Below are 57671 nucleotides of genomic sequence, written 5' to 3' on the forward strand. Positions count from 1 at the left end.
GCCTTGCACGTCAGCCGTGCGCTGGACGCCGCAGTGGCGCAGGGGGCGGACGTGGTGATCGTGGCGGGCGCCGCGCTGGCCGGCTACCTGCCCAGCCTGCCGCGCCTGCCGGCCGTGCCCATCATCGATTCCTATCGCGCCGCCCTGGCCCAGGTGCTGGCGCTGGCGTCCCTGGAGCGCGCGCAGCGGTTGTCGCTGATCCGTCCGGGCGCGCATTCCTAGTCTTTTCGCCTTACCCACCGCGCCGGGCCCGACCCCGGCGAGTTCAGACCGATACACAAGGGAGAGTTGCAGCCATGAAGACTTTGCTCAAGTGGACCGCGGGCGCCGTGATCGCGCTGTCGGCCATCACGGGGGCCAGCGCCGCCAACACGCTGAAGTGGGGCGCGGCGCGGGACCTGGATTCGCTGGATCCGTATTCCTACGGCAGCACCTTCAACCTGGCGTTCCTGAACCATGTGTATGAAGCGCTGATCCGCTATGACGACAAGTTCAACATCACGCCCGCGCTGGCGGAGTCCTGGGAGACGCCGTCGCCCACGGTGCTGCGCTTTCATTTGCGCAAGGGGGTGAAGTTCCACAATGGCGCGCCGTTCTCGGCGGACGACGTGGTGGCGTCGATGACGCGGGTCTCGGACGAGGCCTCGCCGCTGAAGGGCAATCTGCCGGCCTTCAAGGCGGTGCGCAAGGTCGACGACTATACGGTCGACATCGAAATGACGCATCCGTATCCGCTGATGCTCAACGACCTGACCAATATCTTCATCTTCAACCGCCAGTGGCTGGTGGACAACAACAGCCTGAAGCCCACCGACGCCGCCAAGAAGATCGAAGGCTATGCCACGCATAACGCCAACGGCACCGGCCCCTTCAAGGTGGAGTCGTACCGCCCGGACACGCGCACCGTGCTGGTGGTGAATCCCGCCTGGTGGGACAAGCCGCGCCACAACCTGGACCGCATCGAATTCACGCCCATTGCGTCCGCGCCCACGCGGGTCGCGGCGCTGCTGTCGGGCGACATCAACTTCACCGAGAACGCGCCGCTGCAGGACCTGGACCGGCTGCGCGCGGCGTCCAACGTCAAGGTGCTGGCCTCGACCGAGCTGCGCACCTTGTACTTTGGCTTCAATCTGGGCGACAAGCTGGTCGGCTCCAACATCACTGACAAGAATCCGCTGAAGGACCTGAAGGTGCGCCAGGCGCTGTACATGGCGCTGTCGCCGGAGCTGATCCAGAAACGCGTGATGCGCGGCCTGTCGCGTACCACGGGCGCACTGGTGGCGCCGTCCATCCCGGGCTACGAGCCCAAGCAGGAAGAGCGCCTGCCGTTCGACGCCGCGCGCGCCAAGAAGCTGCTGGCCGAGGCCGGCTACCCGGACGGCTTCACGGTGTCGTTGCTCTGTTCGAACGACATGTTCGTCAACGAGGAGGAAATCTGCCAGGCCGCCGCCTCCATGTGGGCGCGCATCGGCGTGAAGGCCTCGCTGGCCAGCGGGCCGCGTTCCCTGCAGAACCCCAAGCGTTCGCGCGGCGAGTTCGACATCACCATCCACGGCTGGGCCAACGAGCCGCAGATCGACGCGCTGTCCATCCTTTTGCAGGTGATGCATAGCCGCAGCGGCCCGGCCGGCGTCTTCAACTGGGGCCAGTGGGGCGATCCGGCGCTGGACGCCAGGATCGACGCGGCCGCGGCCGAGATGGACCGTCCCAAGCGGGTGCAGATGATGGCCGACGTGCTGCAGACGCTGCATGACGACGCGCGCTTCCTGCCGCTGCACCAGCAGCCGATGGCCTGGGCCGTGGGCAAGAACGTGGGCGAGGTGCTGCAGATGCCGGACAACAAGGCGCGCCTGTGGACCGTGCGCATGCAGTAACGCCGCGGACCGCCGCCCGCCGGCGGTCCTGCGTATGACTAGGGTCTGAAGGGGAGCCGCACATGCTGGCATTCATAGTTAGACGGGTCTTCAACGCGGTCGGCGTCATGCTGGCGGTGGCGCTGATGGCCTTCGTGATTTTCCGGTTCGTCGGCGACCCCGTCGACATGATGCTCAACGAGCAGGCCTCGCAGACGCAGCGCGATGAATTGCGCGAACGCCTGGGTCTGAACGCCTCGGTGGGCATGCAGTTCGTGCACTTCGTGACCAACGCGGCGCAGGGCGAGTTCGGCATTTCCTACCGCAACCAGCAGGACGTATTTGCGCTGGTGGCCGAACGCTTCCCCGCCACGTTCGAACTGGTCCTGATGGCGACCCTGCTGTCGCTGGTCATCGGCGTGCCGCTGGGCGTGCTGACCGCCATCTACCGCAAGTCGCGCCTGGCGCAGGCGCTGCAGTTCGTTTCCATCCTGGGCATATCGCTGCCCAGCTTCGTGGTCGGGATCATGCTGATCCTGATCTTCTCGGTGCAGCTGGGCTGGCTGCCGGGCTTTGGGCGCGGCGACACGGTGAAGATCGGCTGGTGGACCACCGGCCTGCTCACGCCCTCGGGCCGCGCCGCGCTGGTGCTGCCGTCCATCACGCTGGCGCTGTTCCAGATCACGCTCATCATGCGCCTGGTGCGGGCCGAGATGCTGGAGACGCTGCGCACCGAGTTCATCAAGTTCGCCCGCGCGCGCGGCCTGCCGGATCGCATCGTGCATTTCCGGCTGGCTCTGCGCAACTGCCTGATGCCGGTGATCACCGTGACCGGCATGCAGATCGGCAACCTGATCGCCTTCGCGCTGATTACCGAAACGGTCTTCCAGTGGCCCGGCATGGGGCTGCTGTTCATCCAATCGGTCATGTTCGTGGACATCCCCGTCATGGCCGCCTATCTGGTGATCGTGTCCTTCATTTTCGTGGCGCTGAACACGCTGGTGGACATGATGTACGGCGTGGTCGACCCGCGCCTGCGCAGCCAGCACGTCAAGGGAGGCGCCAATGCTCACTAAGCCATTTTCCGCAACGGGGCAGGGCCGGCTTGCCCGCTTCCTGCAGAGCGACCTCTGGTGGAGTTTGAGGCAGGACTATGTGGCCATGGGCGCGGGCATCGTGCTGCTGGCGGTGGTGCTGCTGGCCGTGTTCGCGCCCTGGATCGCGCCGCAGAATCCCTACGACCTGGCGCAGCTGGACCTGTTGAACGCGGAGCTGCCGCCTGTGTGGGAGGCCGGCTCGGACTCGCAGTTCCTGCTGGGCACGGACACGCAGGGCCGCGATGTCTGGTCCGCCATCCTGTACGGCTCGCGCATGTCGCTGGTGATCGGGTTGGCCACGGTGGTGCTGTCGCTGGCCATCGGCCTGCTGGTGGGGCTGGCGGCGGGCTATTTCGGCGGCTGGGTCGACAACGCGCTGATGCGCCTGGGTGACACGCTGCTGAGCATCCCGACGATCCTGGTCGCGATTTTGGTGACGGCGGTATTCCGCCAGCTGTTGCCGCCCGGCATGCGTGAAACGTTGTCGGCCGTGATCCTGATCCTGGCCATCTCCATGACCAACTGGGTGCAATACGCGCGTACGGTGCGGGCTTCGGCCCTGGTGGAGCGCGGCAAGGAATACGTGCAGGCGGCGCGCCTGATCCGCGTGAGTTCGCTGCGCATCATGCTGACGCACATCCTGCCCAACACGCTGACGCCGGTCATGGTGACGGCCACCCTGAACCTGGGCCTGGCGATCCTGATCGAGGCCACGCTCAGCTTCCTGGGCGTGGGCATGCCGCCCACCGAACCGTCGCTGGGCACGCTGATCCGCCTGGGCAACCAGTTCCTGTTTTCGGGGCAGTGGTGGGTGGTGGTGTTTCCCGCGCTGTACCTGAGCCTGATCGTGCTGGTGGTGAACCTGCTGGGCGACTGGCTGCGCGACGCCCTGAACCCCCGCCTGCGCTGAACGCAAACCGACAAGAGTAGAACCATGGAAAACGCAACGCTGTATACCCAAGTCCGCCCGGCCGGCGGCGAGATGACCTCGGTGTTGGTGCGCGACGGCCGCATCCAGGCGCTGGGCGGGCCGGCGCCCGCCGGCGTGCCGGTGGTGGACGGGGGCGGCGCGCTGATGCTGCCGGGCCTGATCGACGCCCACGCGCACCTGGACAAGACCATGTACGGCATGCCCTGGTACCGCAACGAGGTCGGCCCGCGCCTGATCGACAAGATCGAGAACGAGCGCGCCGAGAAGAAGCGCCTGGGCATCGATCCGTACCGCCAGTCGGCCCGCCAGTTGGTGATGTCGATCGGCGACGGCACCAGCCATATCCGCAGCCATGTGGACGTGGACACGGACATCGGACTGGGCGCGATCGAAGGCGTGATGCGCGCGCGCGAACAGTATCGCGACCAGATCGACGTGGAGATCGTCGCGTTCCCGCAGAGCGGGCTGCTGATCCGCCCGGGCACGCTGGAACTGATGGATGAGGCCTTGCGCATGGGCGCGGAAGTGGTGGGCGGGCTGGACCCGGCCGGCATGGACCGCGATCCCAAGGGCCATCTGGACGCCATCTTCGGGCTTGCACAGAGGCATGGAAAGCCCATCGACATCCATCTGCACGAAGCGGGCGAACTCGGCGCGTTCTCGATGCAGATGACCATAGACCGGGTGCTGGCGCTGGGCATGCAGGGCAAGGTCACGCTGTCGCATTCCTTCTGTCTGGGCATGCCCGACACGCAGGCGGTGCAGGCCCTGACGGAAGGTTTGCTGAAGGCCGGTGTGCACATCATGACCACGGGCTCGGCCTCGCGGCCGGTGCCCAATGTGGCGAAGCTGCACGCGGCCGGCGTCACGGTCTGCACGGGCAACGACGGCATGCGCGATACCTGGGGTCCCTACGGCAAGCCCGACATGCTGGAACGGACCATGCTGGTGGGCCTGCGCAACAACTTCCGTCGCGACGACGAGCTGGATCTGGCGCTGCACGTGGCGACCTACGGCAATGCGCAGGTCATGGGCCTGTCCGACTACGGTTTGGCGCCAGGCTGCCACGCCGACTTCGTGCTGGTGGACGCCGAGACGGTGGCCGAAGCGATCGTATCGCGCCCGCAACGCAAGCTGGTCGTCAAGGGCGGGCGCGTGGTTGCGCGCAACGGCCGGGCGCTGGCGGAGGCGCCGTGATGAGCGCGCCGCAAGGCCCCATCCTGCTGACCGCCCGCTGGGTGGTGGGCCACGAGAACGGCCGCCATTGCCTGTACGAGAACGGCGAGGTGGTGTTCGAGGGCGACCGCATCGTCTACGTCGGCCACCGCTACCCGGGGCAGGTCGCGCAGCGTCGCGACTATGGCCGGGCGCTGATCGGCCCGGGTTTCGTGGACCTGGATGCGCTGTCCGACCTGGACACGACCATCCTGGGCTTCGACAACTCGCCCGCCTGGAAGAAGGGCCGCATCTGGCCCGAGACCTACATGAAGCGGGGGCCGTACGAGATGTACACGGCGGCCGAACTCGCATTCCAGAAGCGCTACGCGTTTGCCCAGCTGATACGCAACGGCATCACGACGGCGCTGCCGATCGCGTCGCTGTTCTACCGCGTGTGGGGCGAGACCCGCGATGAATTCCTGTCTGCGGCCAATGCCGCCGGCGAGCTGGGCCTGCGCGTCTACCTGGGACCGGCCTATCGCAGCGGCCATACATATGTGGACGCCGGCGGCACGATCCGCTGTCATTACGACGAGGCGCGCGGCTTGGCGGGACTGGAGGCGGCCCTGGCCTTCTGCGACGAAATCGAAGGCCGTCACAACGGCCGCGTGCGCGCCATGCTGTCGCCCGACCGCATCGAAACCTGCACGCCTGCGCTGTTGCGCGCATCGGCTGCGGCGGCGCGCGAGCGGAATATCCCGATCCGGCTGCATTGCTGCCAGTCACGCCTGGAGTACGACCTGGTGCTGGAGCAGCATGGCATGAGCCCCCCGGAATGGCTGCAAAGCCTGGACTTCCTGTCCGAGCGCGCTTTGCTGCCGCATGGCACTTATGTGTCGGGTTCGCGCCATATCGAGCGGCCCGGGCGCGACCTGGAGATCATCCGCGACGCCGGCGCCAGCATCGTGCATTGCCCGCTGGTGTCGGGGCGACATGGCGCCACGCTGGAATCGTTCGCGCGCTACCGCAAGCTGGGCGTGAACATCGGCATGGGCACGGACACCTGGCCGCCCGACATGGTCCTGAACATGCAGGTGGGCATGATGCTGTGCCGGGTGGCCGACGGCTCGACCGAGGCGGTCCGCTCCGAGGACTACTACGACGCCGCCACCGTGGGCGGGGCTGACGCCCTGGGCCGTCCGGACCTGGGCCGGCTGGCCGTGGGCGCCAAGGCCGACATCGTGGTGTTCGATTTTTCGCACGACCGCAACGGCCAGCTGATCGATCCCATCCAGACGCTGATGGTGAGCGGCAGCGGGCGCGACGTATCGCAGGTCGTGATCGACGGCCGCTTCGTCATGGTGGACGGGCGGATCCCCGGCTTCGATGCGCGCCTGGCGCAAGAGCAGGCGCAGACGCAGTTCGACGGGCTGGTGGCCCGCTACCCTGACCGCACCTGGGGGCATCCGCCGGCCGAGCAGATTTTTTCCTCCAGCTATCCGCGTCCCGCAAGGAGTCCGTCATGATGGCCCTCGTTTCCAACTCCACGCAGCCGCCGGCCGCGGCCAACACCGCGCCGACCCTGTCGGTGCGCGGCCTGTCGGTCGAGTTCCCGACGCGCCACGGCGTCCTGGTTGCCACACGCGACATCAGTTTCGACATCCAGCCGGGCGAGATCCTGGGCATGGTCGGCGAATCCGGCGCCGGCAAGTCGCTGACCGGCATGGCGGTGATCGGCCTGCTGGAGCCGCCCGGGCGGCTGGGCGGCGGCGAGATCCACCTGGCGGGCAGGCGCATCGACAACCTGCCGCCCAAGGCGCGCCAGCGTTTGCGCGGCAAGGAAATCGGCGCGATCTTCCAGGATCCGCTGACCAGCCTGCATCCTCTGTTCACGGTGGGCGACCAGTTGGTCGAGACGATCCGCCACCATGACAAGGTGAGCGCCCAGGCCGCGCGCCAGCGGGCGCTGGAGCTGCTGCTGGCCGTGGGCATCCCGGCGGCGGACAAGCGCATCGATCACTATCCGCATCAGTTCTCCGGCGGCATGCGCCAGCGCGTGGTGATTGCGCTGGCCCTGGCGGCGCGGCCGGCGCTCATCATCGCCGACGAGCCCACCACGGCGCTGGACGTGTCGGTGCAGGCGCAGATCACGGCGCTGTTGCGGCGCTTGTGTCGCGAGCAGGGCACTTCGGTGCTATTGGTGACGCACGACATGGGCGTGATCGCCGAGACCGCGGACCGCGTGGCGGTGATGTATGCGGGGCGCATCGTCGAGATCGGACCGGTGCTGGACGTGCTGCGCCGCCCGGGCCATCCGTACACGCAGGGCCTGATGAATGCGATTCCCGGCCTGCGCCAGCGCGCTGCCCGGCTGAACCAGATCGACGGCGCCATGCCGCGCCTGCACGCCATGCCCGACGGCTGTGCTTTCCACCCGCGTTGCTCGATGGCGGGGCCGCGTTGCGGCCAGCAGCGCCCGCCGCTGGCCGCATCTCCGGCCGGCGCCACCGTCAGCGCCTGCTGGCTGCATCAAGGAGGAGTCGCCCATGCCGCTTAACGATGATGTGTTGTTGCGGGCCGATGACCTGGCCTGTTGGTTCGACGTGTCGCCGCCCTGGCTGGAACGCACGTTGTCGCGTCAGCCCGAGCAGACCTTGAAGGCGGTGGACGGGGTGTCGCTATCCGTGCCGTGCGGTACAACTTTGAGCATTGTGGGCGAATCGGGCTGCGGCAAGTCCACGCTGGCGAAGCTGCTGGTTGGGCTGGTGGCGCCGACGCGCGGAACGCTGCGCTACGGGCGCAACCGCAAGGGCGGCGTGCTGCATCCGCAGATGATCTTCCAGGACCCCTACGCCAGCCTGAATCCGCGCTGGCGGGTGGGCAATATCGTGGCCGAACCGATCACGACGCTGGGCTTGCGAGCCACGCCGGCGGAAACGCGACGGAGGGTGGACGAGCTGCTGGAACTGGTTGGCCTGTCCGCCAGCGACGCCGGCCGCTTTTCGCACGAGTTTTCGGGCGGCCAGCGCCAGCGGATTTCGATCGCGCGGGCGCTGGCGACGGAGGCGGAATTCCTGGTGTGCGATGAACCGACCTCGGCGTTGGATGTGTCGGTGCAGGCGCAGATCCTGAACCTGATGGGGGATCTGCAGAAGGAGTTCGGGCTGACTTATGTGTTCATCAGCCACAACCTGTCGGTGGTGCGGCAAGTGTCGGACAGCGTGGCGGTGATGTATCTGGGGCGCATCGTGGAGCAGGCGCCTGCGGATCAGCTGTTCGACTCGCCACAGCATCCGTATACGCGGATGCTGCTGGATACGATTCCGGACCTGGATGATCCGCGGCGGGATCGGGAGCCGATGGGGGGTGAGGTGCCTAATCCCATCTTGCCGCCGTCGGGGTGTACGTTTCATCCTCGGTGTTCGATGGCGCGGGAGCAGTGCAAGGTGGAGGCGCCTGTGGTTGTCGGGGTGGGCGGGCGGCAGTTACGGTGTCATGCCGTGACGTGGGATGTAGTGCGCGCCGCGTGATCTGGTCGAAGATCGGTTCTTAGGGCGCCAACCGCGCCGTGGATGAGCCGGTTTCAGTCGGATCTGAGTGCTTCAATCGGACTCAATTTCGAGGCTGCAAAGGCGGGGTAGATACCGAAGAAAAATCCGGTCAAAAGCGACATGCCGAACCCGAGAAGTGCCGCCAGAGCCGATAGCGTAGGCTCCCAGCCTGTGAACCACGCGTAGAGCACGGAGGCGAACATGCCGAGCAGGGTGCCTGCTCCGCCTCCCACGAACGAGAGGCTGACTGCCTCCGTGACGATCATTGTCATGACGCCCCACTGGTCGGCGCCGATGGCCATGCGCAGCCCGATCTCGCGGCGTCGTTCGGCGATACCGGCCAGCATGACGTTCATGATGCCAATGCCGCCAACAAGCAGCGAGATGCAGGCCACTCCACCCAGCATCCATTTGAACATCTGCCCTTGCTGCCGCATGCCGTCGAGCAGCAGCAGCGCTCCCTGCGCCTGGGCGTTGCTGCCCTTGCGCTGAAGAAACGAGGAGACCTCGGTGAGCGCATGCAGAGGGTCGTGGCCCTCGGCAACGCGCAGCAGGATGTTGGATAACGCTCCGGTCGCGGAGTTCGCGCGGCGATCCGCCTTGATCGGCAGAATCAGGGCGTTGTCGAGATCGAACGGCAGTAGTGGGTTGCGTGGAGCACTACGCAGGACTCCCACGACCGTATAGCGGTAGTTGTCCATGCGGATCTCATCGCCCAGCGCCAGCTCTGTGCCGCCGCCGACGAGTTGCGTAGCCAGATTCCCTCCGACCACCACCACGGTGTTCAATCCATCCCGGTGGGAAATGAATCGGCCGCGGGCGAGTTCCAGCCGAGCTGCGGTCATCAGGTGTTCCGTGGTGCCAATGGCCGTCGCGTCGAGCAACTTTCCTCCTGTGCCGGTCTTGACTGGCGTCGTCGATAGCGGAGCGGCCAGGGAAACCCCAGCGATACTCTTTGCCATTTCTTGTGCGTCTTCGCTCCTGAGTGGAGGGGCTTTGCGCTGTCCGCCGAGGGTGGGGCTGTCCTGAACAATGATGAGGTCCGTCCCCATCGACTTGAATTGGCGCGCAGCCTCGTCCGAGGTGTTCTCTCCGATGTTCAAGAGCGCCACGACGGCCGCAGCGCCGATGGCTATGCCGATCAGGGAAAGCAGGGTGCGTTGCCGAACCGCGCGCATATTGTCGATGGCATCCTCGACAATGGCGCGCAAGGAGCCGGTTGCGCGCGGGAAATTCATCCACGCCATGGCGCACTCTCGCGAACAACGACCCGCCCGTGACTGACCACGATTTCCCGCTGACACTTGACGCTGATGGCAGGGGCGTGGGTCACGATGACGACCGCGACGCCGGACTCCCGGCTCAGTTCGCCCAGTAGGCTGAGAATGTCCTGCGCCGCCTTCTGATCAAGGTTGCCGGTGGGTTCATCGGCGAGCACGAGCTGCGGCGCTCCGACCAGGGCCCGCGCAATGGCGACTCGCTGCTTCTGTCCGCCGGATAGCGAGTCCGGCAGGTGCTCCGCGCGATCGGCCAACCCGACGCGCTCCAGCCAGCGCTGTGCCCGTCGGCGGCGCTCGGACTTGCCGATGCCGCGGTAGAGCAGGGGAAGGCCGACGTTGTCGAGTGCGCTCATGCGTGGCAGCAGATTGAAGGCTTGGAATACGAATCCGATGTGGCGATTGCGCAGGTTGGCTCGCGTCTTCAAGTCCGCATCATGCACGGGCTTCCCCCGGTAGAGCACGGCGCCGCTATCCGGCGCGTCGAGCAACCCCATGATGTTGAGCAACGTGCTCTTGCCCGACCCGGAGGCTCCGATGATGGCGCACATTTCGCCAGCGCCGACCTCGAGGCAAACGTCTTGCAGCATAGGTACTGTACCGCTGCCATTGTGGTAGGCCTTGCTGATCCGATCCAGTTTCAGCATTTCAGTTTCTTGTCTGCACAGGCGCCCTGCCGATACGCGCTGGGCCGCCTGACTCGGGATTCGCGGCGCTCCGGGTTTCTATGCGAAGGTTGCAGGTCATTCCGACGCGCAGCTTCCCTCGCTGCTCCTCGCTCAATGCCGGCAGATCGACGCTCACGTCGAACAGGGCGCTGCGGACGCCGTTGCCGCTTTGGATGGCCTGTGCCGAGATACTGGCAAGGTGTCCTAGGAGGGGGGCGATCTCCTGTGAATCGATCCACATTTCCACAGGCATGCCTGTGGCGAGGCCGACGACGTCCGCTTCGTCGACCCGGGCCGACACGCGCAGCTTGCCGGTAAGCGCGACGTTGAACAGTAGCTGACCCTTCGTGATCCGGCTTCCCGCATCAAGTGTCGCCGGCGCCTGTCCAGAGGATGCTGGCGCCTTCGACAGAATGCCGGAACGCGGCGCGGCGATGCGTGCCAGCAGCGCGCTCCTGGCCAAGTCGTCGTGCTTCGCCCTGGCCTGCTCATACTCGATTTTGGCGATTTCCATGCTGCTCTTGTCGGCTTTTTCCTGGGTGGCCTTCAGGTCATCCGCTGCCGCCGCCAACTGGGCTTTGAAACCGGTGAGCTGTTCCGCCACGATGTCGTACTCGTTCCGGGCGAGAATGCCCTTCTTGACCAGCCCGTCGGTTTCCCGCACTTTGCGCTCAGTTTGTTCGACCTGCTGGCGGGCCAGCACGAATGTGCGTCTCGCCCGCGAGACTTCGGCGCCACTGTCCCAGCGCTCAAGTTCCTGCATGGTCTTGGCGGCCTTGAGCATCGCCACCCTGGCTTCCTGGACGCGTTGGTTCAAGTCCGTTGGGTCCAGTATCAGCAGCAACTGATCTTGCTTGACTTCCGTGTCGAACGAGAAGTGCCTTTCTTTGATGACGCCATCGAAAGGGGCCGAAACGCCGAGCGTTTCGTTGGCCTCGATGGTGCCGATGACGGAAATGTAGGCCGGGGTGGTGGGTGCCATGATTGGCGTCATCGAAGCCGATGCGGCTGCACTCGCTCCAGATGAGGCCGTCGGCGGAGCCGCGTCGGGGCCAAACGTTTTTCCAAGCAGCACAGCGACCAAGAGGGCCGCCGAGCTACCGGCGGCCAGCGTGGGAATTTTGGTGTGCCCCGCGCGCCGCGCTGCGGCTGCTGGTGCGACCGAGGGGAGCGGGGTATCGAGCAGAATCAACCAACGGCCATCAGCTTCGGCGCCGGGAAGCCGTTCGCAGTGCACGAACAGCCGTGTGGCGTGATGGTGTCTTTCTCGAGCACTGCCGCCGCGCGGCGGTGTGCCGAACCGTGAGATCAACGTGCTCGCGGACGTTGCGTCAGCGATATCGAGCAATGTCGCGATGGCCGGCTGGCCGATGAGCGATACACTCGGTAGCCGCAGAAGCACCTCCGCCTCGATGTTGAGTGATTCGATGATGCCGACGGCGCTCACGACCACGAGGCCGACCTGCCGGGCTGACGGCATGGACTCTTCAGTTCTCATAGCCATTGGTCTGGATGATGGGGATGCTCCAGACGTCGAGGGTCTTGCCCATGCGTTCGTCCAGTTCAGTGAGCGTGTTCAGGTACGTGATCTGCGCATTGAGGCGGGCGTTCTCGGCATTGCGCAGGTCGTTCTCGAAGGACAGCACCTGGAAGTTCGACGATTGGCCGACCTGTAGCTTTTCCTTCTCCGCCTCAAGCTTCTGCCGGGACAAGTCGCGGGCCTTGATCGAGAGTTCCAGTTGGCGCCATCGGGTTTGGACATTGCGCGTGGCATCGCGGATTCGGTGCTCCACCGTTTGACGCGTTTCAAGCAACTTGAGTTCTTGGGTGTGCAGATCTACGGAGGCGCGCACCTCGGGTTGCTTGATGGAGCGGTCCCCGAAGGGGATGGTGAGCTGCAGGCCCGCGTAGCTGCCGCCGGTCCGGGCGCCGGACGCCTGAATGTCCATGGCTCCCGGCGACGCGCCGCCGCTCCGGACCTGGGTTCTGGTGGCCACCAGCGACAAATCCCATAGCTGCTGGTTCTTGGCATAGTCCAGACTGATCTTGGCCCGTTCGACCAGGATTTTCATGGAGAGGTAGTCGGGCTGAAGCGTGAGCGCCGTTTCCAGGGCGCGCGTCGGGTCGGTAGGACGCCAGTCCACGCTGGTTGGAGCGGTCGCGTATAGAGGTGTGCGCGGCTCCAGAGCAAGCAACGCTACAAGGGCCAGTCGGGCCGCGTCGATCTGGTTCTCCGCTTCTTCCAGCGCCACTTCCCGATTCGCGACTTCGGCCTGCGTTTGCAGGATCTCCACCTTGGCCATGCGTCCTGCCGCAATCAACGAGCGGTTGACCTCGTACAGGTCTTTGTTGCGTGCCAGGGCTGCCTCGGCGATCACCTTCTGTTCCTGGGCGCGCAGGAGCTCGCGGTAGGCGTAGATCACCTGCGCGACGGTTTGGGATAGCGTTGCCTTGAGTGCTAGCCGGCTGATTTCATCATCGAGGCGCGCGATGCGGACTGAGGCCCTGTTCGCATCGATGCCAGCATTTTTCAGCAGGGGCTGGCTCAGCGTGACCGATGTAGACGAAGATTTGCCTGCGGTGCTCCTGCCCTGGACATTGGCGATAGATACGGTCGCCCCGGTCGGCAAGGTGACCGACGCGTTGGTGTTCAGGTCTTTCGCGTTGCTGGAGGTACCGTTGACTTTGCTCGTCAATGCGGACGTTGTGAGCAGCAGTTTCGGGTAGAACTTCCCTTCGCTGACATAGAGATCGAATTTCTGGCTGATGCGCTGGACGTAGGCGCTTTTCACCAACCTGTTGTTCCTCACCGCCAGCGCGATGGCTTCTTCCAGGGGAAACGCGAACGCACTTTGCTGCTGTTTGGCTTGGTACTCGGAATAGAGAACATCGGCACCGAACACGGCGTCGCACGTCAAAAGAAACAATCCGGTCAGCGCGGCCGGGAGGTAGCGCTGAGGGTTATGTGTCTTGCGCTGAGAATGCGTGTGCGTGGCATGAAAGAAGTCAGAAAAGTCCCATTTTTCGCTCGCTTTTTGGACGTAAGGCTCGCAATCCTTCAATCTAGTATCAGGCGACAAGTTAGGACGCAGTTCTATCAACGTAGCTTTCCGGGGCGTAGGTGCCAAGAACATTGAGCAAAAATGCTTCAAGGGGCGGCACTTCCTATATTGATTGGGGATGCAAGTGAATATTCAGTCTGGCTATAGCGTTCTTTCGTTCCAAGGCGCAGATCGAGTGGGCTTTTCGAGACCGAGTTCGACTACGGCGAAATCGACGTCGATGGACGTGGCGGGTTTAGGGGGATTCGATTCTTCGAACACACAAGTGAGCATTTCCGATGCGGCGCGCAAGCGCTCGAACCAGGCGGGGACCGCGACGCAGGGCCGCACGGCGATTCAGGAAAAGTGGTTGAATTCCGCAGCTTCCGACCCGCAATACGCTGAACAGTTCGCGTCTGACATGGTGAACATACCCAGCACGATCTGGTACGACATTCGCGACCAGCTTGCACCGGGAAGGGGAGGGGAACCGTTGAATAAGCTCTCTTCCGGGCGCATCATCGACGAAGCCTTCAAGGAAAGGTTTTCCAAGGAGGCCGCCGTGATTGACGCGCAGCGCAAGGCGATATACGACTCCGAGAAGGCAAAGGGTACTCCTGCAGATCAGATTCTTGCCAAGCTCTTTGACCATACGAACTCGCAATCCGAAGACTACCTTGAGGCCAGTGGCTGGCTCGCACCGGCGGGCTGAAAGGCCGCGTAGTTGCAGATTCATCATTCACGGCGAGCCGGGGTGAGACCCATTGCCCGCTCGCCGAATGCCGGATCAGTCGTCGTAGTTCACCGACACGTTGGCGGTGCCATCACCCACCAGGGGCGACATCGTGCCATTGCCAGCGACGCGTGCTTGGAAGCGGACAGGCGTGTTGGCCTTGACACCTTTGCCTTTGAAACTGACCGAGCCCGAGCCCCTGGAGGTCACGTCGGTGCAGTTGGTGCCGCTGTTGTCGCACAGCAGCACTTGGAAGCCTGCCGGGCGCGGAAAGCGATAGCCGTAGCTGTAGTACACCGTGGTGATGGTTGCAGTGCTCGGGGGACTCCCGAGCACGGGCGGTGCCACGGTGTACCAGTGATTCTTGCTGTAGATGGTCGGCATGACCGCGGAACTCGAGTAGGCGCCCTCAGCCATGGCGTTCTGGGCGAACGCCGCGAGTGTCAGGGAGGCGACAGCTAGCACAGCACGTTTCTTGAATGTCATAAGACGACTCCAGTGCGTGATATTGAGTTGATGGAACAGGTGCGAGCAGATCTGGACGAATCCCTCGCGTAATCCGACCATGTCAATTCGTGAATTCCTCCTCGCGCGAAAAATGACATGGCGAACGCAGGCTATCTGATAGGCATCAGCTGCACATCTCTACAAAAGACTAGGTGCATGAATGGCGATGTCGTGCGTCAGAGCCCAGATAGAGCCGTTTCGCTTACAGGCCTAATGGCGTGACAATCCGTCAGCAAAGAAACGTGCGACAGCTACACGTGCTGCGGGGGGCTGCAATCCGCAGACGATCTTCCGAGATCCGTACGCGAGCTTGAATCCGCCCTGGTGCGTGGACAACATTGTGGTCCGAGGCGATCACGACGCAGGGTCTGAGGGGGGGGCAGCGGCCGAGACGCGGCGCGGGGTCAACGAGTTGCTTCCGCCGGATGGGTGGCGCGCGCGAACGGATCTCGATGCGTGAACGGCTGCTCGCCGCGCGCCACCCATCACCGCCCACACCCCAGATGCAGGTGCCATTAGCAAACGGTTCCCCGCATTCGCGCAAGCGCAGACAGCCACGACGCCCATCAACACGTATGCTGCTTGCGGCCGCCCGCGCGGCCGCAAGCAGCGGGCAACGCAAGACTCGCCACCAACCACAGGTCTAGCAGCGCAACAGGCCAAGAATTCGGTAGCTCGCCGGCGCGGGCGCCTTGGCGGCGAGCAACCTCGATGCGCCCGAGGGAATCTGAAGGGAGGGCCGCAGGCCCGGACGAAGATGACGAAGGGGCAGTCCGGAGCGAACGCTCCGGACCGCAAGCGTGGGCGCTCGCCCCTCAGGCGCCCGCGCCGGCGAGCGGCCTACGAAGAAGCCCCGACGCCCGCCACTACAACAGAACCTGCAAACAGACCTACTTAGCGTAGACCAGGTCCCGCAAACCCAGCGACAACCCCGGCCAATAAGTAATGACCATCAGGCAAACAATCACCACCCCCACAAACGGAATCAACGGCTTGATCAACCTCTCCAACGGCAACTTGGCCACTGCGCAAGCCGCGAAAAGATTCACGCCGAACGGCGGCGTAATCATCCCCAGCGCCAGGTTCACCACCATGATGATCCCGAAGTGCACCGGCTCCACGCCGAATTTCAGCGCCACCGGCAGCAGCAAGGGCGCCAGCACCACGATGGATGCCGAGGTTTCGATGAACATGCCGATCACGAACAGCGCCGCGTTCACGCCCATCAGGAAGGTGAACTTGGTGTCGAAGATCTGCGCCAGCCACACGCCCAGCGCGTCCGGGATGCCCGCGCGGTTGAGCAGGAAGCTGAAGATGCCGGCGTTGGCGATCACGAACATGATCACCGCCGTCGACACCACCGACTTGTGCAGCGTGGCGGACAGCTGCTTGAAGCTCAGGCGGCGGTAGATGAACTTGCCCACCACCACCGCGTACATCACTGCCACCACCGAGGCCTCGGTCGGCGTGAACACGCCGCCGTAGATGCCGCCCAGGATGATGACCGGCATCAGCAGCGCCAGCCAGGCGTTCTTGAACGCCGGCCACAGCGGCAGGCGGCCTTCGCCGTCGCGCTTGCCCAGGTTGTTGCGCTTGGCGTAGAACCAGACGTAGAACATCAGCGCCACGCCGATCAGGATGCCCGGCATGACGCCGGCGATGAACAGTTCGCCGGTCGAGGTGTCGGTGGATACCGCGAACAGGATCATCGGGATCGAAGGCGGGATGATCACGCCCAGTTCCGCCGCGCTGGCCTGCAATGAGGCCGCGAAGGGCGCGGGGTAGCCGTGCCGGATCATGGCGGGAATCAGGATCGCGCCCACCGCGAAGGTGGTGGCCACGCTGGAGCCGGCCACGGCTGCGAAGATCATGCAGGTCAGCACGCAGGTGCAGGCCAGGCCGCCCTGGATGCCGCCCACGACGCTCTTGGCGAACTCCACCATGCGTTCGGAGATGCCGCCGGCTTCCATCAGGTTGCCGGCCAGGATGAAGAAGGGGATGGCGACCAGCGGGTACTTGTCCAGCGCGGCGAAGAGTTGCTGGGCCACCACCACCCAGGGCAGGCCGGCGGCGCCGACTCCCGCGAGGCTGGCCAGGCCGATCGACACGGCGACCGGCACGGACAGCCCGAAGAAAATCAGCATCGAGACAATCATTAATTGGGACATGGCGATATCTGCTGCTTATGTTCTGTGGGGGGGGCGGCTCAGCCTTGCGCGTCGTTGCGCACAGGCACGTCGTCTTCTTCGCCGGCGCACCATCGGGCCAGCACGGCGATGGCGGCCAGGGTGGCGCCCACGGGGATGGCCAGGTAGATCCAGGAAATCGAAATGTCCAGGCTCGGCACGGTCTGGAAGCGCACGCGGTAGGTCATGTTGCCGCCAATCCAGGCCAGAAAGCCGAGGAATCCGGCGCAGATCAGGCCGATCACGGCTTCGAGCACGCGGCGGCGCGTGCCGCCCAGCAGGTTGCGCAGCAGTTCCACGCTGATCATGGCGCCGTGGCGAAAGGCCAGGGCCACGCCCAGCAGCACGGTCCAGATCAGGAGGGCGCGGGTCAGTACCTCGCTCCAGTCGGCCGGGGAGTGCAGCACGAAGCGCGCGATGACTTGGTAGAAGGCGGCGGCCGCGGCGGCCACCAGCAGCAGTTGGGCAAGGACCGAGACCAGTTTGAACAGGCCGCGGTCGAAGGCGCAGAGCAAACGCATGATGAATCCCGTTGGCGTTGTACGCAAAGGATGGGAACAAAAGCGGCGGGACCGGGATCCCGCCGCCAAGGGGATGCGCCCCGGATCGGGGCGGCCCCTGCTTACTTGGTGTCGCGGATCGCGTCGATCAGCTTCTTGTCGAACTTCTTGTAGTACTCGGGGTAGGCAGGCTCGACGGCGGCGGCGAAGGCGGCGCGGTCCACTTCGGTCACCTGCATGCCTTCCTTCTTCAGTTGTTCGACGCCCGTCTTCTCGATGTTGTCCACGTAGGCGCGCATGGCCTGGGCGGATTCCTTGCCAGCCTTGTCGAAGTTGGCCTTGTCCGCGGCCGACAGGCCCTCGTACACGTTGGCCGACATCAGCACCAGGGCCGGGCCGTAGACGTGGCCGGTCAAGGACAGGTATTTCTGCATCTGCGACAGCTTGGCCGAGGTGATCACCGACAGCGGGTTCTCCTGGCCATCGATGGTGCCTTGCTGCAGGGCGGTGGCGACTTCAGGCCAGGCCATGGGCGTCGGCAGGATGCCGATCTGGCGGAAGGCCGTAATGTGGATCGGGTTTTCCGTGGTGCGGATCTTCAGGCCCTTGGCGTCGGCCGGCGTCTTGACCGGGCGGACGTTGTTGGTCAGGTGGCGGAAGCCCTGTTCGCCCCAGGCCAGGGCGATGATGCCGCGGCTGGGGAACTTTGCCAGCATATCTTGTCCGATCTTGCTGTCGAGCACGTTGCGGGCGTGCGGCAGGTCGCGCAGCAGGAAGGGGATGTCGAACACGCCGGTTTCGGGAACGAAGTTCAGCGTGGCGCCGGTGGACACGATGGCCAGGTCGATGGTGCCGATCTGCAGGCCTTCGATCACTTCGCGTTCGCCGCCCAGCGCGCTGTTGGCGAATTGCTGTACCTTGTACTTCCCGCCCGTGGAGGCTTCGATGGACTTGGCCAGCGCGTCGGCGCCGGCGCCATAGTGCGAGGACGTGGACAGCGCGTAGGCCATCTTCAGGGTGTTCTGCGCCACGGCGGGCAGGGCGGTTGCGGCCGTGCAGGCGGCCAGTATCGTGGCGGCAAGCCAGGATTTACGCATCGTCTTCTCCAGGTTTTGAGTATCTTTATGGGTGGCTTAGCCTCCCGCCCCGGGATGATATCGGGATTCGGCCCCGATCTAGGCCGTTGGTTAACATTGTGGAATGATGGATTTCCCTGATACGTCACGGGCCAGGCGCCCAGGTTTTTGGTCCACCTTGCGCCAGGGCGCCAGGATGATGATGCGCGACGCCCGCGCCGGGGAACTGCGGCTGCTGGTGCTGGCGCTGGTCGTGGCGGTTGCCGCGGTGACCAGCGTCGGCTTCCTGGCGGACCGGGTCGGCCGGGCGCTGGAGCGCGACGCCGGGCAGATGCTGGGCGCCGACTTGGTGCTGGACGCCGACGAGCCGGTGCCAGCGGTCTTCATGGATCAGGCCCGCGAACGCGGTTTGGCCGTCTCCAGCACCTGGCAGTTTCCCTCCATGGTCGGAGCCGGAGACGGCGCCCAACTGGCTGCGCTGAAGGCGGTGGAGCCGGGCTATCCGCTGCGCGGCGCCCTGCGCGTGGCGGGCGCACCGTTCGAACCCGATGCCCCGACTCGCGATATTCCGCCTGAAGGGGCGGTCTGGGTGGACGCCCAATTGCTGTCCCTGCTGAACCTGAAGGTGGGCGACACGCTGAACGTGGGTGACGCCCACCTGCGGGTGGACCGCGTCATTACCTATGAGCCGGACCGCGGCATGCAATTCGTCAACGTGGCGCCGCGGGTGCTGCTGCGCGCCAGCGATCTGCCCGCCACCGGCCTGATCGCGCCGGGCAGCCGCATCGGCTACGCCATGCTGGTTGCGGGCCAGCCCGACGCCGTGGCGGGCTACTCGACGTGGCTCAAGCAGAATCTGAAGCGCGGCCAGAAGGTTGCCACCCTGGAGTCCGGCCGGCCCGAAGTGCGCCGCACGCTGGACCGGGCGCAGCGCTTCCTGTCGCTGGTCGCGCTGCTGGCGGTGCTGATATCGGCCGTGGCCGTGGCCCTGGCCGCCGGCCGCTACATGACGCGCCACCGCGACGGCATCGCGGTCATGCGCTGCCTGGGGGCGGTGCAGTCGCAAGTGTCGCGCATGCTGACGCTGGAGTTCACCCTGGTCGGCCTGTTCTCGTCGGCCGCGGGCTGCCTGCTGGGTTATGCGGTGCATCAGGTGCTGGTCATGCTGCTGGGTTCGCTGATCGATACCAGCTTGCCTGCGCCCTCGGCCATCCCGGCCTTGCAGGGGCTGTTGACCGGCCTTTTGCTGTTGCTGGGTTTTGCCTTGCCGGCGCTGGCCCAGCTGCGCCACGTGCCGCCGGCCCGGGTGCTGCGCCGCGACGCCGACGCGCTCAGCGCGCGCAGCGCCCTGGGCTATGTCCTGGGGGCCGCGGGCTTCGCGCTGCTGATCTGGTGGTTTGCCGGCGACGCCAAGCTGGGCGGCGTGGTGGCGGGCGGCTTCTTGGGAGCCTTCGCCGTGTTCGCGCTGGTGGCCTGGCTCTGCATCCTGGGCCTGGCGCGCGTGCGCCGGCTGGCCGCCGGCCTGCCGGCGCTGCGTTTCGCGCTGGCTGGCGTAGTGCGCCGGCGCGCCGCCACCATCACCCAGGTGTGCGCTTTGGCGGTGGGCCTGATGGCGCTGTTGTTGCTGACCATGACGCGCACCGACCTGATCCAGGGCTGGCAGCGGACCTTGCCGCCGGACGCACCCAACCGTTTCCTCATCAATGTGCAGCCGGACCAGCGCCAGGCCGTGACCGACGCGCTCACCCGCGAAGGCCTGGGCCGCATCACGCTGGCGCCGATGGTGCGCGGGCGGCTGATCGCCATCAACGGCAAGCCCGTGGGGCCGGACGACTACGAGGAGCCCCGCGCCAAGCGGCTGGTGGACCGCGAGTTCAACCTGTCCTATGGCGACGAATTGCCGTCTTCCAACCGTATCGAGCAGGGCCGCTGGCTGGAGCCGGGCGCGTCCGAGGTGTCGCTGGAGTCAGGCCTGGCCAAGAGCCTGGGCCTGGCGCTGGGCGACAAGATGACCTTCGATGTGGCGGGGCAGCAGGTCGAGGCGGCAGTCACCAGCACCCGACGGGTCGATTGGGATACGATGCGCGTCAATTTTTTCGCCATCCTGACGCCCGCCGCGTTGGCCGACATGCCCCAGAGCTGGATCACGTCCTTCTACCTGCCGCCCGAAAAGGCCTCGGTCCTGCCCGCGCTGGTGCGCGAGTTCCCGAACCTGACGGTGTTCGACGTAGGCGCCATCCTGCAACAGCTGCAATCAGTACTGAACGAAGTGGGGAAGGCCGTTCAACTGTTGTTCCTGTTCACGCTGGCCGCCGGCGTGCTGGTGCTGTCCGCGGCGCTGACGGCCACGCGCGACGAGCGCATGCGCGAAGCCGCCGTGCTGCGCGCTCTGGGCGCCACCCGTAGCCAGCTGGCGCGCTCCCAGCGCATCGAGCTGTGGGCCGTGGGTGGCCTGGCTGGTCTGCTGGCAGCGGCCGGCGCCACCGCAATCGCTTGGGCTTTGTCAACGCAGGTCTTTGATTTCACTATTACTCTTAGCCTTTGGCCGTGGCTGGCGGGCATCGCCGCGGGCATGTTGGGCGCCTGGGCCGGCGGCGCCCTGGCCCTGCGCGGCGTGTTGCGCACGCCGCCCCTGGTCACCCTACGAGAAACCTGATGCCGACGCGCGTCCATACGATTACCGAACCCGTGGAAAACTCCAGCAGCATTTTTGACCTACTTGGCGGCGAGCCGGGCGTGCGCGCCCTGGTGGACCGCTTCTATGACCTAATGGACATGGAGCCCGACCTGAAGGAGCTGCGGGCGGCCCATGGTCCCAGCCTGGACCAGGCGCGCGACAAGCTGTTCTGGTTTCTTTGCGGTTACTTTGGCGGCCCGGACCACTATATAGAACGCTTCGGCCATCCCCGGCTGCGCGCCCGCCACCTGCCGTTCTCGATCGGTGAGGTCGAGCGCGACCAGTGGGTGACCTGCATTGGCCGGGCCATGGAAGACCAGGGGATCGAACCGGCCCTGGTCGAACGCCTGCTGCAGTCCTTCTACGGCGTAGCCGACTGGATGCGCAATCGTGAAGGCTGAAGGCGATTCCCGATCCGGCGAACGGCGCCAGGCCTGGTCCGGCCCCCTGGGCGGAGCCATGCTGAGCGATCCCTCGCGCCTGACAGAAGCCGGCCCGGACCTGTTCAACCCGGCGCACTATGGCGATCGGGCGCGGCCGGTGGATGCCGGCGGACGCCAGGCCGCCTGGTTCGTGCAGGGGGCGGGCTGGCAGGGCGTGCTGCGCCGCTACCGCCGCGGCGGGATGATCGCGCGCATCAGCCGCGACGCCTATCTCTGGAACGGCGAGGCCCGCACCCGCAGCTTTCGCGAATACCGCCTGCTGGCCGCCATGCGCGCCCAGGGCCTGGCGGTGCCTGCGCCGCTGGCCGCCGCCTATTGGCGGCAAGGCCCGATCTACCGCGCCGCCATCGTGGTCGAGCGCATTCCCGGCGTGCGGCCGCTGGCCCACATGCTGGCCGAGCCGGTCTGGCAGGTGGCGGCCGAGGCCATCGTGCGCATGCACCGGGCGGGCGTCTGGCATGCAGACCTCAATGCCTTCAACATCCTGGTGGGCAGCGACGGTCGCATCTGGCTGATCGATTTCGACCGCGGCACGCAAGGTTCCCTGTCCGACCGCCAGCGCGAGGCCAACCTGGAACGCCTGCGCCGTTCGCTGCGCAAGGTCGCCGGGGAAGAGGGCGAGCGCTTCTGGCTGCGCCTGCGCGACAGCTACTGGACGGCCTGGGGCGTGGGGATCCAGCCCTGATCCCGGCGGGGGCGGCCAAATGCCGCCATCTGGCCCAAATCGCGCCAATCACCCGGCAAAGTTGGGCAGGTCCTCGCTAAAAAGCTTTATCATTTCGCCTTTTGGTACTCCTGTCACATACGGCATAACGCAAGGGGGCTGGTGATGAAACTACGGGCGGGTATGCGCTTGGCGCTTGGGGCGATGCTGGTCATGGCGGCCTCGTCGGCGGCGGTGGCGCAGAACAAGGTCGTCAACGTCTACAACTGGGCCGAATACACGGCTCCGGACACAATTCCCGGTTTTGAAAAGGAAACCGGCATCAAGGTCCGCTATGACGTCTACGACAGCAACGACACCCTGCAGGCCAAGTTGTTGGCCGGCAAGTCGGGTTATGACGTCGTTGTCCCGTCCACGCATTACGCCTCGCGCCAGATCGAAGCCGGCCTGTTCCAGAAGCTGGACAAGTCCAAGATCCCGAACTGGAAGTACCTGGATCCCGAAATCATGGCGCTGGTCGCCACCGTCGATCCCGGCAACGAATACGCCATTCCCTGGGGCTACGGCACCAATGGCCTGGGCTACAACGTCACCAAGGTCAAGCAGATCATGGGCGACGGCGTGGACTTGGCCAACTGGGACATGATCTTCAAGCCCGAGAACGCCGCCAAGCTGAAAGAGTGCGGCATCTCGATGCTGGACGAAGCCGCCCAGGTGTTCCCGGCCGTGCTGAAGTACCTGGGCAAGGATCCCAACAGCACCAACGCCGACGACTACAAGGCCGCGCTGGACGTGTTGATGAAGATCCGCCCGTACATCCGCCAGTTCAGCTCGTCGGGCTATATCGACGAGCTGGCCGTGGGAGACCTGTGCATGGTCTACGGCTTTTCCGGCGACGTGATGATCGCTCGCAAGCGCGCCCAGGACGCCAAGAAGTCCTATGAAGTGAACTACTTCATCCCCAAGGGCGGCGCGCCCGCGTGGTTCGACCTGATGGTCATCCCCAAGGATGCTCCGCATCCCGAAGAGGCGCTGGCCTTCATCAACTACATCGAAACGCCCAAGGTGCACGCGGCCATCACCAACACCATGTTCTATCCCAACGCCAACAAAGAGGCGCGGCAGTTCGTGGTCAAGGACGTGGCCGACAACCCCATGATCTACCCGCCGGCGGACGTCTCCAAGACCCTGTATGTGATCAAGGCGCTGCCCTTGAACATCCAACGCCTGCAAAACCGGATGTGGTCCGAGCTGAAGTCTGGAAGATAAGTCATCATGAGCGATAGCCGTTACTCGGCGCAGCATTCGGCCGATCCGGACGAGTTCGTCCGGATTTCCGATGTCGTAAAGATCTTCGGCGATGTGGTCGCCGTCCGTTCCGTCAATCTCTCGGTCAAGCGCAACGAGATCTTCGCCCTGCTCGGCAGTTCGGGCAGCGGCAAGTCCACCTTGCTGCGCATGCTGGCGGGCTTCGAGGAAGCCACCTCGGGCCAGATATTCCTGGACGGCGAAGACATCACGCACGTGCCGCCGTACCGCCGGCCCGTGAACATGATGTTCCAGTCCTACGCGCTGTTCCCGCACATGACGGTCGAGGCCAACGTGGCCTTCGGCCTGAAGCAGGAAGGCGTGGACCGGGCCGAGATCCATGACCGCGTGTTCGAAGCCCTGGACCTGGTCCAGATGGCCGGTTATTCGCGCCGCAAGCCCAACCAGCTGTCGGGCGGCCAGCAGCAGCGCGTGGCCCTGGCGCGCAGCCTGGTCAAGCGGCCCAAGCTGCTGCTGCTGGACGAGCCCATGTCCGCCTTGGACAAGCAGATCCGCCAGAAGACCCAGATCGAACTCGTGAAGATCCTGGAGCAGGTCGGCGTGACCTGCATCATGGTCACGCACGACCAGGAAGAAGCCATGACCATGGCCCACCGCCTGGCCGTCATGACCGAAGGCCAGATCGTCCAATGCGGCACGCCGCAGGACGTCTACGCCTTTCCGAATTCCCGCTTCGTTGCCAGCTTCATCGGGTCGACCAACATGTTCACCGGCACCATCGTGGTCGATGAACCGGACCACGTCGCCATCGAGTGCGGCGAGCTGACCCGTCCGCTCTTCGTCAACCACGGCGTGAGCGAGCCGCTGGGCATGGAAGTGCACGTCTCCATCCGCCCTGAACGGCTGGTGGTGTCGCGCGAGCAGCCCGAAGCCGAATACAACTGGGCCCATGGCATGGTCAGCCACATGGCCTGGATGGGCAGCTACGCGCTTTATCAGATCCGCCTGGATTCCGGCAAGACGGTCGAGGCCAGCGTGCCCAGCCAGTTGCTGGCCCAGATGGACGCGCCCGGCATCGATGAAGAGATCTTCGTCAGCTGGGACGCCGACAGCGCCACGGTGCTGGCGTCATGATCCGCTTTTCGCCCCGCGACTGGTTGCCGTCGGGCCGGGCGCTGGCGGTGGTGCCGCCGTTCGCCTGGCTGGTGCTGTTCCTGCTGGTGCCGTTCCTGCTGGTCCTGAAGATCAGTTTCGCCGAGCTGAAGTTCGGCATTCCGCCCTATACGTCCCTGGCGGAATTCAAGGACGAGGCGGTGCAGTTCAGCCTGCACCTGCGCGGCTACATCCTGCTGTTCACGGACAGCCTGTACTTCGCCACGTATCTGAATTCGGTGAAGATCGCCGCCATCACCACGCTCTTCTGCGTGCTGATCGGCTATCCCATCGCCTATTACATCGCGCGTTCGTCGCCGGCGGTGCGCAACCTGCTGCTTTTGGGTGTGATCCTGCCGTTCTGGACTTCGCTGCTCCTGCGCGTGTACGCCTGGGTCGGCATCCTGCGCAACGACGGGCTGCTCAACAACCTGCTGCAGGGCCTGGGCATCATTTCCAGTCCGCTGGAAATCTACCGCACCGACGTCGCCGTCTACATCGGCATGGTTTACGCCTACCTGCCATTCTTCATCCTGCCGCTGTACGCCACGCTGGTGAAGATGGACCTGCGCCTGCTGGAAGCCGCCTACGATCTGGGCGCCAAGCCCTGGCAGGCGTTCTGGCAGATCACGGTGCCGCTGTCGCGCCAGGGCGTGATTGCCGGCGCCATGCTGGTGTTCATCCCGGCGGTGGGCGAGTACGTGATCCCCGAAATGCTGGGCGGCGCCAACACGCTCATGATGGGCCGCGTGATGTGGAATGAGTTCTTCAACAACGCCGACTGGCCCATGGCTTCGGCCGTGACCTGCGTGATGGTGCTGTTGCTGCTGGTGCCGCTGGTGTACTTCCAATACAACCAGGTCAAGCAGCAGGAACAGGCGAACGGAGGCCGCAAATGAACGGGCCCAACAAGACTTTGCGCGCCGTCGTGCTGGGACTGGGGTACTTTTTCCTGTACGTGCCCATCATCAGCCTGATGGTGTTCTCGTTCAACGAGTCGCCCACCGTCACGTCCTGGACCGGTTTCTCGTTCCGCTGGTATCACTCGCTGTTCAACGACGACGCGCTGCTGCGCGCGGCCTGGCTGTCGTTCCGCATTGCCGCCATGACTGCCACCGCCGCCGTCATCATCGGCACCTGGGCCGGCTACGTGCTGGGGCGCATGGGGCGCTTCCGCGGCTTCGCCTTGTACGTGGGCATGCTGAGCGCGCCGCTGGTCATCCCCGAAGTGGTGCTGGGCATCTCGCTACTGCTGATGTTCGTGGAGCTGCGCGGCAGCCTGGGCTGGCCCGCCGAAAACGGCATCTTCACGATCTGGGTCGGCCACGTGACCCTGTGCATGGCCTTTGTCGCGGTGGTCATCCAGACCCGCATCCGCGACCTGGACCGTTCGCTGGAAGAAGCCGCGCTGGACCTGGGCGCCACGCCCATGACCGTGTTCTTCAAGATCACGCTGCCGCTGATCGCGCCGGCGCTGGCCTCGGCCTGGCTGCTGTCCTTCACCCTGTCGCTGGACGACGTGGTGCTGGCCTCGTTCCTGTCCGGCCCCAGCTCCAGCACGTTGCCCATGGAAGTTTTCTCGCGCGTGCGCCTGGGCCTGAAACCCGAGATCAACGCGCTGGCGACCCTCTTCATCCTGGCGGTCGGCACTTGCGTGATCCTGGCCAACCGCATGCAATGGCGCAAGGAGTCCGAACCCAAATGAAGCAAACCACCCTGTATGGCCTGACCAAGTGCAGCACCTGCGTCAAGGCGCGCGACTGGCTGACGGCGCATGGCGTCGCCCACGCGTTCGTGGACTACCGCGACAACCCGGTGCCGGCCGCCACGCTGAAAGCCTGGGCTGACCAGGTCGGCGGCTGGGAAAAACTGGTCAACCGCACGTCCATGACCTGGCGCAACCTGCCCGAAGAGCGCAAGACGGCGCACACCGATGCGCAGTGGACCCAGTTGATCGCCGAGTATCCGGCATTGGTGCGCCGCCCGGTCACGGTCACGCCCGATGGCGAGGTGAGCGTTGGCTTCAGCGAAAAGCGCTACGGCGAACGTTTCGCCTGAGGCGCCGGCCCAGGCCGGCCTGGCGCCGGGCGCGCCCGGCCGGGCCTTGCCTGACGCCTTCTTCGACCGCGACGCCGCCCAGCTGGCGCGCGAGCTGCCGGGCAAGGTCATCCGCCACCGCGTGGGCGACCTGTGGCTGTCGGCCCGCATCATCGAGACCGAAGCCTATTACCTGGAAGAGAAGGGCAGCCATGCGTCGCTGGGGTACACCCATAAGCGGCGCGCGCTGTTCATGGACGGCGGTACGGTCTACATGTATTACGCCCGCGGCGGGGATTCGCTGAATTTCAGCGCGGGAGGGCCGGGCAATGCCGTGCTGATCAAATCCGCCTATCCCTGGACGGACGCGCTGTCCGGACCGCAAGCGCTGGCCCGCATGCTGGAGTTGAACCCCGATGCGCAAGGGCGGCCGCGACCGGTCTCCGGCCTGTGCGCCGGCCAGACCCTGCTGTGCCGGGCGCTGGGCCTGAAAGTGCCGGACTGGGACGCACGCGGTTTCGACCCGCAGGCGCTGTATGTGGAGGATGTGGGGGAGTCGCCCGAAGCCCTGATCTGCACCACGCGCCTGGGCATTCCGCTGGGCCGGGACGAACACCTGCACTACCGTTTTGTGGACCCTGCTTACGCGGCCTTTTGCACGCGCAATCCCTTGCGCCGCGGACAGCGCGCCGGCCACGACTACGTATGGGTGGACCGCCAGGGCGTGGTGTTGCCAGAGGCGCCGCAGGCGTAACCGACCGGCCCGCGCCCCGGCCGCGTCTGCGCAGGGCGCGTCAGAACCCGCCGGTGGCAATGCGTTCGGCCAGGGCCGCGCGCATGCGCACGTACTTGCGGTGGATGCGCCGGCTGTTCAGGCGCTTGCTCCAGGCATAGATCGGGATCAGCGGCAGGCCGCCGAAGCCGTCGATCAGGTACAAGCCCTGCTTGCCGTCGGCATTCAGGCCACAGGCGATGTTGCTGGCGGAGACATCGTGCAGAACCACGTGGGCATCGGCCAGATCCTGGAAGAATTCGTCCAGCTGCGCGCTGAGGGCGTCGTCGAGCTTGCCCTGCCTGGCCAGGTCCGTCACGGTGGGGGCGATGTTGCCGTCGGCGTCGCGGATTTTCTCGACGACCAGGCCCAAGCCCAGCGTGGTTTGGGCCACGCCGAGTATGCGCGCCATGGGCACCTGCCATACGCCCGAGGGGCGGGTGGTGGTGGTGACGTATTCGTAGATTTCGGTCAGGTAGACGCGGTACGCGCTTTCGCGCTGGTATTGCTTGTACCAGCGCTTGAACGGGCGGGCCTCCAGATAAATCGCGCGGGCGCGCATGTCCATGACCTTGACGAGCAAGGACGGCATGTTGGGGTGCTGGAAGATGTGCCGGTCATGGCCGGAGGCGACCGGCGTGGCGGCGTTCAGGTCCAGCGGCCCGAAGATGGACTGGAAAGACGCCGCGGGCGTACAGAGAGAAGGATCTGCGGGGTTCAAGGGGAGATCAAGCCTGTTTGGATGCTCCCGAGTTTAATCCTTGAGCTGGAGCATGAGTCCGCCAGATGCCGAATCTCGGCCGGATTTACCAGGGAAGGCGTGGCCGGAGTCCTACAATCCCGGCTTTGGAGACGCATCTTTTGAACGACATACATCTGCTTTGGATCGCCGCGGGCGGCGCCGTTCTGGCTTTTTTGGCGACCTTGCTGGCATGGCTGCGCCCGCCCGCGCAGGATGCCCGGCTCGACGCGCTGCTGGAAAGCCTGGAACGCACCGAGCGCGCGCTGCGCGCCGACATCGCGGAAGGGCAGCGCGGCCTGCGCAGCGAATTCGCGGACTCCACCCGCGCCCTGAGGGTGGAGCTGTCGCAGTCGCATGGCGATTTGCGCGCCGGGTTGTCGCGTGACGCCCAGGCCGCGCGCGCGGAGTCGGCGGAATCGCTGGCGCGATTTGCGGCGGGTTTCTCCGAGCAGCTGCAGGGCCTCATCCAGATCAACGAGCGGCGCCTGATGGAAGTGCGCGCCACGGTCGACCAGCGGCTGCAATCGTTGCAAACCGACAACAGCGCCAAGCTCGACGAAATGCGCCGCACCGTGGACGAAAAGCTCCACGCCACGCTGGAGCAGCGCCTGGGCGAGTCCTTCAAGCTGGTGTCGGACCGCCTGGAGGCCGTGCACAAGGGCCTGGGCGAAATGCAGGCCCTGGCGGCGGGCGTGGGCGACCTGAAGCGGGTGCTGACCAACGTCAAGTCGCGCGGCACCTGGGGCGAGGTGCAACTGGCCAGGCTGATCGAGGACAACATGACGCCGGACCAATACGCCAGCAACATCAAGCCCGTGCCGGGCAGCGATGCCGTGGTGGAGTTCGCCATCCGCCTGCCGGGGCGCGGCGATGGCGGCGAACCCGTCTGGCTGCCGATCGACGCCAAGTTTCCCAAGGAAGAGTACGAGCGCCTTATGGACGCGCAGGAAGCCGCCGACACCGAAGGCGTGAAGAACGCCGGCGCCGCGCTGGGCCGCGCGGTGGAACTGCAGGCGCGCCTGATCGCCGGCAAGTACGTGGCGCCGCCGCACACCACCGACTTCGCCATCATGTTCCTGCCTACCGAGAGCCTGTACGCGGAGGTGCTGCGCCGCCCGGGGCTGCTCGATAAGCTGCATGACCTGCGCGTCAACGTGGCCGGCCCCAGCAACCTGGCGGCATTGTTGAACAGCCTGCAGATGGGGTTTCGCACGCTGGCGATCGAACAGCGTTCGTCCGAGGTCTGGCAGGTGCTGCGCGCGGTCAAGACGGAGTTCGGCAAGTTCGGCGAATCCCTGGCCAGCGTCAAGAAGACGCTGGACACCGCCAGCAACAAGATCGGCCAGACGGAAGTGCGCACCCGCGCCATGCTCAAGAACCTGAAAGCCGTCGAGGCGCTGCCCGAAGCCGACGCCCGGCTCCTGCTCGGCACTGCGGACGAGGGCTACACCGGGGACGACGACGAAGACCAGGCCGCAGGCCAGAACTGATCCGGCCGCGGCGGCATCGCAGGGGCGTGAGCTTGTTGCCCGCAGCGACTGCCGATATCCTGGCGTCAGCGGCAATCCGCCGTCAGTCACCTGGAGCATTGCAAGCATGAGCACCGCTGAACGCCATGATTCCTCCACCCTGGACGCGACGGCGCTGGGCGCCGATATCGCACAAGGGGTCACCACTGCGCTTGCTGCGATGCAGCAGGCGGTGGACCGGGTGGCGGCCCGCAATCCCTCGATCAACGCCGCCTGCGGCCTGCAGGCGGAAATCGGCCTACGCCTGGCGCAGTCATTGGACGAGGAGCTGGGCGGCCAGTCGCAGGAACAGCGGTTGGCGCAATTGCAGAGACGGCCGTTCCTGGGCGTACCCACCTTGCTCAAGGACCTGGGCACGGCGGCGCTGGGCCTGCCCAGCGCCATGGGTTCGGTGCTGTACGGCCAGGTGGAATGGAACGTCGACGCCGAGATCGTCAAGCGCTACCGCCGCGCGGGCCTGATTCCGTTCGGCCGCACGACCAGCGCCGAATTGGGCCTGAGCCCCACCACCGAATCGCCGGTCTACGGGCCGGCCACCCAGAACCCCTGGAAGGCGGGCTATAGCGCGGGCGGGTCCAGCGGCGGCGCGGGCGCTGCGCTGGCCAGCGGCATGGTGCGCATCGCCCATGGCAGTGACGGCGGCGGGTCGATCCGCATTCCTTCGTCCTGCTGCGGCGTGCTGGGCCTGAAGCCTTCGCGCGGCTTGATGCCGCTGGGCCCGCTGAAGGGTGAAGGCTGGGGCGGCCTGGCCACCGAACACATGATGACCCTGTCGGTGCGCGACTGCGCCGGGTCGCTGGACATCAGCGCCGGCGCCGACGTGGGTGCGCCTTACGCCGCGCCGGCACTGCCGGCTGACTCCTACCGCGCCGTGGTGGCGCGCGTCGCTGCTGATCCGCAATCGGCCGCACGGCGTCGCATTGCCTTCGTCAACACGACCTACGAGGGCGAGGCCATCCATCCTGAAGTGGCGGCCGCCGTGGACGAGGCCGCGCAGCTTTTCGCGTCGCTGGGCCATGAACTCGTGCCTGCCGCGCCGCCGGTGGGATCCGAGGAGGTGCTGTCGCCGATGCTGCCGCTGATCGCGAGCGCGGCGGCCAACGCCATTGACGCCTTCGTGGCCGCGCGCGGCCGCCGCCTGGCCGCTGATGAATTGCAACCGACAACGCTGGGCGCGCGCGAATACGCCCGCGCCATCTCCGGCGCGCAGTACGTGGCCTGCGTCGATACCTGCCACGAGATCACGCGCCGGGTCGGCCGCTTCCTGGAACGCGACGGCGCGCAAGGCTACGACCTGTTCCTGAGCCCGGTGCTGGCGCAGCCGCCGGCGCCCATCGGCCGCTACGCCATGGACAACGCCGACTACCTGGCCTACCGTTTGGGCAAGAAGGGCGTCATCGGCTATTCGCCGTTTGCGCCCTTGGCCAATCTGACCGGCATGCCCGCCATCTCCATCCCCTTCGGCATGTCGTCCGACGGCCTGCCCATCGGCATCCAGCTGATGGGGCCGCTGGGCAGCGAGGCGCTGCTGCTGGAGTTGGCGGCGCAGGTCGAGGCGCTGCGGCCCTGGGCCCTGGTGGCGCCGATGGCCAGATAGGCCCGAAGGGGCTGACCGCGCCGCGGGCTGGCGGCGCATCAGTGGACCGATCCAGGGAGCAGCCATGTCATCGTTCGCGACGCATACCGTATCCAACCAGGTGCCGCCCCTGGAGGACTACTCCTTGTACGAAACCGACCCGGCCTTGCGCGAGGCGGTGCGGCGCGAAGGCGCGCAAGCCTGGGAGCCGGACCTGGCGGCGCATGGCGCCTGGCTGGGCCGCGCGCAGACGCTGGAAGCCGGCGCGCAGGCCAACCGCTGCACGCCGCGCCTGGTCAGCTACGACCGCGGCGGCCACCGCATCGACCGCGTCGAATTCCATCCGTCCTGGAATCTGCTGATGGGCGGCATCATGGCGCGCGGCCTGCACAGCCGCGCCTGGGCGCAGCCCGAGCCGGGCGCGCAGGTGGCGCGGGCCGCGGCCTATGTCATGCAGGGGCAGGTCGAGGCGGGCAGCCTGTGTCCCACCACCATGACGTTTGCCGCGGTGCCGCTGTTGCAGCGTGAACCTGCGGGCGTCGTGGATTTCGGCGGGCAATGGCTGAACGCCCTGTATTCGCGGGAGTTCGACGGCGCCGACGCGCCGCTGGCCGCGAAGCGCTCGGCCCTGATCGGCATGGGCCTGACGGAGAAGCAGGGCGGCTCCGACCTGCGCGCCGTCACCACGCGCGCCACGCCAGTAGGCGCGCCCGGCCGCGGCCGCGCCTATTTGCTGGTCGGCCACAAATGGTTTTTCTCGGTGCCGCAGGCCGACGCGCATCTGGTGCTGGCGCAGACCGACGAAGGACTCAGTTGCTTTTTCGTGCCGCGCTGGATAACGGACGGACCGCGCAATGCCGTGCGCGTGCGCCGGCTGAAGGACAAGCTGGGCAACCGCAGCAACGCCAGCGCCGAGGTCGAATTCGAGGAAGCCTGGGGCGTCATGGTGGGCGAACCGGGCCGCGGCCTGGCCGTGCTGCTGGAGATGGCCGCCACCACCCGGCTGGATTGCGTGCTGGGCAGCGCGGCGCTGCTGCGGCAGGCGCTGGTGCAGTCGGCGCATCATGCGCGCCACCGTCACGCCTTCGGCAAGCCCTTGATCGAGCAGCCGCTGATGCGCAACGTGCTGGCCGACCTGGCGCTTGAAAGCGAGGCGGCCATGATGCTGGGCCTGCGGCTGGCGCGCGCCGTGGACGAGCGCGCCGACGCCGCGGCGCGGGCCCTGGTCCGCGTGGGCACACCGGCCGCCAAGCTCTGGGTCTGCAAGCGCGCGATCGCCGCGGTGGCCGAATGCATGGAGGTCTGGGGCGGCAACGGCTACGTGGACGACGGCCCTATGCCCCGGCTTTACCGCGAAACCCCGGTCAATTCCATCTGGGAAGGCTCCGGCAACGTCATGGCGCTGGACGTATTGCGCGCCTTGCAGCGCGAGGCCGGGGCGCTGCCCGCGCTGGAGCGCGAGTTTGCGCAGGCGGCGGGGCAGTACCAGGACTTCGACGACGCGCTGGCGCGCTGGCGGACCTTGCTGGCTGATGGCGTCCAGGCCGAGTTCCAGGCTCGTCGCATCGCCGCCGGCCTGGCGCGCTTGTGGCAGGCCGCCTTGCTGATCCAGCATGCGCCTGCGCCGGTGGCGCAGGCTTTTGTCGCCAGCCGCCTGAACGCGGGCGGCGGCGTGTTCGGCGAACTGGCGGCGGGCGCGGATGTGCAGGCCATCCTGGCGCGGGCGTGGCCTGCTGCCGCATGCTAAATTTCCTGGCTTGACCAACCTTCCCGCATTTTTCGCCATGCTTTCCCAGCAAGAACTCAAGCAGCAAGCCGCCGACGCGGCCCTGGAATTCGTTGAACAGGTCGCAGGACCCGACGCCATCATCGGCGTGGGCACGGGCTCCACGGCGGATCTCTTCATCGACGGCCTGGCCCGTTTCAAGGGCCGGATCGGCGGCACGGTGGCCAGTTCCGAGCGCAGCGCCGCCCGGCTTGCCGGACACGGGCTGAAGGTGCTGGACCTGAACGACATCACGACGATGCCGATCTACGTCGACGGCGCCGACGAGATCGACGCCAACCTGCACATGATCAAGGGCGGCGGCGGCGCGCTGACGCGCGAGAAGATCGTGGCTTCGGTGGCCGAGCGCTTCATCTGCATCGCCGACGAGTCCAAGCTGGTGCAGACCATGGGCAAGTTCCCGCTGCCCGTCGAAGTCATCCCCATGGCGCGCGCATCCGTGGCGCGCGCCCTGGCGGCGCTGGGCGGTCAGCCCAAGCTGCGCGAGGGATTCGTCACCGATAACGGCAACGTCATCCTGGACGTGTCCGGCCTGTCCATCACCGACGCGCCAGGCCTGGAAGCCCGGGTCAACAATCTGGCGGGCGTAGTGACCTGCGGCCTGTTCGCGATCGCGGGCGCCGACGTGGCCCTGCTGGCCACGCAAAACGGCATCCGTCGGCTGGACCGCCGCGCCTGAGTCCGCTTGCCGACGCCTCCCGGCGTTGCCCCGGCCGGCCCGCCTTGTGGCCGCCGGGGTCCGTGTTCATAATCCTGTCACACTTGGGTCATAACCTTGCGGGTTGTGCAGGCCCATCTCGTAATATCCTTTTTTCAGGGCAGTGCAATGAGACCAAACACGCAGGGAGCCCGGATGTCGGAGCATACAAACAAGCAGTTCGATGCGGACCTCGAAAGCGTCCGTTCGCAGTTCCTGCAAATGGGCGGCCTTGTGGAAGCCATGATCCAGGAGGCCATCGACGCGCTCGCCAGCGGCGACATTTCGCTGGTCGAGAAAGTCCGTGAGCGTGAAAAGGAAGTCAACCGCCACGAAGTCGAAATCGACGAGAGCATCAGCCGCATCCTGGCGCGCCACCAGCCCACCGCCATCGACCTGCGCATGCTGATGGCCGTGTCCAAGATGCTGACCGACATGGAGCGTTCCGGCGATGAAGCCGAGAAGGTCGCCACCGTCGCGCGCCGCATCCACGAAGCCGAACTGCGCCACATCCCGGTGATCGAACTGCGCCACATGGCTGCCAATGTGCGCACCATGCTGCATCAGGCGCTGGACGCGTTCGCCCGCCTCGATCCCATCCAGGCCGCCGCCGTCGTGCGCAGCGATAAGGAAGTGGACAAGGAATGGAAGGGCGCGCTGCGCCACCTGATCACGTACATGATCGAAGATCCGCGCACCATCTCGCGCGCCATCGACATGATCTTCATCGCGCGCGCGCTGGAACGCATCGGCGACCACGCCAAGAACATGTCCGAGCGCGTGATCTACATGGTCAAGGGCGCCGACGTGCGCCACACCGGCGTGAAGAACACCGAGCGCCTGGCGCGCGGTGAAGAAGAAGACACGGAAGAGTAAGCGTCAGTCCAGGGGCAGCGTCGCCCCTGCCTGCAGGCGCGGGTCCGGCAGGCCGGCTTTGCCGGCGTCGATGCGGCCCGCCAGCCTGCGGCCGAATGCCGGCAAGGCAAGCGCGGTGATCTCCAGGTCGTACCATCCCTGGCAACCGCCGTAGGCAAGATCCAGCGAGCCGTCCGCTTGCACGTGCGCCATGGCGCACCAGCCGTCGCCCATGCGCGACTCCACTTTTACCGCCTGCGGCGTTTCGCCGCGATTGACGAGACGCAGGCTCAGGCCGGTCGCCGCCGGCATCACTTGCGCCTCCAGCGTGCCGGCATCGCGCGCATCGCCGCGGAAGTGCCGGTGCAGGCCGTCGGGGCCCAGCAGCCACAAGTCATAGGCGCCATCGGCGTGCAGGCGCCAGCCGTCGTCCAGCCGCGCGCCTGCGCTCGCGGTATAGCGGCGCGGCGCGTGTTCCAGCGCGTGGCGGTCGTAGACATGCAGCACCGCGCCTGCGGCGCCGGGATTGCGCAGGGTCAGCCGGTAATGTCCGCCGTCGGCAGCCATGCGGCCTTGGACGTCCAGCGCGTACGGCAGGGCGCAAGCCTGGCGCAGGCCTTCGGCGTGCGCGCCGCGGGCGGCAGCGAAGTCGAAGGCCGAGGTCAGGTCGCCGGCGATCTCGCGCCGCCAGGCGCTGATATTGGGTTCCAGCACGCCAAATCGCGCTTCCAGGAAACGGATCACCGACGTGTGGTCGAACACCTGGGAATTGACCCAGCCGCCACGGCTCCAGGGCGAGACCACCAGCATCGGCACGCGCGGCCCCAGCCCGAACCCGCGCCCATGCAGTCCGGCAGGGTCGTCGGGCGTGGCGGCGCTGGGCCCATGGCGCGCGTCGTGGTATTCGCCGTCCAGCTCGACCGTGGAGAGGCCGCCCGATAGGCCGTCGGCCGCGCGGGCAGGCGGCGCAGGCGGCGGCATGTGGTCAAAGAAGCAGTCGTTCTCGTCGTAGGTGACGAAGAACACGCAGCGGCTCCAGACCTCGGGATTGCGGGTCAGGATGTCCAGCACGCGCTCCGTGTAGGCACCGCCCCTTGCCGGCGACGAGACCTCGGGGTGTTCGGAATCGGCCGTGGGCGCAATGATCCAGGACACCTGCGGCAGCGTGCCAGCGGCGACGTCGCGGGCCAACTGGTCCAGCGTGCACGTGGACAGGCCGCGGTCGCGCAGGGGCGCGTCGCCGGCCGCGCCCGCATGCTGCCGGCGGTACTGCTGGAAGCCGGCCAGCGGATTGTCGTGATAGTTGTCCGCCATGTCCTGGTAGATGCGCCAGTCCACGCCGGCGTCCTGCAGGCGTTCGGGATAGGTGGTCCAGGCATAGCCTTCGCTGGCGGGCCCCAGGCGGTCGAAGGTATTCACCAGGGCTGGGCCGCCCGCCAGGCCTTGCGGATCATTGGTGCCGGTCCAGAGGAACAGCCGGTTGGGATTGGTGCCGGCATGGATCGAACAATGATAGGCGTCGCACAGGGTGAAGGCGTTTGCCAGCGCGGTCTGGAACGGCACCTCCTCGCCACGGTAGGCGCCCATGCCCAGGCGGCTCTTGGCGGGCAGCCATTGGTCCATGCGGCCGTCGTTCCAGGCGCGCTGCGCGTCGTCCCAGGTGTGCGGCGTGATGTAGCCCACCTGTGCATCGCTGGCGTATTCGGCCTGCAGGGCATAGGGGCGGACCTGCGCCGCACTATCCGCCTGCGTCAGCACATTGCCCGTCAGCGTGGGGGCGGGATGCGGATCGGCGAAGCCGCGCACGCCGGGCAAGGTGCCGAAATAGTGGTCGAAAGAGCGGTTTTCCTGCATCAGGATCACCACGTGCTGCACGTCCTGCAGCGTGCCCGCGCGGCGGTCGGGCGCGATGCCGAGCGCGCGTTCGATGGGCGAGGAGGGGGACAGGCGCGATTCTTCTTTCATGACAGCGATGATACGGCCAGCAGTACTTGAATCTTAAGGCCGGCGCCAAGGCGGACGCTGGCGCCGGAAATGAACAGCCCCTCGCGGGCGAGGGGCTGCATCGGGTGGGCCGCCATCAGCTTGCGGCCGGAAAAGGCGCGGCCGGATCAGGCCGAGGGCGGAACGTAGCCCTGCGCTTCGACGGTGCCGTCTTCGAACAGGAAGCGCTCCATCTGTTCCTTCAGGTACTTGCGGGCGCGGGCGTCCGCAAGGTTCAGGCGGTTTTCATTGACCAGGCGCGTCTGGATGGCCTTCCATTCTTCCCAAGCTTCCTTGGAAATGCTCTGCCAGATCTTGGTGCCGAGTTCGCCGGGGTAGGGGGGGAAATCCAGCCCTTCGGCTTCACGCTTCAGTTTTACACAGTTGACGATACGGGCCATGGTTCGCTGCCGGAAGAAATGAGTAATCCTGCATTTTAACGGGCTTGGCGACCTGATGGCGCCAAGCCCCTGCGGACCCTGCGGGTAGCCCGGGTGTTACAGCTTCTTGATGAAGACCAGGCTGTTGCGCGAACGGTTGTAATTGTGCTGTTTTTCACGCGGCAGGTCGGCGATGCCGCCCTGCACGAAACCGCGCTTCATGAACCAGTGCGAGGTGCGCGTCGTCAGTACGAACAGGCGCTTGGCGCCGACGGCGCGCGCGCGCGATTCCATGTGGCGCAGCAGGATTTCGCCTTCGCCCGAACCCTGCCATTCCGGATGCACGATCAGGCAGGCCATTTCGGCCATCTGCTCTTCGGGGAAACTGTGCAGGGCCGCGCAGCCGTAGATGACGCCGTCGTGCTCCAGCACGGTGAAGTTTTCCACGTCGCGCTCGACCACGCTGCGCGGACGCGGCACCAGCGTGCCGTCGGCTTCCAGCGGTTCGATCAGGCTGAGGATGGCGCCGACGTCGTCGATCGTGGCGGCGCGCAGGTCGTCCAGCGTGTCTTCCACCACCATGGTGCCGACGCCGTCGTGGGTGAAGATTTCCAGCAGCACGCTGCCGTCCAGCGCGAACGGCAGCAGGTGGGCGCGGGCCACGCCGCGCTTGACCGCGAGCGAGGCGTACTGCAGGAAGGCATGGGTCTCTTCGTCGAGTTCACCGCCGGCCAGCAGGGCGTCGGCGTCCACGCGGGCGAGTTCAGTGTCCAGCGTGCCGTCGTCGTTCAGCACGCCCTGCGAGCTGGACAGGAAGATGAGTTTTTCAGCGCGCAGCGCCACCGCGACGCTGGTGGCCAGGTCTTCCATGGCCAGGTTGAACGCGTCGCCGGTGGGCGAGAAGCCCAGCGGCGACAACAGCACCACGGACGAGCCCTTTTCGATGGCGAACTTGAGCGCGTCGATGTCGATCTTGCGCACCTGGCCGGTGTGCTTGTAGTCCACCCCGTCCAGCACGCCGGTCGGGCGGGCGGTGACGAAGTTGCCGGAGATGACACGGATATGGGCGTGCGACATGGGCGTGTTCGGCAGCCCCTGGCTGAAGGCGGCCTCGATGTCCAGGCGGATTTCGCCGGCGGCTTCCTTGGCGCATTCCAGCGCGGCGGCGTCGGTGGGCGACAGGCCGCGGTCGAATTGCTGGGTAAAGCCCTTCAGGCGCAGCTGCTCATTGACCTGCGGACGCGAGCCGTGCACCAGCACCAGGCGGATGCCCAGCGAGGACAGCAGCGACAAGTCCTGCACCAGCGCGTTCAGCGCGCCGGCCTGCACCAGTTCACCGCCGAAAGCCACCACGAACGTCTTGCCTCGGAACGCATGCACATAAGGCGCCACTTCTCGGAACCATCGGACGAATTGGGCGGGTGCGAATTCTGGGGCTTCAAGGGCGGAGACGGTGTCTGGTTCCAGGTCGGGCATGATGGGCGGAAGGATTCCTGAGAGTAAGCAAAAACGCGGCGCCGTGCCGCGCCATAGCGCCGTCGGACGACGGCGTGGCGAAATTATATGACCGTCGTGCCCCGGCGCAGGCGGAAAAGAGTGCCAATTTGGTGCCGGATTTGCCGGTTTGCGCCCGCGGCGCCAGCAGCGGGCTCGCGGAAATTTATAATGCCGGGCTAACCGGACTAATCGTACATGCCTGAATCCTCCAGCCCGCGTGCGCCCAAGGCCGCGGACGCGGCGGCTCCGGCGGCAGCGGCGGACGCGCAGAACGCGCGCCGCGCGCCGCGCCCCGAGCGGCCCATACCCGTGGTGACCTACCCCGAAGACCTGCCCGTCAGCGCGCGGCGCCAGGAGATCGCGCGCGCCATCGCCAGCCACCAGGTGGTGATCGTCAGCGGCGAAACCGGGTCGGGCAAGACCACCCAGCTGCCCAAGATCTGCCTGGAGCTGGGCCGCGGCCGCCAGAAGATGATCGGCCACACCCAGCCGCGCCGCCTGGCCGCGACGTCGGTGGCCAAGCGCATCGCCGAAGAGCTGAACACCCCCATGGGCGAGGTCGTGGGCTACCAGGTGCGTTTCAACGACCGCACCGGCCCCAACGCGTCCATCAAGCTGATGACGGACGGCATCCTGCTGGCCGAATCGCAGCGCGATCCGCTCTTGCGCCGCTACGACACCATCATCATCGACGAGGCGCACGAGCGCAGCCTGAACATCGATTTCCTGCTGGGCTACCTGAAGCAGCTGCTGCCCCGCCGCCCGGACCTGAAGATCATCATCACCTCGGCGACCATCGACGCCGAGCGCTTCGCCCGGCACTTCGGCGCTTCCGAGGACCGGCCCGCGCCCGTCATCGAGGTGTCCGGCCGCCTGTACCCCGTCGAGGTCCGCTACCGTCCCGTGCGCGAGGAGCTCCCGGAAGACGAGGCCGCCCCGGCCAAGCCCGGCCGGGACCGCGAACGGATGTCGGGCGACGAAGAGCGCGACCTGATCGACGCCATCGTGGACGCGGTGGACGAGTGCGCGCGCCACGGCCCGGGCGACGTGCTGGTGTTCCTGCCTGGCGAGCGCGAGATCCGCGAATCCGCCGAGGCGCTGCGCAAGCGCCATCCGGCCGGCACCGAAGTCTTGCCGCTGTACGCGCGCCTGTCGCAGGCCGAGCAGGAGCAGATCTTCCATCCGCGCACCAATGCGCGGCGCATCGTGCTGGCCACCAACGTGGCGGAAACCTCGCTGACCGTGCCGGGCATCCGCTTCGTGGTCGACAGCGGGCTGGCGCGCATCAAGCGCTATTCCTGGCGCAACAAGGTCGAGCAGCTGCGCATCGAGCCGATCAGCCGCGCTTCGGCCAACCAGCGCGCCGGCCGTTGCGGCCGGGTCGGGCCGGGCGTCTGCATCCGGCTCTACGACGAGCTGGACTTCAACAACCGGGCGCCGTTCACGGACCCGGAAGTCCTGCGCTCGTCGCTGGCCTCGGTCATCCTGCGGATGAAGTCCCTGAAGCTGGACGACATCGAGCAGTTCCCCTTCGTCGAGGCGCCGCCCGGGCGCGCGGTGGCCGACGGCTACCATCTGCTGCAGGAACTGGGCGCGATCGAACTGGCGTTGGCCTCGGACGACGACACGGACGCTTCCCGTACCGGCTCGTCCTTCGTGCTGACGCGCACGGGACATGAACTGGCCAAGCTGCCGGTGGACCCGCGCATCGGCCGCATGATCCTGGCCGCGCGCGAACACCAGTGCCTGGCCGAGATGCTGATCATCGCCTCGGCCCTGTCGGTGCAGGACGCGCGCGATCGCCCCATGCAGGAACGCGAGGCGGCTGAAGCCGCGCACGCCAAGTTCGCCGACGACAAGTCCGAGTTCATCTCCTTCCTGAAGCTGTGGCGCTGGTACGGCGAGCAGGTGCAGCACAAGGCCTCGCAGCGCAAGCTGGTGGCCCTGCTGCGCCAGAACTTCCTGTCGCCGATCCGGCTGCGCGAATGGCACGACGTGCACACGCAGCTGGCCGCGCTGGTGGGCGAGCAGGGCTGGCGCCTGAACCAGACCGAGGCCACCTACGAGCAGCTGCACATGGCGCTGCTGTCGGGCCTGTTGGGCAATATCGGCTTCAAGAGCGACGAAGGCGGTCATTACCAGGGCGCGCGCGAGATCCGCTTCCATATCCACCCCGGTTCGCGGCTGGTGAAGAAGGCGGGGCGCTGGATCGTGGCGGCCGAACTGGTCGAGACCACGCGGCTGTACGCGCGTTGCGTGGCGCGCATCGATCCGGTGTGGCTGGAAAAAGTCGGCGCGCACCTGATCCGCAAGAACTGGTCCGATCCGCGTTGGGAAAAGAAGGCCGGGCAGGTGGTGGCCAATGAACGGGCCACGCTTTACGGGCTGACCATCTACACCGGCCGGCGCATCCAGTACGGCCGGGTCAATCCGACCCAGGCGCGCGAGCTGTTCATCCGTCAGGCATTGGTGCCGGGCGAGATCGACACGCGGCTGGCGTTCGTGGCGCACAACCGCAAGCTGATCGCAGGCATCGAAAAGCTGGAACATCAGACCCGCCGCCCGGACATCCTGGTCGACGACGAGCTGATCCACGCCTTTTACGACAGGCAACTGCCGGCCGACATTTCGCAGACGGCGACGCTGGAAAAGTGGGTGTCGGGGCTGGACAAGGCTGCCGCCGCCAAGCTGCTGCTGACGCGCGACGAACTGATGCGCCACGAGGCCGCGGGCGTCACGACCGATGTCTTTCCCAAGAAGGTGGAATGGCAGGGCGTGTCGATGGCGCTGGATTACCACTTCGAACCCGGTTCGCCGCGTGACGGTGTGACCCTGTCGGTGCCGCTGTTCGCGCTCAACCAGATCGATCCGGCGCGCTGCGAATGGCTGGTGCCCGGGATGCTGAAGGAAAAGGTGCACCTGCTCCTGAAGTCGCTGCCGCAGAAGCTGCGCCGCCACTGCGTGCCGCTGCCGGACTATGCCGCAGGCTTCTACGACCGCTGGTTCGAGCGCCAGGCCGACCCGCAGCAGGGGTTGGTCGATGCCATCATCGCCGACATGTGGGACCAGGTGCAGATCCGCCCAGCCGCGGCGGACTTCAAGCTGGAGACCCTGCCGGCCCACCTGTTCATGAACTTCCGGGTGGTGGATGAGCACGGCCGCATGCTGGCGGCCGGACGCAACCTGGCGCAACTGCGCGCCGAGTTCGGCAAGCAGGCGCAGGCCACGTTCCAGCAGCTGGCGGCCAGCGACACCCAGGTGGCCCAGGCGCTGGCGCACGAGAACCTGACCTCCTGGTCCTTCGGCCCCTTGCCGGAGATCATGGAGATCAAGCGGCGCGGGCAGTCGGTGATCGGCTATCCGGCGCTGGTGGACCGCGGCGCGCATTGCGACCTGGACGTGTTCGACGATCCGGACGAAGCGCGCAAGCACCACCGCGCGGGCTTGCTCAGGCTGTTCCGGCTGGGCTTGCGCGAGCAGGTGAAGTTCCTGGAAAAGAACCTGGCGGACCTGACCAAGATCAGCATGCTCTACATGACGCTGGGGACGCAGGAAGAGCTGCGCGACCAGATCATCGATTGCGCGCTGGGGCAGGCTTGCCTGGCCGATCCCTGGCCGGTCAACGAGCAGCAGTTCGAGGCCCGGCGGGCCGAGGGCAAGGGCCGGCTGGGTCTTTTGGCGCAGGAAGTGGCGCGGCTGGCGGGGGCGGTGCTGACGGAATGGGCGGCAGTGCAGCGCAAGTTGCCGCAGGCCAAGCCGCATGCTGCTGCCTACGCGGACTTGCAGGCGCAGCTGGGGGCGTTGATGCCCAAATGGTTCATCCGCGATACGCCGTATGCGCAGCTTGCGCATTTTCCGCGGTATCTGAAGGCGGTTCTGGCTCGCATCGACAAGCTGCGGGCGGATCCGGCCAGGGATGCCAAGCTGGTGGCGGAGATGGCGCCTTTGCTGACGCAGTATCAGCGGGCGCGGTCGGCGCTGAAAGGGGCGCCGGATCCGCGGCTGGATGAGTTCCGGTGGCTGCTGGAGGAGCTGCGGGTGGCATTGTTTGCGCAGGAGTTGCGGACGCCGATGCCGGTTTCTGTGAAACGGTTGATGAAGAGCTGGGAGTCGCTTAAGCGTTGATTGCTTTTGTGGTTTGTTTTATTTCTATTGTGATTGATCGTCGGGCGGGGTCTTCGTAGGCCGCCCGTCGGCGCGGACGGCGTGGCGGCTCGCGCCCACGATTGCGGTCCGGAGCGTTCGCTCCGGACTGCCCCTTCGTCATCTTCGTCAAGGCCTGCGGCCTTTCCTTCAGATTCCCTCGGGCGCATCGAGGTTGCGAGCCGCCACGCCGCCCGCGCCGACGGGCTACGAGCGTCTCGGGACGTCGCGATGTCGAAGTCGTGGGTGGGGAGAGTCTAGCGAGGCCCGCCGCATTTGGCCGCCCGGGCGGCCAAATGCGGCCTACGCGCTGTCTTGCGCCGCAGCTATGGACGCTCGCGCGATGTGACTGGGTAGGGGGCAGAGAAGCTGTAGGAAACAGGGGGGGTAGACGCCCGGATGTCCGGGCGCCTTTTCTTACAGGGCCAGGAAGCCCACGACCACCAGGGCGATCAGGCCGTACTTGGTGGCCTTGTAGACATTGCGGTTCCAGGCCTTGAAGGCCTTGCGCTTCTGGTCGATGACCCAGTGGGCGTGGGTCAGCTTGTTGATGGCGCCGGTCTGGTCGCCGCCGTCGTTGGGCGAGCTGGCGGCGGACATGACGACGCGGCCGAACCAGCGGTTGAAGGCTTCGGCCCAGCGCCACTTCAGCGGGCGCTCCACGTCGCAGAACAGGATGATGCGGTTCTGGTCGGTGTGGTTGTAGGCTTCGTGCACGTAGGTTTCGTCAAAAACCACGCTTTCGCCGTCGCGCCAGCTGTAGTGTTCGCCGTCGACGATGATGTGGCAGCCGTCGTCGTTCGGGGTGACCAGGCCCAGGTGGTAGCGCAGGGACCCGGCGAACGGGTCGCGGTGCGGGTTCAACTGGCCGCCCGGCGGCAGTTCGGCGAACATCGCGGCCTTGACCTTGGGCAGGGTCTTCAGGATGGCGACGGTCTTGGGGCAGAGTTCTTCGGCGGACGGGTGGCGCGCGTCGTACCACTTCAGGTAGAAACGCTTCCAGCCGTACTTGAAGAAGGAATTGAAGCCGATGTCGTTATGCGTGTCGGCGGCCTTGATGCGGCGCAGCTCGGCCATCTGTTGGGCTTCTTCGCGGATCGTTTCCCAGTTGTCGTCCAGCACCTTGAGTTCGGCGATTTCGCTGGTCGTCAGGTAGGGCGTGGTGGGAACCCGCGAGGTCAGCACCATGAAGGCGTTGACGGGGGCTAGCAGTACGGAATGGTCCAGCAATTGGCGGCCCAGCGGCAGCTTGACGCGGCCGCGGAAGTGCGCAAACAGGATGGCGCTCAGCCAGATCCCGGGAATTAGCCATTTCATAGGTGAATCTCGTGCGTAAATCTCATGTCAACAATGGAAGATGACGTGCAACGTGTATTGTTACACAGGCGCTTGCGTAGTCCTTTGCGCGAGCGCACAGGCCTCGGCTTGGACCGCATTGACTAGGTACAATTCCCTTTATGTCCGAAGAAGCCGTAACGACCCCGTCCCCATTTGTTCACCTGCGCGTACACTCCGAATTTTCGGTCGTGGACGGCATCGTGCGCATCCCCGACCTCATCAAGCGCGTGGCCAAGCTGGGCCAGCCCGCCGTCGCCTTGACGGATCTGTCGAACCTGTTCGGCCTGATCAAGTTCTACAAGGGCGCGCGCGGCGCCGGCATCAAGCCGATTGCCGGCTGCGATGTCTGGCTGTCCAACGACGACGACCCCGCCAAGCCTTTCCGCTTGCTGCTGCTGGTGCGCAACCACCAGGGCTACCTCAATCTTTGCGAACTGCTGACCAAAGCCTTCCTGACGAACCAGGGCAAGGGCCGCGCCGAGATCCGCCGCGAATGGCTGCAGGGGCAGGAGGGCCTGATTGCCCTGTCGGGCGGGCGCGGCGGCGACGTGGGCCAGGCGCTGGACGCGGGCAATGCCGTGTCGGCGCTGGCGCTGGCACGCCAGTGGGCGCACCTGTTCCCGGGCAGCTACTACATCGAGTTGCAGCGCGCCGGCATGGACGGCGACGAAGCCTACACCCAGGCCGCCATGCGCCTGGCGAGCGAGGCCGGCCTGCCGGTGGTGGCGACGCATCCGGTGCAATTCCTGGACGAATTCGAATTCCAGGCGCATGAGGCCCGCGTCTGCATCGCCGAAGGCGAAATCCTGGCCAACCCGCGCCGCGTGCGCCGGTTCAGCAAGGAGCAATACCTGCTCAGCTCCGAGGAAATGGCGCGGCGCTTCGCCGACGTGCCCTCGGCGCTGGCCAACACGGTGGAAATCGCCAAACGCTGCAACCTCAGCCTGGTGCTGGGCAAGCCGCGCTTGCCCAATTTCCCCACGCCGGACGGCGTGAGCCTGGACGACTACCTGGTCCAGCTGTCGGAAGAGGGCCTGGAAAAGCGCATGGCGTTCCTGTTCCCGGACGAGGCCGAACGCCAGTCCAAGCGCGAGCAGTACTACGAACGCCTGCGCTGGGAATGCAAGACCATCATCCAGATGGGCTTCCCCGGCTACTTCCTGATCGTGCAAGACTTCATCAACTGGGGTAAGAACAACGGCGTGCCGGTGGGTCCGGGCCGGGGTTCAGGCGCGGGCTCGCTGGTGGCCTATGCCCTGGGCATTACCGACCTGGATCCGATCCGCTACGACTTGCTGTTCGAGCGCTTCCTGAATCCCGAGCGGGTCTCCATGCCCGACTTCGATATCGACTTCTGCCAGGACAACCGCGAACGGGTCATCGACTACGTCAAGGAAAAGTACGGCCGAGCCGCCGTGAGCCAGATCGCGACCTTCGGCACGCTGGGCGCCAAGGCCGTGGTGCGCGACGCCGGCCGGGTGCTGGACATGCCGTACATGTTCTGCGACGGCCTGTCCAAGCTGATCCCGTTCAATCCGATGGATCCCTGGTCGCTCGAACGCACCCTGAAGGACGAGCCCGCCTTCAAGGACCGCTACGAGCAGGAAGAGGAAGTGCGCGCGCTGGTGGACCTGGCGCAGCCGCTGGAAGGCCTGACCCGCAACATCGGCATGCACGCCGGCGGCGTGCTCATCGCGCCGGGCAAGCTCACTGACTTCTGCCCGCTGTATTGCCAGCCCGGCCAGGAAAACAGCGCGGTTTCGCAGTTCGACAAGGACGACGTCGAGGCCGCCGGCCTGGTGAAGTTCGACTTCCTGGGCCTGCGCAACCTGACCATCCTGGATTGGGCCGTGCGCTACGTGCGCCAGTTCAACGAGGACAAGCGCGACTTCGACGTCATGGCCCTGGCGCTGGACGATCCGGCCGCCTACAAGATCCTGTGCGACGCCAACACGACCGCCGTGTTCCAGCTGGAATCGCGCGGCATGAAGGAACTGCTGAAGAAGCTGCGGCCCAACACCTTCGAAGACATCATCGCCATGCTGGCCCTGTATCGACCGGGGCCGCTGGAATCGGGCATGGTGGACGACTTCGTCAACCGCAAGCACGGCCGCGCCGCAGTGGATTATTTCCACGACGACCTGGAGAACACCCTCAAGAGCACCTACGGGGTCATCGTCTACCAGGAACAGGTGATGCTGATCTCGCAGATCATCGGCGGCTACTCGCTGGGCGGCGCCGACCTGCTGCGGCGCGCCATGGGCAAGAAAAAGCCCGAGGAAATGGCCAAGCACCGCGAATTGTTCGAGCAGGGCGCCAAGGAAAAGGGCCACGATCCGGACCTGGCGGTCAAGCTGTTCGACCTGATGGAGAAGTTCGCGGGCTACGGCTTCAACAAGTCGCACTCGGCTGCGTACGCGCTGATCTCGTACCAGACGGCCTGGCTCAAGGCCTACCATCCGACCGAGTTCCTGGCCGCGACCATGTCCTCGGACATGGACGACACCGACAAGGTCCAGATCTTCTGCCGCGACGCCCAGGACAACGGCGTCGAAGTGCTGCCGCCTGACGTCAATTTCTCGGGCTACCGCTTCGAGCCGGTCGCCGACAAGCACACTGAAAAGGGCAGGCCGCCGCGCACCATGCGCTATGGCCTGGGCGCCGTCAAAGGCACGGGGCAGGGCGCGGTCGAGGAAATCCTGCGCGCGCGCAAGGAAGCCGGCCCGTTCCAGAACCTGTTCGACTTCTGCCGCCGCGTCAATAAGCACGCCGTCAACCGGCGCACCATCGAAGCCCTGATCAAGGCCGGCGCGTTCGATACCATCGAGCCCAACCGGGCCGCGATGCTGGCTTCGGTGCCCACCGCCATGGAAGCCGCCGAGCAGGCGGCCCGCAGCGCCAACCAGGCCTCGCTCTTCGGCGACGACAGCGGCGACGTGGTGGCGGGCGAACTGGCCAAGGTCGCACCTTGGGACCTGCACAAGAAGCTGACGGAAGAAAAGTCCGCGCTGGGCTATTACTACAGCGGCCACCTGTTCGACGCTTGGCGCGACGAAGTGCGTCGCATCGTGCCGATGCAGCTGGTGCGGGTCGAGCCGCAGCGCGACCTGCAATGGATGTGCGGCGTGCTGGCCAGCGTGCGCGTCATGATGACCCGCCGCGGCAAGATGGTTTTCGCGGTGCTGGACGACGGCACCGCGCAGGTGGAAATCTCGGTCTTCAACGAGCTCTACGAAAAGCACCGCAACCGCCTGCGCGAGGACCAGCTCGTTATCGTCCAGGGCAAGGTCAGCAATGACGACTACTCCGGCGGCATGCGCATCGTCGCGGAACAGCTCTACGACCTGCAGCTGGCGCGCGAAGCCCGGGCCAAGTCCCTGCGCGTCAAGCTCAATGGCAGCGCCGACGCGGCGCGCCTGAGGCAGATGCTGAATCCGTTCCGGGCCGAACCCGAAAACGGCATTCCCGGCGTGCCGGTCGATATCGTCTATACCAAGAATAATTTCCTGTGCACGGTCCGCCTGGGCGAGGAGTGGCGCGTCCGCATGGCCGACACGCTGCTCGCCAACCTGAATGAATGGACCAAGCCGGATGGCGTGGAGGTCACCTATTGATGCCAATGCGTATCGTTCACTCGGAAGCCGCAACCAGCTTTGGCGGCCAGGAAGGCCGGATTTTCAAGGAGATGACCGCCATGCGCGCGCGCGGCCATCACATGGAAGCCATCTGCCAACCTAAGGCGCTCTTGGCTGAACGCCTGTCGGATGCCGGTTTTCCCGTGCACACCCTGGAAATGGATGGCGCGGTGAATTACCTGAAGGGCATCGCCACCATCCGTGGCATCCTGCGCGAAGGACGCTTCGACGTGCTCAATACCCACAGCCGGCGCGACACGGTCATCGCGGCCGCCGCCGGCCGTCTGGCGGGGACGCCGCTCATCGTGCGGACCCGGCACCTGTCCAACAAGGTGGGGTCGCTATGGTCCTACACCTGTCTGCCGCACAGGGTCACGACGGTCAGTGACCATGTGCGCCAACACCTCATCGACCGCGGCGTGCCTGCTGGCAAGGTAGCCACCGTCTATTCCCCCATCGTGCTGCCGCCGCCCGTGGAACGCTCCACGTTGCGCGAAGAACTCGGCCTGGCCGATGACGACATCGTGGTCGGCTGCGTGGCCGTCATGCGCGCCACCAAGGGCCACAAGGACCTGATCGACGCGATCGCGCCGCTGATGGCCAGCCGGCCCAAGCTGCACCTGGTGTTCGTCGGCGGCGGTTCGCCGGTGTTCGAGCAGACCCAGGCCTATGTGGCCGAACTGGGCCTGCAGGACCGCATCCATCTGATGGGCATGCGGCGCGACGTGCCCAACCTGCTGGCCGGCTTCGATCTCTTCGCGCTGGCCACGCAGCAGGAAGCGTCCGGCACCGTCTACGTCGAGGCGCAGGCCAGCGGCCTGCCCGTCATCGGCACGGACGTGGGCGGCGTGTCGGAAATGTTCCGCGACGGCGAAACCGGCATCCTGGTGCCGCCCAAGAACCCCGAGGCGCTCACCGCCGCCCTGGTGCGCCTGATTGACGACGCCGGTTTGCGGCGGAGCATGGGCGAGGCCGGCCGCAAGATGGTCTGGGACGAGGGCGTGTTCTCGCCCGCCCGCCTGGCGGAAACCACCGAAGCCGTCTATGCCAAATGGCTGGCGGAGCGCGCGGGATGAATGCACCCAACGTTCCGGTGCTGATGTATCACCACGTCACGCCGGCCGGCGGCATGATCGCCGCCACGCCCGATGTGTTCGAGGCGCAGATCTCGCGCCTGGCCCGCGCCGGCTACCAGTCCTTGTCGGCCGATCAGTTCGCGGCCTACCTCGCCGGCGCCGCCGCGCCCGAACGCTCGGTGCTGATCACCTTCGACGACGGCTACCTGAACAACTGGGTGCATGCGCACCCGGTGCTGGCGCGCCACGGCATGCGCGCGGTGCTGTTCACGATCACCGGCTGGATCGGCGACGGGCCGGTGCGCCCGCATGCGGGCCAGGGCGTCCCCTTGCCCGCCACGCCCGACCACGACGCTTGCAAGCAACTGGTGGCGGCGGGCCGGACCGACGAAGCCATGTTGCGCTGGAGCGAGATCGAGGCCATGCAGGCGGCAGGTACGTTCGAATTCCATTCCCACACGCATACCCATACCCGCTGGGACAAGGTCTGCGGCACGGACGTCGACGCCAAGCGCGCCCGCATCGCCCAGGAATTGCAGGATTCCCGCGAGACGCTGACAAGCCGCCTCGGCTCGGTCAGCGACCACCTCTGCTGGCCGCAAGGCTATTTCGACTCGGACTACGTGGCCGCGGCGCGGGCCGCCGGGTTCCGGCACTTGTACACTACCGACCCTTTCGGCCAGAACACCCCCGGCGCGGACCCCGAACACATCTATCGTTTCGCGGTGCGCAACCAGGGCGGCTCCTGGCTGAACCGGCGCATCTGGCTGTCGCGCGATCCCTTCTGGGGGCCGCGCTTTCATGCCTGGAAAGCCTGGAAAAAGCGTCTCAGGAATCGCGGATGAAGCTATCTGTCATCATCATCACCAAGAACGAGGCGGCCAACATCGCCGCCTGCCTCAAGTCCGTGGCGTTCGCCGATGAATTCATCGTGGTGGACTCGGGCAGCACCGACGGCACCGTCGAAGTCGCGCGCGCCCTGGGCGCGAGGGTTGAAGTCACCCCGGACTGGCCCGGCTTCGGGCCGCAGAAGAACCGCGCGCTGGATCTGGCCACGGGCGACTGGGTGCTGTCCATCGACGCCGACGAGCGCGTCACGCCGGAACTGGCCCAGGAAATCCAGGAAGCGCTGCGCGCGCCGCGCGCCGATGCCTACGAGATCGCGCGCCTGTCGAATTTCTGCGGCCGCGACATCCGTCACAGCGGCTGGTGGCCCGATTACGTGCTGCGCCTGTTCAAGCGCGGCACGGCGCGGTTCAACGACGTGGCCGTGCATGAACGCGTGGTGCCGGCCAATGGCAAGCCGCTGCAGATGCGCGGCTATTTCCACCACTATCCCTACGACAACCTGGATGTGCTGATCACCAAGGTCAACCGCTATTCGTCCGATGCCGCCGCCATGATGTACGCCAAGGGCCGGCGCACCTCGGTCTTCGGCGCGCTGGGCCATGGCTTCTGGACCTTTGTGCGGATCTACCTGATCCGGCGCGGCTTCCTGGACGGCAAGCACGGCCTGGTGCTGGCCGTCGTCGCCTCGGCCGGCAGCTTCTTCCGCTATTCGAAGCTGATGTTCCTGGCCGAGAAGAAGAAGTGAAGATCCTCTACACCAACTTCCACGGCGGTAACGGCGGCGGACACGTCACCTACATCATCAATCTGGCCAAGGCCCTGTCCAAGGACCACCAGATCACGATCGCGGCGCCGGCCACCAGCCGCCTGTACCGCTACGCCAAGGCGATTCCGGGCGTGACGGTGGAGGACATGCAATACACCACGCGGCCTTCGTCCTGGTTCAAGGACCGCGCGCAGTTGCGCCGGCTGATCAAGGCCGGCGGTTTCGACATCATCCACGCCAACGGCTCGGCCGACCACAAGCAGGTCATGCTGGCCACGCTGGGCATGCGCCGCCGCCCGCGCATCGTCTTCACCAAGCACAACGACCATCCGCTGGCGAGCCTCGGCCACAAGTTGCGGGTGGCGCTGGCCACCGACCATGCCATCGCGGTCAGCGACTACGTCCATGGCCTGATGCAGCAATCGCCGTATGGCAAGCGTCCCATCACCACCATCCGCCACGGCATCGACACCAATTTCTTCGCGCCGCCGCCGCCGGAAAGCCTGGACAAGCTGCGCGCCATCTTCTTCGGGCCCGACTGGCAGGGCAAGCTGCTGCTGGGCAGCGCGGGAGGCACCGACTACGACAAGGGCTGGCTGGACCTGGTGGCAGCGGTCGCCGCCTTGCCGCCGGAGGACCGCAAGCGCGTGCTGCTGATGGTGGCGGGCGATCCGCCCAACGAGGCCAAGCTCGCCCGGGTGCGCGAGTTGGGCATGATCGACCAGGTCCGTTTCCCCGGTCTGCTCGATGACGTACGGGCGGCGCTGGCGTCCTGCCATGCGGGTTTCGTGCTGTCCTACCGCGAAGCCCTGTCGTTCGCCTGCCGCGAGATCATGGGTTTGGGATTGCCCGCCCTGGTCAGCGACGCGGGCGGACTGCCCGAGAACGTCACCGATGGCGTCGACGGCTGGATCGTGCCCGCGCGCGACGTGCCCGCCATCACGGCCAAGCTGCGTTTCATGCTGGACCATCCCGATGCCGTGCGCGCCATGGGCGCCCAGGCACGGGAAACCAGCCTGCGGGACTTCAATCTGGAACGTTTCGCCGCCGCCACACTGGACGTATACCGACGCGCGCTGGGATAAGACCGGGCTTTATAATCTGTCCCTATGTCTATCCCCATACTCATGTACCACCAGATCGGCGAGCCCAATCCCAAGGGCACGCCGTTTCGCGGGCTGACGGTGCACCCCGACAGCTTTGCCCGGCAGATGCGCTGGATGCGCAGGCTGGGCTATCGCGGCCTGTCCATGCGCGACGTCATGCCCTATGTCCGTGGCGAACGCCAGGGCAAGGTATTCGGCATTACGTTCGACGACGGCTATCGCAACGTGCACCACAACGCCATGCCGGTGCTGAACGAACTGGGTTTTACCGCCACCAACTATTTCGTGGCGCACCAGTTCGACGGCGGCAATGTGTGGGATCTGGAAAAGGGTATTCCGTTTTCGGCGTTGATGACCGTGAACGAAATGCGGGAATGGGCGCAGGCCGGCCACGAAGTCGGCTCGCACACGCTGGACCATGTGCACCTGCCCCAGATGTCGCCCGACGAGGCCCGCCGCCAGATCGTCCAGTCCAAGGACGAGCTGGAACAGGCGCTGGGGGCGCCGGTCACCGCCTTCTGCTATCCCTATGGCGACCACGGTCCCGAACACCGCGCCATGGCGCGCGAAGCCGGCTACGACAACGCCACGCTGACCCAGCGCGGCCTGGCCGCGGCCTCGGATGATCCCTACGGGCTGCCGCGGGTCACGGTGTCGCGCTCCACCAACATCATCCGCTTCCTGCAGAAGTGCCTGACCCGGTATGAAGACTCCCGCCGGCGCGGTTGAACGGCGGCTGCGCATCGCGCTGCTGGTCGACCGCTTCGGCAATCGCTTTGGCGGCGCCGAAGCCTATGGCGTGGAACTGATGCGGGTGCTCGGACAGCGCCATGACGTATCCATCGTGGCGCGCGACTTCGACAGCGACCTGCCGTTTCCCTTCCTGCCCGTGCGTTTTCCGGGCTGGCTGCCCAGCTGGATGCGCGTGCTGTACTTCGCCTGGCGCGCCGACCGGCTGACCCGCGGCCGCTATGACATCGTGCATTCCCACATGAATGGCTGGGCCGGCGAAATCCAGGTCATGCACGTGACGCCGGTGCGCTACAACCGGCTGACCCGCGTCAAGCCGTTGCAGCGCCTGACCGCTTGGCTCTCCCCACGGCTGGCCACCTATCTGCTGCTGGAAAAGCTGCGCGTGCGCCAGGCGCCCGCAAGGCGCGTGGTGGCGGTGTCAGGACTGATCATGGACCAGCTGCACCGCAGCTACGGTCCGCAGCTGCCGGTGGACATCATCGCGCCCGGGGTCAAGCTGCCGACCGCGGCGCAAATGGAAGGCCGCGAGGCCACCCGCGCCAGCCTGGGCTGGGGCGCGGATACCATCGGCTGTCTACTGGTCGCCCGCAATCCCTTGCGCAAGGGATTGCCGGCGCTATTGGACGCGCTGGCGCAACTGCCGCCGCAGTACCGGCTGCTGGTCGTGGGCGCGGACGAACCTACCCGCGAACGCGTGCGCGCGGCAGGCGCCATCGCCAGCCGCGTCACCCTGATCGATCCCACGCCCGACGTCGCCCGCTACTTCAGCGCCGCCGACATCTACGCGCATCCGACGCTGAACGACAGCTACGGCATGGCGCCGCTGGAAGCCATGTCGCACGGACTGCCGGTCGTGGTGAGTTCGCCCGCATACTGCGGCTTCGCGCAGTACCTGTCGGCGGGCAAGGACGCGCTCATCCTGCAGGATCCGCGCGACGGCGCCCAACTGGCGCAGGCGCTGGAGCGGCTGGGCTCCGAACCCGTGTTGCGGGCGGCACTGGCCGAACGCGGCCTTGAGATTGCGCGCGAGCAAAGCTGGGAAACGGTGGCGGCGCGCTATGAGGCGCTGTACCGCCAGGTGCTGCAAGAGCGCAGCTGAGAGCTGGGTCGAGCTGGCGCGTGGCCCGGCTCAATGGCCGGGCGCCGTCGCCTGTTCGAGTTCACCCAGCCAGTGGATCGCGTGGTCGCGGTCGGCGCCGCACATCTCGGCCTGAGGCTGCAGCCCGCCGCAGAAATCCGGGCGCGACGGCTGGCCGAAAATCGCGCAGCGCATGTCAGGCAGCAGCTGGATACAGGGTACGCCGGCGGGTTTGCCCTGCGGCATGCCGGGTATAGGCCGGGTGATTGACGGCGCGATGCAACAGGCGCCGCAGCCGGGCCGGCATTCCAGCGCGGCGGGCGCCTGCGGATTCAGACCCATCCGCGCAGCCAATAGATGAACAGGCCGGCGTATTCCTTGAGGATGGAACGGCTGGCGTCATAGGCCCGCTGATTCGGGATCCACAGGGGCACGGAGCCGTCGGCAGGCTCCACGATCTGCGGTGGCGCGGGGGCGGCTATCGCCTCCACGCCCTGCTTGGAAAAGGCCGCCATCGCGCGCGGCATATGCAACGCGGAAGTCACCAGCAGCACCTTGCCGATGCCGCGCGCCTTGAGTTGATCCTCGGTCAAGGCCGCGTTCTCATACGTGGTGCGGCTGGAGTTTTCCAGGATGAGCGCCGTGTCCGGCACGCCCTGCTGGCGGATGGCGTGCGCCATGCCGCGGGCTTCGCTGACGTCGCCTTCCAGCGCGCCGCCCGACAGCAGCACCTTGGGAGCGCGTCCGGCCAGATAAAGCTGCGCCGCCGTGTCGATCCGGACCACGGCGGTTTCCTTGTCATACGGCAGGAACCAGTTGGCGCGCCCGTTGGCGGTGTTGCCACCCAGTACCACGATGGCGTCGGCGGTCGGGGATTCCGCTGGCGGCAGATGCGGATAACGGTGTTCCAACGCGCCGCCGGCCCAGATCGACGTCGCGGGTAGAGACCAGGCCAGCGACCACAAAAGACCGGCGACGATGAGCGAACCGCCGGTCTTGCGGAACCGGAACAGACCCAACACCAGTCCGATGGCTACCAGGGTCAGGCTCAAGTTGTAAGGAATGATCAGATTTGTGAGATAGCTGGACAAGGGCATCTTGAAAAAAATCCTGATTACTACGTCTCGTCCAGCAGGAGGCGGGCTTGCTGTTCCACCTCCTCGCCGGACGGCCATGCATGCTCCGTGCCTACGCAGACGGCGCGTGGCGACCACGGGCCGGTGCGTCCCGGACGCGTGACGCCGAACAGCGTCAGTTCGCTGGCGTTGGCGGCTGCGGCGACGTGCGAGACACCAGAATCGTTACAAATCACCAGCGCCGCCCGCGCCGTCAACGCTGCGAATGCGCCCAGGGACAGGGGAGGCAGCAGCAGCGCCGTAGGGGCATTGCGCCGCGCCTCCTCGGTTTCGGCCGGAGGAGGGCACATTACCACGGTATGACCGCGGGCCTGCAAGGCCCGGGTTAGTGTATCGAATCCCGACCACACCTTGATCTTGCCCTTGTGCAGGCCCGTGGCCGTCGGCGCGATCAGCACGAAACGTTGGCCTGCCAGCCCGGCGGCTTCCAGCGCCAGATCGGCGGCGCTCTGGTGGGCGGACGTCAGCGGCAGGTCCAGGGTGGGACCGGGTTCGGCCGGGCCGCTGGGCAGGCCCCAGCGCGTCAGGGCCTCGCGGGTCAGGTGATGCCAGGACTGGACCGCATGCAGCGTGTCGTTGGGTTTGGCGAAGGGCCAGCGCAACAGGAAGCTGCGCCCGTCGTCGCGATAGCCGGCCGACGGCAGTCCGGCCAGCCGGAATACCAGCGCGCTGGACAGCGAGTCCGGTAGCAGCAAGCCGCGGGCGCGACGCCCCTGGGTGCCCAGGCTGCGCCGGTGGGCGCTGACCGCGGCCCGGTCCGGGCCGACCTTGCCGCGCATGGGGATGAAATCCTGCTTGGCCACGCCGTCCAGCAGGTCGCGGGCCCAGGGGCGGGCGCAGATCACCAGGGGCAGGCCGCTGGCGTGCAAGGCGCGCAGGCTGGGCAGGCTCATGCAAACATCGCCCACCCAATTGGGTAACCGGACGTACAAGCAGCTGATATCGGACATGGAAGGGCGCTGGGCGCGTTAAGGCTGAAGGGGACATGGCCCGGGCGGCGACTTGTCGCGCAGCCGGTACAATTCTGGCCACAATTGTATAAAAGCGAGTGATTCCTTTGAATTCTGCCGCACGCAACGCGCCCGCGAGTTCCCAACCTGTCAAAGCCGAACTCTGGAGTCGGATCTACAGCCGCGTGGGCTCCTACTGGAAGGGATTGTTGCTTGCCGTCCTGCTGATGGCCGGCGCGGCCGCCACGCAGCCCGTCCTGGCAGTCATCATGAAGCCCTTGCTGGACGGCGGCTTTTCGGGCGCCAAGCCATACTACGTCTGGGCGTTGCCGCTGGCGGTGGTCGGCCTGATCCTGCTGCGCGGCATCTGCAACTTCTTCAGCGATTACCTGCTGGCCTGGGTCGCCAACAACGTCCTGCTGGGCATGCGCAAGGATATGTTCGAGCGCCTTCTGGGCCTGCCCGACGCCGACTTCAAGCAGGGCGACACCGGTCGCCTGCTCAATCGCTTCACCATCGATGCTGGCAACGTCACCGGCTACGCCACCGACGTCATCACCGTGCTGGTGCGTGAAACCCTGGTCGTCGTCGCGCTGATCTGCGTGCTGCTGTACATGTCCTGGGTGCTGACGCTGATCATCCTGATCATGCTGCCGGTGTCGGTGCTGATCTCGCGCTTCTTCATCAAGCGCCTGCGCCGCATCAATCGCGAAACCGTCAACATGAACGCCGAACTGACCCGCGTGGTCGGCGAAGGCATCGACGGCCAGCGCGTCATCAAGCTGTTCGACGGCTATGAAGTCGAACGCGGCCGTTTCGATTTCGTCAGCCGCCGCCTGCGCCGCTTCGCCATGCGCACGGCCACGGCGGACGCCGCCCTGACGCCGCTGACCCAGGTCTGCATTTCCATCTCGGTGGGCGCGGTCATCGCCGTGGCGCTCAGCCAGGCCAACCACGGCGCCTTGACCGTGGGCAGCTTCGCGTCCTTCATGGCGGCGCTTGCCCAGATTTTCGACCCCATCAAGCGCCTGACCAACGTCGCCGCCCGCATGCAGAAGATGCTGGTGTCGGCCGAAAGCGTGTTCACGCTGATCGACCAAGTACCCGAAAACGATACCGGCACCAAGGAACTGGCCGAGCCCGTGCGCGGCAAGGTGGAATTCCGCAGCGTCTCGCATCGGTTCCCCGATGCCGACCGCGATACCGTCAATGGCATTTCCTTCACAGTGGAACCCGGCCAGACCGTGGCCCTGGTAGGACGCTCGGGCAGCGGCAAGACCACTCTGGTCAACATGCTGCCGCGCTTCGTGCTGGCCGATAGCGGCTCCATCCTGGTGGACGACACGCCGATCGACGAACTGACGCTGCGCAGCCTGCGCTCGCACCTGTCGCTGGTGAGTCAGGACGTGGTGCTGTTCGACGACACCATCGCAGCCAACGTCGGCTACGGCGCGCTGGGCAAGTCGAGCGAACAGAAGGTGCGCGATGCGCTGGCGGCCGCCAATCTGCTGGAGTTCGTCGAAGGCTTGCCGCAAGGGCTCAATACGCCGGTGGGCGAAAACGCCGCCCGCCTGTCCGGCGGCCAGCGCCAGCGCCTTGCGATCGCCCGCGCGCTGATCAAGAACGCGCCCATCCTGATCCTGGACGAAGCCACTTCCGCACTCGACAACGAATCCGAGCGTCAGGTCCAGGCCTCGCTGGAGCGCCTGATGAAGGGCCGGACCACGCTGGTCATCGCCCACCGCCTGTCCACCGTGCAAAACGCCGACCGCATCATCGTGCTGGATGCCGGCAAGATCGTCGAGCAAGGCCCGCACGCCGAGCTGCTGGCCGCCAACGGCCTGTACGCCTCGCTCTACAAGATGCAATTCCGCGACGATTGATCCAGTCAACCGCCTGTCCCGGGCGGTTGTTCGTTCCTGTCGCATTTCCGGATTGCCAAGCGCCCGGATTGCCGGAAAATGGAGCCGGGCCTGCCGGCAGGCCCGGCTCCCGCCCGCTGCGGGCGGAGCGGCGCCCCGAGGCGCTTTGGTCCGCCGTGCATCTGGAGCGTCCCATGTCCCTGCCTGCCGAAGGCAATCAGCTAGTCAATGTCGTCGTCCTGCTGGGGGCTGCGGTCGTCGCGGTTCCGCTGTTCAAGCGCCTGGGGTTGGGGTCCGTCCTGGGATACCTGGCCGCCGGCCTGGTGATCGGGCCCTTCGGCC

At 66.2% G+C, this 57671-nt stretch carries 49 protein-coding genes (2 of these 49 cut by a window edge); 33 read left to right on the top strand and 16 right to left on the bottom strand.

Annotated features, from left to right (window positions below; all coding sequences use genetic code 11):
• The 8 genes from IB258_RS24165 to IB258_RS24200 all read left to right on the top strand — a co-directional run.
• Positions 1–222: the end of an aspartate/glutamate racemase family protein gene (locus IB258_RS24165; protein ID WP_054451139.1), read on the top strand. The gene continues 534 nt to the left of window position 1, outside the view; the window shows 222 of its 756 coding nt (coding positions 535–756); its start codon lies off the left edge, out of view; the stop codon is at positions 220–222.
• Positions 223–296: 74 nt separating this feature from the next.
• Positions 297–1874 carry an ABC transporter substrate-binding protein gene (locus IB258_RS24170; RefSeq protein WP_119450508.1) on the top strand — a complete coding sequence of 526 codons (1578 nt, stop codon included), beginning with the start codon at positions 297–299 and terminating at the stop codon, positions 1872–1874.
• Positions 1875–1936: 62 nt separating this feature from the next.
• Complete coding sequence (locus IB258_RS24175) at positions 1937–2929, top strand: ABC transporter permease (protein WP_054451141.1); 993 nt, start codon at positions 1937–1939, stop codon at positions 2927–2929.
• Positions 2919–3860: an ABC transporter permease gene (locus IB258_RS24180; protein ID WP_192353299.1), complete on the top strand. Its 942-nt coding sequence runs from the start codon at positions 2919–2921 to the stop codon at positions 3858–3860. The genes IB258_RS24175 and IB258_RS24180 overlap by 11 nt, the downstream gene beginning before the upstream one ends.
• Positions 3861–3884: 24 nt before the next feature.
• Positions 3885–5078, top strand: coding sequence for an amidohydrolase family protein (locus IB258_RS24185; RefSeq protein ID WP_054451143.1), 1194 nt, complete (start codon positions 3885–3887; stop codon positions 5076–5078).
• The gene (locus IB258_RS24190; RefSeq protein ID WP_054451144.1) at positions 5078–6565 is read left to right on the top strand and encodes an amidohydrolase family protein; all 1488 of its coding nucleotides are present in this window, start codon (positions 5078–5080) and stop codon (positions 6563–6565) included. Before IB258_RS24185 ends, IB258_RS24190 begins: the two co-directional genes overlap by 1 nt.
• On the top strand, positions 6562–7596 hold the full coding sequence (locus IB258_RS24195; protein ID WP_225590496.1) for an ABC transporter ATP-binding protein: 1035 nt from the start codon (positions 6562–6564) through the stop codon (positions 7594–7596). The genes IB258_RS24190 and IB258_RS24195 overlap by 4 nt, the downstream gene beginning before the upstream one ends.
• Positions 7586–8569, top strand: a complete 984-nt coding sequence (locus tag IB258_RS24200; RefSeq protein WP_192353300.1) for an ABC transporter ATP-binding protein — start codon at positions 7586–7588, stop codon at positions 8567–8569. Before IB258_RS24195 ends, IB258_RS24200 begins: the two co-directional genes overlap by 11 nt.
• A 53-nt stretch (positions 8570–8622) precedes the next feature.
• Here the strand turns inward: IB258_RS24200 and IB258_RS24205 are convergent, their stop codons facing one another.
• From IB258_RS24205 to IB258_RS24220, 4 genes are read right to left on the bottom strand one after another with little or no spacing between them, the layout of a single operon-like run.
• Positions 8623–9837, bottom strand: a complete 1215-nt coding sequence (locus IB258_RS24205; protein WP_192353301.1) for an ABC transporter permease — start codon at positions 9835–9837, stop codon at positions 8623–8625.
• The gene (locus IB258_RS24210) at positions 9825–10514 is read right to left on the bottom strand and encodes an ABC transporter ATP-binding protein (RefSeq protein WP_192353302.1); all 690 of its coding nucleotides are present in this window, start codon (positions 10512–10514) and stop codon (positions 9825–9827) included. Before IB258_RS24210 ends, IB258_RS24205 begins: the two co-directional genes overlap by 13 nt.
• Before the next feature lies 1 nt (position 10515).
• Positions 10516–12033, bottom strand: a complete 1518-nt coding sequence (locus tag IB258_RS24215; protein WP_192353303.1) for an efflux RND transporter periplasmic adaptor subunit — start codon at positions 12031–12033, stop codon at positions 10516–10518.
• Complete coding sequence (locus IB258_RS24220) at positions 12023–13597, bottom strand: TolC family protein (protein WP_192353304.1); 1575 nt, start codon at positions 13595–13597, stop codon at positions 12023–12025. The genes IB258_RS24215 and IB258_RS24220 overlap by 11 nt, the downstream gene beginning before the upstream one ends.
• 265 nt (positions 13598–13862) lie before the next feature.
• Here IB258_RS24220 and IB258_RS24225 point away from each other — a divergent pair, with 265 nt between their 5' ends.
• The gene (locus tag IB258_RS24225; RefSeq protein WP_156337312.1) at positions 13863–14288 is read left to right on the top strand and encodes a hypothetical protein; all 426 of its coding nucleotides are present in this window, start codon (positions 13863–13865) and stop codon (positions 14286–14288) included.
• 75 nt (positions 14289–14363) lie between these two features.
• On the opposite strand, the gene IB258_RS24230 is transcribed toward IB258_RS24225, so the two are convergent.
• The 4 genes from IB258_RS24230 to IB258_RS24245 all read right to left on the bottom strand — a co-directional run bounded on the left by IB258_RS24230 (position 14364) and on the right by IB258_RS24245 (position 18599).
• Positions 14364–14795 (bottom strand): flagellar protein FlhE, encoded by a 432-nt coding sequence (locus tag IB258_RS24230; RefSeq protein ID WP_054451152.1) that lies wholly within the window; start codon positions 14793–14795, stop codon positions 14364–14366.
• 911 nt (positions 14796–15706) lie between these two features.
• Positions 15707–16984: a TRAP transporter large permease gene (locus IB258_RS24235; protein ID WP_192353305.1), complete on the bottom strand. Its 1278-nt coding sequence runs from the start codon at positions 16982–16984 to the stop codon at positions 15707–15709.
• A gap of 38 nt (positions 16985–17022) precedes the next feature.
• Positions 17023–17523 (bottom strand): TRAP transporter small permease, encoded by a 501-nt coding sequence (locus tag IB258_RS24240; RefSeq protein ID WP_054451154.1) that lies wholly within the window; start codon positions 17521–17523, stop codon positions 17023–17025.
• 101 nt (positions 17524–17624) lie between these two features.
• Entirely contained in the window at positions 17625–18599 is a 975-nt protein-coding gene (locus IB258_RS24245; RefSeq protein WP_054451155.1) for a TRAP transporter substrate-binding protein, read from the bottom strand.
• Positions 18600–18702: 103 nt separating this feature from the next.
• On the opposite strand from IB258_RS24245, the gene IB258_RS24250 reads away from it, so the two are divergent.
• From IB258_RS24250 to IB258_RS24290, 9 genes are all read left to right on the top strand, one after another.
• Entirely contained in the window at positions 18703–21234 is a 2532-nt protein-coding gene (locus tag IB258_RS24250) for an ABC transporter permease (protein WP_175162651.1), read from the top strand.
• Positions 21234–21656 carry a group II truncated hemoglobin gene (locus IB258_RS24255; protein WP_054451157.1) on the top strand — a complete coding sequence of 141 codons (423 nt, stop codon included), beginning with the start codon at positions 21234–21236 and terminating at the stop codon, positions 21654–21656. The genes IB258_RS24250 and IB258_RS24255 overlap by 1 nt, the downstream gene beginning before the upstream one ends.
• Positions 21646–22383 (top strand): 3-deoxy-D-manno-octulosonic acid kinase, encoded by a 738-nt coding sequence (locus IB258_RS24260; RefSeq protein ID WP_370539855.1) that lies wholly within the window; start codon positions 21646–21648, stop codon positions 22381–22383. Before IB258_RS24255 ends, IB258_RS24260 begins: the two co-directional genes overlap by 11 nt.
• Positions 22384–22527: 144 nt before the next feature.
• Entirely contained in the window at positions 22528–23631 is a 1104-nt protein-coding gene (locus IB258_RS24265; protein WP_119450499.1) for a polyamine ABC transporter substrate-binding protein, read from the top strand.
• 6 nt (positions 23632–23637) lie between these two features.
• The gene (locus tag IB258_RS24270) at positions 23638–24765 is read left to right on the top strand and encodes an ABC transporter ATP-binding protein (protein WP_054451160.1); all 1128 of its coding nucleotides are present in this window, start codon (positions 23638–23640) and stop codon (positions 24763–24765) included.
• Complete coding sequence (locus IB258_RS24275) at positions 24762–25682, top strand: ABC transporter permease subunit (protein ID WP_119450498.1); 921 nt, start codon at positions 24762–24764, stop codon at positions 25680–25682. The genes IB258_RS24270 and IB258_RS24275 overlap by 4 nt, the downstream gene beginning before the upstream one ends.
• The gene (locus tag IB258_RS24280; protein ID WP_042792726.1) at positions 25679–26488 is read left to right on the top strand and encodes an ABC transporter permease subunit; all 810 of its coding nucleotides are present in this window, start codon (positions 25679–25681) and stop codon (positions 26486–26488) included. Before IB258_RS24275 ends, IB258_RS24280 begins: the two co-directional genes overlap by 4 nt.
• The gene (locus tag IB258_RS24285; RefSeq protein WP_054451162.1) at positions 26485–26841 is read left to right on the top strand and encodes an arsenate reductase; all 357 of its coding nucleotides are present in this window, start codon (positions 26485–26487) and stop codon (positions 26839–26841) included. Before IB258_RS24280 ends, IB258_RS24285 begins: the two co-directional genes overlap by 4 nt.
• 19 nt (positions 26842–26860) lie before the next feature.
• On the top strand, positions 26861–27574 hold the full coding sequence (locus IB258_RS24290) for a DNA-3-methyladenine glycosylase (protein WP_119450571.1): 714 nt from the start codon (positions 26861–26863) through the stop codon (positions 27572–27574).
• 40 nt (positions 27575–27614) lie between these two features.
• Here the strand turns inward: IB258_RS24290 and IB258_RS24295 are convergent, their stop codons facing one another.
• Positions 27615–28313, bottom strand: coding sequence for a PhoP regulatory network YrbL family protein (locus tag IB258_RS24295; protein ID WP_054451163.1), 699 nt, complete (start codon positions 28311–28313; stop codon positions 27615–27617).
• A 140-nt stretch (positions 28314–28453) separates the two neighbouring features.
• Here IB258_RS24295 and rmuC point away from each other — a divergent pair, with 140 nt between their 5' ends.
• From rmuC to phoU, 5 genes are all read left to right on the top strand, one after another.
• Positions 28454–29824 carry a DNA recombination protein RmuC gene (rmuC, locus tag IB258_RS24300; RefSeq protein ID WP_192353306.1) on the top strand — a complete coding sequence of 457 codons (1371 nt, stop codon included), beginning with the start codon at positions 28454–28456 and terminating at the stop codon, positions 29822–29824.
• A gap of 106 nt (positions 29825–29930) precedes the next feature.
• The gene (locus tag IB258_RS24305; protein WP_192353307.1) at positions 29931–31460 is read left to right on the top strand and encodes an amidase; all 1530 of its coding nucleotides are present in this window, start codon (positions 29931–29933) and stop codon (positions 31458–31460) included.
• Positions 31461–31524: 64 nt separating this feature from the next.
• Positions 31525–33186, top strand: a complete 1662-nt coding sequence (locus IB258_RS24310; RefSeq protein WP_192353308.1) for an isovaleryl-CoA dehydrogenase — start codon at positions 31525–31527, stop codon at positions 33184–33186.
• Between the two features lie 37 nt (positions 33187–33223).
• Positions 33224–33904, top strand: coding sequence for a ribose-5-phosphate isomerase RpiA (rpiA, locus tag IB258_RS24315; RefSeq protein ID WP_054451340.1), 681 nt, complete (start codon positions 33224–33226; stop codon positions 33902–33904).
• A gap of 174 nt (positions 33905–34078) precedes the next feature.
• Positions 34079–34798: a phosphate signaling complex protein PhoU gene (gene phoU, locus IB258_RS24320; RefSeq protein WP_054451167.1), complete on the top strand. Its 720-nt coding sequence runs from the start codon at positions 34079–34081 to the stop codon at positions 34796–34798.
• A gap of 3 nt (positions 34799–34801) precedes the next feature.
• Here phoU and IB258_RS24325 read toward each other — a convergent pair whose 3' ends face one another.
• From IB258_RS24325 to argA, 3 genes are all read right to left on the bottom strand, one after another.
• The gene (locus IB258_RS24325; RefSeq protein ID WP_192353309.1) at positions 34802–36742 is read right to left on the bottom strand and encodes a phosphocholine-specific phospholipase C; all 1941 of its coding nucleotides are present in this window, start codon (positions 36740–36742) and stop codon (positions 34802–34804) included.
• Between the two features lie 146 nt (positions 36743–36888).
• Positions 36889–37161 carry an oxidative damage protection protein gene (locus tag IB258_RS24330; RefSeq protein ID WP_054451169.1) on the bottom strand — a complete coding sequence of 91 codons (273 nt, stop codon included), beginning with the start codon at positions 37159–37161 and terminating at the stop codon, positions 36889–36891.
• Positions 37162–37257: 96 nt separating this feature from the next.
• Positions 37258–38616, bottom strand: a complete 1359-nt coding sequence (argA, locus tag IB258_RS24335; RefSeq protein WP_054451170.1) for an amino-acid N-acetyltransferase — start codon at positions 38614–38616, stop codon at positions 37258–37260.
• 216 nt (positions 38617–38832) lie between these two features.
• Between argA and hrpA the strand changes: the two genes are divergently transcribed.
• A complete protein-coding gene (gene hrpA / locus IB258_RS24340; protein ID WP_054451171.1) occupies positions 38833–42762 on the top strand; it encodes an ATP-dependent RNA helicase HrpA in 3930 nt (1309 codons plus the stop codon).
• Positions 42763–43197: 435 nt separating this feature from the next.
• Here hrpA and lpxO read toward each other — a convergent pair whose 3' ends face one another.
• On the bottom strand, positions 43198–44097 hold the full coding sequence (lpxO, locus tag IB258_RS24345) for a lipid A hydroxylase LpxO (RefSeq protein WP_054451172.1): 900 nt from the start codon (positions 44095–44097) through the stop codon (positions 43198–43200).
• Positions 44098–44237: 140 nt separating this feature from the next.
• Between lpxO and dnaE the strand changes: the two genes are divergently transcribed.
• Genes dnaE through IB258_RS24380 form a run of 7 tightly spaced genes read left to right on the top strand, consistent with a single transcriptional unit; the run spans position 44238 to position 53402 of the window.
• Complete coding sequence (gene dnaE / locus IB258_RS24350; RefSeq protein WP_054451173.1) at positions 44238–47732, top strand: DNA polymerase III subunit alpha; 3495 nt, start codon at positions 44238–44240, stop codon at positions 47730–47732.
• Positions 47729–48829 (top strand): glycosyltransferase family 4 protein, encoded by a 1101-nt coding sequence (locus tag IB258_RS24355; protein WP_054451174.1) that lies wholly within the window; start codon positions 47729–47731, stop codon positions 48827–48829. Before dnaE ends, IB258_RS24355 begins: the two co-directional genes overlap by 4 nt.
• The gene (locus IB258_RS24360) at positions 48826–49674 is read left to right on the top strand and encodes a polysaccharide deacetylase family protein (protein WP_192353310.1); all 849 of its coding nucleotides are present in this window, start codon (positions 48826–48828) and stop codon (positions 49672–49674) included. Before IB258_RS24355 ends, IB258_RS24360 begins: the two co-directional genes overlap by 4 nt.
• Positions 49671–50423: a glycosyltransferase family 2 protein gene (locus IB258_RS24365; protein WP_192353311.1), complete on the top strand. Its 753-nt coding sequence runs from the start codon at positions 49671–49673 to the stop codon at positions 50421–50423. The genes IB258_RS24360 and IB258_RS24365 overlap by 4 nt, the downstream gene beginning before the upstream one ends.
• On the top strand, positions 50420–51529 hold the full coding sequence (locus IB258_RS24370) for a glycosyltransferase (protein WP_125473435.1): 1110 nt from the start codon (positions 50420–50422) through the stop codon (positions 51527–51529). Before IB258_RS24365 ends, IB258_RS24370 begins: the two co-directional genes overlap by 4 nt.
• A gap of 24 nt (positions 51530–51553) precedes the next feature.
• Positions 51554–52279 (top strand): polysaccharide deacetylase family protein, encoded by a 726-nt coding sequence (locus IB258_RS24375; RefSeq protein ID WP_119449142.1) that lies wholly within the window; start codon positions 51554–51556, stop codon positions 52277–52279.
• A complete protein-coding gene (locus tag IB258_RS24380) occupies positions 52254–53402 on the top strand; it encodes a glycosyltransferase family 4 protein (RefSeq protein WP_054451179.1) in 1149 nt (382 codons plus the stop codon). The genes IB258_RS24375 and IB258_RS24380 overlap by 26 nt, the downstream gene beginning before the upstream one ends.
• A gap of 30 nt (positions 53403–53432) precedes the next feature.
• On the opposite strand, the gene IB258_RS24385 is transcribed toward IB258_RS24380, so the two are convergent.
• From IB258_RS24385 to IB258_RS24395, 3 genes are read right to left on the bottom strand one after another with little or no spacing between them, the layout of a single operon-like run.
• A complete protein-coding gene (locus IB258_RS24385) occupies positions 53433–53723 on the bottom strand; it encodes a YkgJ family cysteine cluster protein (protein WP_119449143.1) in 291 nt (96 codons plus the stop codon).
• The gene (locus IB258_RS24390; protein ID WP_054451181.1) at positions 53714–54478 is read right to left on the bottom strand and encodes a YdcF family protein; all 765 of its coding nucleotides are present in this window, start codon (positions 54476–54478) and stop codon (positions 53714–53716) included. The genes IB258_RS24385 and IB258_RS24390 overlap by 10 nt, the downstream gene beginning before the upstream one ends.
• 20 nt (positions 54479–54498) lie before the next feature.
• Complete coding sequence (locus tag IB258_RS24395) at positions 54499–55467, bottom strand: glycosyltransferase family 9 protein (RefSeq protein WP_192353312.1); 969 nt, start codon at positions 55465–55467, stop codon at positions 54499–54501.
• Positions 55468–55574: 107 nt separating this feature from the next.
• Here IB258_RS24395 and msbA point away from each other — a divergent pair, with 107 nt between their 5' ends.
• Both msbA and IB258_RS24405 read left to right on the top strand, forming a co-directional pair.
• Positions 55575–57350 (top strand): lipid A export permease/ATP-binding protein MsbA, encoded by a 1776-nt coding sequence (gene msbA, locus IB258_RS24400; RefSeq protein ID WP_054451341.1) that lies wholly within the window; start codon positions 55575–55577, stop codon positions 57348–57350.
• 173 nt (positions 57351–57523) lie between these two features.
• A protein-coding gene (locus IB258_RS24405) for a monovalent cation:proton antiporter-2 (CPA2) family protein (RefSeq protein WP_175162657.1) crosses the window boundary here: on the top strand, positions 57524–57671 show its 5' end (the start). The gene runs 1655 nt beyond the window's last position; the window shows 148 of its 1803 coding nt (coding positions 1–148); its start codon is at positions 57524–57526; its stop codon lies beyond the right edge, outside the window.

This window comes from Achromobacter sp. ACM02 (genome assembly GCF_014851605.1).
In the GTDB taxonomy this organism is placed as follows: Bacteria; Pseudomonadota; Gammaproteobacteria; order Burkholderiales; family Burkholderiaceae_B; genus Achromobacter; species Achromobacter aegrifaciens.

Coding starts and splice junctions, on each gene's coding strand:
- IB258_RS24170 (WP_119450508.1), top strand. CDS start 297: ATGAAGACTTTGCTCAAGTGGACCGCGGGCGCCGTGATCGCGCTGTCG.
- IB258_RS24175 (WP_054451141.1), top strand. CDS start 1,937: ATGCTGGCATTCATAGTTAGACGGGTCTTCAACGCGGTCGGCGTCATG.
- IB258_RS24180 (WP_192353299.1), top strand. CDS start 2,919: ATGCTCACTAAGCCATTTTCCGCAACGGGGCAGGGCCGGCTTGCCCGC.
- IB258_RS24185 (WP_054451143.1), top strand. CDS start 3,885: ATGGAAAACGCAACGCTGTATACCCAAGTCCGCCCGGCCGGCGGCGAG.
- IB258_RS24190 (WP_054451144.1), top strand. CDS start 5,078: ATGAGCGCGCCGCAAGGCCCCATCCTGCTGACCGCCCGCTGGGTGGTG.
- IB258_RS24195 (WP_225590496.1), top strand. CDS start 6,562: ATGATGGCCCTCGTTTCCAACTCCACGCAGCCGCCGGCCGCGGCCAAC.
- IB258_RS24200 (WP_192353300.1), top strand. CDS start 7,586: ATGCCGCTTAACGATGATGTGTTGTTGCGGGCCGATGACCTGGCCTGT.
- IB258_RS24205 (WP_192353301.1), bottom strand. CDS start 9,837: ATGGCGTGGATGAATTTCCCGCGCGCAACCGGCTCCTTGCGCGCCATT.
- IB258_RS24210 (WP_192353302.1), bottom strand. CDS start 10,514: ATGCTGAAACTGGATCGGATCAGCAAGGCCTACCACAATGGCAGCGGT.
- IB258_RS24215 (WP_192353303.1), bottom strand. CDS start 12,033: ATGAGAACTGAAGAGTCCATGCCGTCAGCCCGGCAGGTCGGCCTCGTG.
- IB258_RS24230 (WP_054451152.1), bottom strand. CDS start 14,795: ATGACATTCAAGAAACGTGCTGTGCTAGCTGTCGCCTCCCTGACACTC.
- IB258_RS24235 (WP_192353305.1), bottom strand. CDS start 16,984: ATGTCCCAATTAATGATTGTCTCGATGCTGATTTTCTTCGGGCTGTCC.
- IB258_RS24240 (WP_054451154.1), bottom strand. CDS start 17,523: ATGCGTTTGCTCTGCGCCTTCGACCGCGGCCTGTTCAAACTGGTCTCG.
- IB258_RS24245 (WP_054451155.1), bottom strand. CDS start 18,599: ATGCGTAAATCCTGGCTTGCCGCCACGATACTGGCCGCCTGCACGGCC.
- IB258_RS24250 (WP_175162651.1), top strand. CDS start 18,703: ATGATGGATTTCCCTGATACGTCACGGGCCAGGCGCCCAGGTTTTTGG.
- IB258_RS24255 (WP_054451157.1), top strand. CDS start 21,234: ATGCCGACGCGCGTCCATACGATTACCGAACCCGTGGAAAACTCCAGC.
- IB258_RS24265 (WP_119450499.1), top strand. CDS start 22,528: ATGAAACTACGGGCGGGTATGCGCTTGGCGCTTGGGGCGATGCTGGTC.
- IB258_RS24270 (WP_054451160.1), top strand. CDS start 23,638: ATGAGCGATAGCCGTTACTCGGCGCAGCATTCGGCCGATCCGGACGAG.
- IB258_RS24275 (WP_119450498.1), top strand. CDS start 24,762: ATGATCCGCTTTTCGCCCCGCGACTGGTTGCCGTCGGGCCGGGCGCTG.
- IB258_RS24280 (WP_042792726.1), top strand. CDS start 25,679: ATGAACGGGCCCAACAAGACTTTGCGCGCCGTCGTGCTGGGACTGGGG.
- IB258_RS24285 (WP_054451162.1), top strand. CDS start 26,485: ATGAAGCAAACCACCCTGTATGGCCTGACCAAGTGCAGCACCTGCGTC.
- IB258_RS24305 (WP_192353307.1), top strand. CDS start 29,931: ATGAGCACCGCTGAACGCCATGATTCCTCCACCCTGGACGCGACGGCG.
- IB258_RS24310 (WP_192353308.1), top strand. CDS start 31,525: ATGTCATCGTTCGCGACGCATACCGTATCCAACCAGGTGCCGCCCCTG.
- rpiA (WP_054451340.1), top strand. CDS start 33,224: ATGCTTTCCCAGCAAGAACTCAAGCAGCAAGCCGCCGACGCGGCCCTG.
- phoU (WP_054451167.1), top strand. CDS start 34,079: ATGTCGGAGCATACAAACAAGCAGTTCGATGCGGACCTCGAAAGCGTC.
- IB258_RS24325 (WP_192353309.1), bottom strand. CDS start 36,742: ATGAAAGAAGAATCGCGCCTGTCCCCCTCCTCGCCCATCGAACGCGCG.
- IB258_RS24330 (WP_054451169.1), bottom strand. CDS start 37,161: ATGGCCCGTATCGTCAACTGTGTAAAACTGAAGCGTGAAGCCGAAGGG.
- argA (WP_054451170.1), bottom strand. CDS start 38,616: ATGCCCGACCTGGAACCAGACACCGTCTCCGCCCTTGAAGCCCCAGAA.
- hrpA (WP_054451171.1), top strand. CDS start 38,833: ATGCCTGAATCCTCCAGCCCGCGTGCGCCCAAGGCCGCGGACGCGGCG.
- lpxO (WP_054451172.1), bottom strand. CDS start 44,097: ATGAAATGGCTAATTCCCGGGATCTGGCTGAGCGCCATCCTGTTTGCG.
- dnaE (WP_054451173.1), top strand. CDS start 44,238: ATGTCCGAAGAAGCCGTAACGACCCCGTCCCCATTTGTTCACCTGCGC.
- IB258_RS24360 (WP_192353310.1), top strand. CDS start 48,826: ATGAATGCACCCAACGTTCCGGTGCTGATGTATCACCACGTCACGCCG.
- IB258_RS24365 (WP_192353311.1), top strand. CDS start 49,671: ATGAAGCTATCTGTCATCATCATCACCAAGAACGAGGCGGCCAACATC.
- IB258_RS24375 (WP_119449142.1), top strand. CDS start 51,554: ATGTCTATCCCCATACTCATGTACCACCAGATCGGCGAGCCCAATCCC.
- IB258_RS24380 (WP_054451179.1), top strand. CDS start 52,254: ATGAAGACTCCCGCCGGCGCGGTTGAACGGCGGCTGCGCATCGCGCTG.
- IB258_RS24385 (WP_119449143.1), bottom strand. CDS start 53,723: ATGGGTCTGAATCCGCAGGCGCCCGCCGCGCTGGAATGCCGGCCCGGC.
- IB258_RS24390 (WP_054451181.1), bottom strand. CDS start 54,478: ATGCCCTTGTCCAGCTATCTCACAAATCTGATCATTCCTTACAACTTG.
- IB258_RS24395 (WP_192353312.1), bottom strand. CDS start 55,467: ATGTCCGATATCAGCTGCTTGTACGTCCGGTTACCCAATTGGGTGGGC.